The sequence below is a fragment of the Streptomyces sp. NPDC001348 genome (assembly GCF_053597535.1).
On record NZ_JBSFIK010000012.1, the window covers coordinates 6319 to 60767 of the forward strand.

A 54449-nucleotide genomic window follows, 5' to 3' on the forward strand; every position below is an offset into this window, starting at 1 on the left:
GTACCCCTCCTCCTCCCTGCCGTTCACCCCGGACAGACTCGTCCGCCGCGTCCTGCGCTCGCTCGGCGCGGCGTCCACCGCGGACAGCGCGGAGGAGGCGGCCGCCCGGTTGCGGGACGCGCTGAGCAGGCGCCGGGTCCTGGTGGTCCTCGACAATGTCGACAGCGAGGCGCAGGTCCGCCCGCTGCTCGCGGACGATGCTCCCAGCGCCGTCCTGGTCGCCGCACGGCGTGAACTGCCGGCGTTGCCCGGCCTGTTACGCCACCAGATCGGCACCCTGGCGCTGCCGGACGCCCACCGGGTGCTGGAAGACCTGGTCGGGGTCGCGCGCATCCGGGCCGAGCGGTCGGCCACCTCGAGCATCCTGTGCTCCTGCGCCGGACTGCCGCTGGCCCTGCACATCGCCGGCCTGTGGCTGACGGCGCGGCCCCACCGGTCCCTGCGCGACCTGGCGGACCGTCTCGCGGACGAGCGGGCCCGCGTCGGCTTCCTGCGCGTGGGCGACCTGTCCCTGCGGGCGAGCGTGACGGCGTACCACCGGTTGCTGCCGCCCCCGCTGAAGGAGTCGCTGAACCGGCTGCACGCCGTGCGGGGCGACTTCGGCGTGCCGGACATGCTGGACCGGGTGACGCCCTCACCGGATCTCGCCCTGGACCTCCTCGAGGAGTTGCTGCACCGCCAGATGGTCCACGTCACAGCCATCGGGGACGACGGCGGGATCCGCTACCGGTTGTACGACGCGGTACGGCTGTACGCGGCACACTGCGTCGTGGAACGCCGTCCGCTCGGCACCGGCACCTGACGAACCGGTGCCCCGGCCCGGTCATGAGCCGCGGGTGAGGCCCGGGCCGTACGGCAGACCCCCTGGACGTCGCCGTCACGAGCCGTGAGACTCGGTCTCCATGGACGACGAGACCCCGCGCGTCGAACTCACCCCGCAGGCCGCCGACCTGCTGCGCCGGCTGCATGCCGTGCACGGGCCGCTGATGTTCCACCAGTCCGGCGGATGCTGCGACGGCAGTGCGCCCATGTGCTACCCGGACGGCGAGTTCCGCACCGGCTCCGCGGACGTGCTGCTGGCCGAACTGGTCGTCGAGGGCGTGGACGAGCCGGTGACCTTCTGGATGTCGCGCAGCCAGTACGAGGTGTGGAGCCACACCCGGCTGATCGTGGACGTGGTACCAGGGCGGGGCAGCGGTTTCTCGCTGGAGGCACCCGAGGGGGTGCGTTTCCTCACTCGTTCTCGCGTAGTCGACGCGTAGCCACTGCGCAGGACGCCGCTTTCTGCTGCACTTCCCCCTGGGACCACGACAGTTGTCGAGTCAGCAGGGGGCACAGTTGACGGTTCGTCGCAAGCACGTCGCAGCGGGCAGAGCGGTCTGCACGGTTCTCACGGTCCTCGGCGTCCTGGCGGGTGCGGCCCTGACCGGTGCCGCACCGGCCGCCGCCGCACGGGGTGCCGGCACGGAGATCGCGCCGGGTGTCACCTACGAGGAGTTCGACGTCCCCGCGGCCAAGGGCGTGACCCGCGCCCATCTGCTGACCGTGGACCTGCGCAACCCTCGGGTACGTCTGGGCCTGCTGTACCCGGGCGCGGTGGCGGCCCGCGCACCCGTCTCCCGGCTTGCCGACACGGCGGGAGCGGTGGCCGGTGTCAACGGCGACTTCTTCGACATCACCGAGACGCAGCATCCGGGCGTCGAGGCGACCGGCGCCACCGTGGGCCCGGTGATCGCCGACGGCCGGGTGCTCAAGGCGGCGGTGCCGGACGGACAGCGGTTCGGTCCGGCCCTGCCGCCCGGCACGACCACCGAGGACGTCTTCGGCGTGGGCGTCGACCGCAGGGCCCGCCTGGACCGTCTCCGCCTCGACGGGTCCGTGAGCACACCCGGGGGGCGGATGCCGCTCGGCGGACTCAACCAGTACGCGCTGCCGGTGGACTCCGTCGGGGCTTTCACGGCCCGGTGGGGCAGCGTCTCCCGGGTGCGCGCCACCTGCGGCACGGACACCGACCGGGCCGCCCCGTGCAGTACGGACACCTACGAGGTGACGGTTCGCCACGGCCGTGTGGTGTCGGCCTCCGGCCGGCCCGGCAGCGGCCCCATCGCGGAGGGCAACACGGTGCTGGTCGGCCGGGAGGCGGGTGCGCAGCGGCTGCGGAAGCTGTCCACGGGCGAGCGGGTGACGGTCCGGCACCGGCTGGTGGCGTTCGCCTCCGGGATCCCCTACCACTTCGCCCTGGGCGGGTATCCGGTGCTGCGGTCCGGGCAGCCGTTGCCGGGCCTGGACCGCGGCACGTCGGCCGTTCGGACCGCCGTGGGCATCGCGGAGGGCGGGCGCCGGCTGCTGCTGTTCGCGCTGGACGGCGCCCCGGCCTACCGCAGCGGTCTGACGATCGCCGAGGTGGCCGACGAGATGCGGGCGCTGGGCTCGGTCGACGCGTTCAGCCTGGACGGTGGCGGTTCGACCGAGCTGGTCGCCCGCGAGCCCGGGGCCACCGCCGTATCGGTGCGCAACCACCCGAGCGGCGGGGCGGAGCGGCCCGTGCCCAACGGCATCGGGGTCTTCTCGGCGCCATGACGCGCGGAGGGCTCACGGCCTCAGGCTGCCGACCAGTTCGGCGGTGGTGGTGAGCCCGCTGTGGATGGTGGGGGCCATGTTCGTGCCGGCCAGGTAGAAGCCGAGCAGCACGCACACCAGGGCGTGGGAGATCTTCAGCGCCCCGCCGCGGATGAAGATCACCGCCATGATCAGGAGCAGCAGCACCACAGAGATGGAAACGGCCATCGCGAACCTCCTCCGCCACATCCATTTCGCGGCGTTCGCCCGCAAGTGTGGCGTAGTGGAGGGGTCGCCCCGTGGGCCGACATGTCCCCTGTCCGGGTGATGTTCAGCAGGCGCGGTGCTCGTCCAGGAACGCCTCCAGCCCCGCGAGGTCGTCGGTGTTGAAGTAGTCGACGCCGGCGGCCAGCAGTTCCGACCACAGCGCGTCCCGGGCCGGGCCCGCCATGTCGGGCCCGCCGTGTCGGGCCCGCCGTGTCGGGCCCGCCGTGTCGGGCCCGCCGTGTCGGGGGTCGCCGACTGCTGGCTGGGAGTGCGCACAAGGACGGTTTACCTCGATCGTGTGATCGTGGGGCTCCGGGCTTGCGGCGTGCTGGGCTGTTCGGGCTACGGTGATCGTGCGATCTGGGACGCCGGGCATGGCGCCAGCGTGCGGGGCCCCCGCTCCACCAGCGTGATGGTTCAGGGCCTCCCCGTCGCCTCTGGCCGTGCCCACCTGGCCAGGTCGTGAGGGCGGTGTCCATAGCGGCCTCCGGCCGCGGGGGCCTCCCGGGATCGGACCACGGACAGGATCCGTGTGGCTGCCCCGGGGTCGAGTACGCCGGGTACCAGTGCGCCCACAACCGTTCGGTGTGCGCGGCTGAGCTGACTCACTCATGCTCAGTCCATAGGAACGGTGGCCCAGAACCGGACCTGCTGCGCATGTGCGGGACGGTCGAGCTCGGTGGCGTCGTGGCCGACGAGGAGCTGGTCGCCGACGAGGAAGACGTCGGCCTCGACGCTGCCGAAGCGGTGGTCGAGGGCGTCGAGGAGCGGCCGGGGGTGCTCGTAGTCGTTGTGGGCGTGGGCGCGCCACAGCGGGCGCGGGGCGTGCTTCCGCTCGGCCGCCCGCGCCTGCGCTCCGGGCAGGGCGAACGAACCCACGAGTGCGGCGCCGAGGGTGGTGAGGGCGCTGCGACGGGTGGTGGGGGCCATGCCGTGCCTCCCTGTGAGGGCCGTGTGGGATCTCCGTGAGTATGAGGTCCACCGGCTTCCAACAGGACCGTGCGGGAGAGGAGTTGGCCGGACCGCCGCCGGGTGTTCACCGCCTCGGCAGGGGGACACCGAAAAGCCCGCCCCAGGTGGGGCGGGCTTTCCCGGTGAACGTCAGGGGGCCTGCAGGCCGACCAGTTCCGCCACCGCGGCGCGGTGGGCGCCCGCGGTGCCGTAGGCGATCGAGTCCGCCTTGGCCCGCTTCAGATACAGATGGACCGGGTGCTCCCAGGTCATGCCGATCCCGGCGTGCAGTTGCAGTGCCTCCTCGGCGGCGTGGACGGCGACCGGCCCCGCGTACGCCTGGGCGACGGCCACCGCCACGTCGGCGTCCTCGCCGGTGGCCAGCGCGTCAGCGGCGTTGCGGGCGGCGGCCCGGAGGTTGACGACCTCCAGCCACAGCTGCGCGAGCCGGTGCTTGAGCGCCTGGAAGCCGCCGACGGGCCGGTTGAACTGCTTGCGCTCCTTGAGGTAGCGCACGGTTTCGGTCAGCGTCCAGTCGGCGAGCCCGAGTTGTTCGGAGGCGAGGAGTCCGGCCGCGGCGCGCAGGGCGCGGCGGACGGCGGGCTCGGCGTCGCCGATCCGTCGGGCGGCCGCCCCGGCGAGGGTGACGGTCGCGAGCGGCCGGGTGAGGTCGAAGGAGGTCTGCGGCGTGACGGTCACGCCGTCGGCGCCGACGTCGAAGGCGTACAGTCCGCCGTCGTCGGCCGGCACCAGCAGCAAGTCGGCGGCGGCCGCGTCCGCGACACCGGTCAGCTCCCCGTTCAGAATGCCGTCCTCGTGGCGTACGGCCTTGAAGGCGCCGCCCGGAGCGACGTTCAGCGCGACGGCGAGGACTCCGGTCCTGCGCCCCGACGCCAGCTCGGCGAGCAGGTCGTCGGCGACGTCGCAGGCGAGCAGTGCCTCGGTGGCGACGACGGCGCTGGTGAGGAACGGCACGGGAGCCACGGCGCGCCCCAGCTCCTCCAGGACCACGGCGGCCTCACGGTGCGTGGCGCCCTGACCGCCCTGCGCCTCGGGCACCAGCAGGCCCGCGAGGCCCATGCCGTCGGCGAGGGCCTTCCAGGCGGTGAGGTCGTGCGGGGCGTCGGACTCGGTGCGCGCGATGACGCCGGACGCGTCGCAGTGGTCGGCGAGCAGGTCACGCACGGCGGCCCGCAGTGCCTCTTCCTCCTCCGAGTACAGCAGGTCGGGCGCCTTCGTCATCGGGTCAGGTCCTTCCAGGCGACGTCCTTGTCGGTGCGCGGCTCGGCCGGCAGGCCCAGGACGCGCTCGGCGACGATGTTCAGCAGGACCTCGCTGGTCCCGCCCTCGATGCTGTTGCCCTTGGAGCGGAGGTAGCGGTAGCCGGCGTCGCGGCCGGTGAAGTCGACCAGCTCGGGGCGGCGCATGGTCCAGTCGTCGTACAACAGGCCTTCCTCGCCGCGGAGTTCGACTTCGAGGCCGCTGATCTCCTGGTTGAGCCGGGCGAAGGCGAGCTTCATTCCGGCACCCTCGGGGCCGGGCTGGCCGGCGACGAGCTGCTGGCGCAGACGTTCGGCGGTGAGCCGGGAGACCTCGGCCTCGACCCACAGTTTCAGCAGTCGCTGGTGCAGGTCGTGGGTGCGCAGCTCGGGGCGTTCGCGCCAGGTCTTCGACACCGGGCCGATCATGCCGCCCTCTCGGGGCAGCCGCATGCCGCCGATGGCGACGCGTTCGTTGTTCAGCGTGGTCTGCGCGACCCGCCAGCCGTCTCCGACCTCGCCGAGGCGGCGGGAGTCGGGGATGCGGACGTCGGTGAGGAAGACCTCGTTGAACTCGGCCTCGCCGGTGATCTGGCGCAGGGGCCGGACCTCGACGCCGGGGTCGGTCATGTCGCAGAGGAAGTACGTGATACCCGCGTGCTTGGGCACGTCCGGGTCGGTACGGGCGATGAGGATGGCCCAGCGGGAGTTGTGCGCGCCGGACGTCCACACCTTCTGCCCGTTCACCACCCATGTGTCGCCCTCACGCACGGCGCGGGTGCCCAGCGCGGCCAGGTCGGATCCGGCGCCCGGCTCACTGAAGAGCTGGCACCAGACCTCCTCCCCCGTCCACAGCGGCCGCAGATAGCGCCGCTTCTGCTCCTCGGTGCCGTACCTGAGGATCGTCGGGGCGGCCATGCCGAGCCCGATGCCGTTGCGGCGCGAGTCGTTGTCAGGGGCTCCCGCGGCCTGGAGTTCGGCGTCCACGACGGCCTGCAGGGAGCGCGCCGCGCCCAGTCCGCCGAGGCCCTCCGGGTAGTGCACCCAGGCGAGCCCCGCGTCGAACCGGGCCCGCAGGAAGTCCAGCCGGTCGGTGGCGGCGGGCGGGTGCGCGGCCAGCAACTCGGCCGTGCGGCGCTTGAGTTCGGCTGCGTCGGTCATGCCGCGGCTCCGTTCTCCAGGGCCGGCACGACGGCGACCCGGCCGGTGGTGACCCCGTCGCCGACCCGCTGCACGGCCTGCGCCGCGGCGGCCAGCGGGACCCGCTCGCTCACCAGCGGCTTGATCGCGCCCCGGGCGGCCAGCTCGGTGAGCTGCTCGTGGCAGTGCTGGACCAGCTTGGGGTTCTTGGTGTTGTACAGGCCCCAGTGCAGCCCGAGGATCGAGTAGTTCTTCACCAGGGCGTGGTTGAGGCCGGGGCTCGGGATGCTGCCGCTGGCGAAGCCCACGACGACGATCCGGCCCTCGAAGGCGACGGCCTTGGCGGACTGCGCGTAGGCCTCGCCGCCGACCGGGTCGTAGATCACGTCGGCGCCCCGGCCGGCGGTGGCCTCCTTCACCGCGGCGACGACGTCCTCGGCACGCCGGTCGATCACGACGTCACAGCCCAGCTCGCGGGCGACGGCGGCCTTGGCGGCGCCGCCCACCACGCCGATGACAGTGGCCCCGGCCGCCTTGCCGAGCTGCACGGCCGCGCTGCCGACCCCGCCGGCGGCAGCGTGGACGAGCAGCGTCTCGCCGGCCTCCAGACCGGCCCGGCGGTGCAGGCCGAACCAGCCGGTCTGGTAGCCGATGTGCAGGGCGGCGGCCTCGGCGTCGTCCAGCGACTCGGGCGCGGGCAGCACGGCGGCGGCGTCGGCGACGGCGTACTCGGCGAAGCCGCCGTGCGGCAGCGCCGGGTTGGCGATCACCCGGCGTCCGTCCTCGGTCTCGCCGCAGATCTCCACGCCGGGCGTGAACGGCAGCGGCGGCCGGACCTGGTACTGGCCCCGGGCCATGAGCACGTCCGGGAAGTTGATGTTGGCGGCACGCACCTTCAGCAGGACCTGGCCGTCACCGGGCGTGGGCCGCTCCACCTCCGCGAGCCGCATCACCTCGCCCGGCTCGCCGTTCTCGTGCACTTGCCATGCCTGCATGCGGGTGCCTCCACACGACTGCTCAGTCCGACGGGGTCTACGGCATACTAAGCGGTCGCTTGCCCATCAGGGAACAGTCGCGTGCGTCACTGCCCCCGGGGCCGCGCCCGCACGTGCATCCGCTCCCCCTGCGGCCCGAACAGGCTGAGGAACTCCACCGGTCCCTCCCCCGTCGACCCGAACCAGTGCGGCACCCTGGTGTCGAACTCCGCGGCCTCACCGGCCGTGAGCACCACGTCGTGCTCGCCGAGCACCAGCCGCAGACGTCCGGAGAGCACGTACAGCCACTCGTAGCCCTCGTGGGTGCGCGGATCGGGTTCGAGCCCGCGCCGCGGTTCCAGCACCTTGTACGCCTGCAGCCCGCCGGGCTGCCGGGTCAGCGGCCAGTGAGTGCGCCCGCCCCGCACGATCGGCTTGGACCGCACGCGCGGATCCCCCACCGGCGGGGCGCCGACCAGCTCGTCCAGCGGCACCTGATGGGCCTGGGCGATCGGCAGCAGCAGTTCGAGGCTGGGCCTGCGCAGACCCGATTCGAGCCGGGAGAGGGTGCTGACGGAGATCCCGGTCGCCTCCGAGAGCGCGGCCAGGGTCACCTCCCGGTCCTTGCGGATGCGGCGCAGCCTGGGACCCACCTCGGCCAGTACCTCGTCGGTCGTCATGGCCGCAATTGCAGGATCGGCAACAACGTTTGTCAACAGGGCGGGCGCCGGGTGACCGTCTCGGCATGACCGAGAGCAGCGAGAACACCTACGAAGTCGTCATCGTCGGAGGCGGCGCGGCCGGACTGTCCGCCGCCCTGGTCCTGGGCCGGGCGCGGCGCCGCACCCTGGTCGCCGACGTGGGCGAACCGCGCAACGCGCCCGCCGCACACATGCACGGCTATCTGTCGCGGGACGGGATGCCACCCGCCGAGTTCCTGGCCGCCGGCCGGGAGGAGATCGCGCGCTACGGCGTCGAACTGGTCCGGGACCGGGCGGTGGACGCCGCCAGGGACGCCGCCGAGGGCACGGGCTTCACCGTGCTGCTGGAGAGCGGGCGGACCGTCCACGCCCGGCAGCTGGTCGTCGCCACCGGTCTCAAGGACGAGCTGCCGCCGGTCGCGGGCCTCGCCGAGCGCTTCGGCCGGGATGTGCTGCACTGCCCGTACTGCCATGGCTGGGAGGTGCGCGACCGGGCGTTCGGCGTGCTCGCCACCACCCCCATGAGCGTCCACCAGGCCCTCATGGTCACCCAGTGGTCCAAGGACGTGACACTGTTCCTGCACGAGATCACCGAGGAGCGGCTCACCGACGACGATGTGCGCAGGCTGGCGGCAGCCGGGGTCCGGGTGGTACCCGGCGAGGTGGCCGAGGTGGTCGCCGCCGGGGACCGGCTCACCGGCGTCAGGCTCGCGGACGGACCGGCGTACGACCGCGATGTGCTGTTCGTCGCGCCCCGGGCCGTGCCGCGCACCGATCTGCTTGCCCGGCTGGGCGCGGAACTGCGGGAGACCCCGTTCGGCGCCTACCCGGTGATCGACGAACGCGGCCTGACCACCGTGCCCGGGCTGTGGGCGGCGGGCAACGCGAGCGGTTTCGCGGAGCAGGTGGTCAACGCGGCGAGCCGGGGTTACCGGGCGGGCGCGGCGATCAACGGTGAGCTGCTGTTCGCAGACCTCGACGCGGCCGCGGGGGTGTAGCCCCGGCGGCGCTGGAGCACTATGGCTGCATGCTGCTGTCCCGGCTCGCCCACGTGTCCCGCGAGGTCGCCGCCACCTCGGCGCGGTCCAGGAAGACCGCCCTGCTCGCCGAGCTGTTCCGGGAGGCGGAGGCGGACGACGTGCCGATCGTCATCCCGTACCTGGCGGGACGGCTGCCGCAGGGGCGGCTCGGGGTCGGCTGGAAGGTGCTGTCCCGCCGTGTGCCGCCCGCCGCCGGGCCGTCCCTCACCGTGGCGGAGGTCGACGCCCGGCTCACCGAGCTCGGCAAGGTCTCCGGGCCCGGCTCACAGGCGGAACGCACACGGCTGGTCGGCGAGCTTATGGGCGCGGCCACCGAGGACGAGCAGCGCTTCCTGCTCGGGCTGATCACCGGCGAGGTCCGGCAGGGCGCGTTGGACGCGGTCGCCGTGGAAGGGCTGGCCGAGGCGACCGGTGCGGCCGCCGGGGACGTCCGGCGGGCGGTGATGCTCGCCGGTTCGCTGCAGACGGTCGCCGGGGCGCTGCTGGCCGAAGGGCCGGGGGCGCTGGACCGCTTCCGGCTCACCGTCGGCCGCCCGGTGCTGCCGATGCTGGCGCACAGCGCCTCCTCGGTCGCCGAGGCGGTCGGGAAACTGGGCGCCTGCGCGGTCGAGGAGAAACTGGACGGCATCCGGGTCCAGGTCCACCGGGACGGGCCCACCGTGCGCATCGTCACCCGCACCCTGGACGACATCACCGACCGGCTGCCGGAAGTGGCCTCGGCCGCACGGGGCCTCGCGGGCGAGCGGTTCATCCTGGACGGCGAGGTGATCTCCTTCGACGCCGCCGGGCGGCCCCGCTCCTTCCAGGAGACGGCGGGCCGGGTCGGGTCGCGGGTGGACGTGGCGAGGGCCGCCGAGGAGGTGCCCGTCTCCCCCGTCTTCTTCGACGCGCTCGCGGTCGACGGCCGTGATCTGCTCGACCTGCCGTTCGCCGAGCGGCACGCGGAGCTGGCCCGGCTGGTGCCCGACCCGATGCGGGTCCGCAGGACGCTGGTGCCCCGGCCGGAGAGCCCCGAGGACATGGCCGGGGCGGAACGGTTCCTCGCCGCCACCCTGGCGCGCGGCCACGAGGGCGTGGTGGTCAAGGCGCTGGACGCTCCCTACAGCGCGGGCCGGCGCGGCGCGTCCTGGCTGAAGGTCAAACCGGTGCACACCCTCGACCTGGTCGTGCTGGCCGCCGAATGGGGGCACGGCCGCCGCACCGGCAAGCTGTCCAACCTCCACCTCGGCGCCCGCGGCGCGGACGGCGGTTTCGCCATGCTCGGCAAGACCTTCAAGGGCATGACCGACGCGATGCTCGCCTGGCAGACCGGGCGGCTGGCCGAACTGGCGGTCCGGGAGCACGCCTGGGGGGTGACCGTGCGCCCCGAACTCGTCGTGGAGATCGCCTACGACGGCCTGCAGCGTTCCTCCCGGTACCCGGCCGGTGTGACCCTCCGCTTCGCCCGTGTCGTCCGTTACCGCGACGACAAGCGCCCGGAGGAGGCGGACACCGTGGAGACGCTGCTGGCCGCGCACCCGGAGGTGAGGCCGTGAGCCCGGCGGCGCCGAGGCGCAGTGCCGGACTGCTGCTGTTCCGGCACACGGCCGACGGCCTGCAGGTGCTGCTCGGTCACATGGGCGGCCCGTACTTCAGCAGGAAGGACGCGGGTGCCTGGACCGTCCCGAAGGGCGAGTACGAGCCCGGCGAGCCCGCCTGGGACGCGGCCCGCCGGGAGTTCCAGGAGGAACTGGGCCTGCCGCCGCCCGACGGGAGGGCGGTGGCGCTGGGCGAGGTCCGGCAGACCGGCGGCAAGATCGTCACGGCCTGGGCGGTCGAGGCCGGACTCGACCCGGAGACGATCGAGCCGGGCACCTTCACCATGGAGTGGCCGCCGAGGTCGGGGCGCTTGCAGCGGTTCCCCGAACTGGACCGCGTGGCGTGGTTCGGCCTGGACCGGGCCCGTGCGGTGATCGTCACGGCGCAGGCCGCGTTTCTGGACCGGCTGGCGGAGCACTCGACCGACAGGTGAGTCGCCCCGCGGTTCGCCTGCCGACAGGACCGCTCCGCGTTGCGGCGCCGGCCGCCGCGTTGGAAGGTCGTAACACAGCCCTGCTCCTAGGGAGGTCAGCCATGCCCATCGCGACGGTGAACCCGGCGAACGGGGAGACGATCAAGACGTACGAGGCCATGGGCGAGGAGGAGGTGGAGCGCCGGCTCCAGCTCGCCGAGGCCACGTTCCGCACCTACCGGACGACCTCCTTCGCGGACCGCGCCCGGCTGCTCAACCGGGCCGCCGACCTCCTCGACGAGGACCAGGGGGAGATCGCCCGGATCATGACCACCGAGATGGGCAAGCCGATCAAGCAGGCGCGGACGGAGGCCGCCAAGTGCGCCAAGGCCATGCGCTGGTACGCCGAACGCGCCGAGGGGCTGCTCGCCGACGAGGAACCCGCCGACGCGGACGTACGGGACTCGGGCGCGTCCCGGGTACGGGTCCGGTACCGCCCGCTGGGCCCGGTCCTCGCGGTGATGCCCTGGAACTTCCCGCTGTGGCAGGTCGTCCGGTTCGCCGCGCCCGCGCTGATGGCGGGCAACGTGGGTCTGCTCAAGCACGCGTCGAACGTCCCCCAGACGGCCCTGTACCTGGAGGACCTGTTCCATCGGGCGGGCTTCACGGAGGGCTGTTTCCAGACGCTGCTGATCGGCTCGGCGGCGGTGGACGACATCCTGCGCGACGACCGCGTGAAGGCCGCGACCCTGACGGGCAGCGAGCCGGCCGGGCGGGCGGTCGCCTCCACCGCCGGGGAAATGATCAAGAAGACGGTGATGGAGCTGGGCGGCAGTGATCCGTACGTCGTCATGCCCTCCGCCGACATCGACCGGGCGGCCGAGATCGCGGTGACCGCACGGACGCAGAACACCGGGCAGTCGTGCATCGCCGCCAAGCGGTTCATCGTGCACTCGGACGTCTACGACGCCTTCACCGAGAAGTTCGTCGCGGGCATGAAGGCGCTGAAGACCGGCGATCCCCTGGAGGAGGGCACGGACATCGGGCCGCTCGCCAGTGAACAGGGACGGGCCGACCTGGAGGAGCTGGTCGACGACGCCAAGCGCGCCGGGGCCCAGGTGCTGTGCGGCGGGGAGCGGCCGGACGGGCCCGGCTGGTTCTACCCGCCGACCGTGCTCGCCGGGGTAACCCGGGAGATGCGCATCCACCGGGAGGAGGCGTTCGGGCCGGTGGCGACCCTGTACCGGGCCGGGGACCTGGACGAGGCGATCCTCATCGCCAACGACTCGCTGTTCGGACTCAGTTCGAATGTCTGGACGCGGGAGGAGAGCGAGGTCGAGCGGTTCGCGCGGGACCTGGAGGCCGGGTCCGTGTACGTCAACGGCATGACGGCGTCCCACCCGGCGTTTCCGTTCGGGGGTGTGAAGCGGTCCGGGTACGGACGTGAGCTGTCCGGGCACGGAATCCGGGAGTTCTGCAACATCACGACCGTTTGGCAGGGTGCGTGAGGGTTCCACGACTACCATCCCGTCTGTGAACCGCGAAGTGACTCTGCCTCTGATCGTCGACGACCGCGGTACCTTGCAGGTGTCCGCGGCCGAAGTGAGCAAGCTGCTGCGCACGGTGGGCGGAAGGTGGCTGCGTCTGGTCGAGGCGGGGCAGGAGGGGCTCGACGAGGACACGGTGGCCGCGCTGACGATCGAGCTGGCCAAGCTGGCCGACCGGATCGACGTGGCGTGCATCGCGCACAGCAGCGGGGGCACGCCGTAGCGCCTGCCCGAGCCTGCCGGGGCGTCACCGGTCTGGAGTAACCCGACGCGAGATCGTCGCCCTCCCGGGTGATCGTGGATGGACCACCCCCTGAGGTGAACCACCCTCTCACCGGTGGGCGCGAGCCCGCAGGACGGCGAAAGCAGGCACGGTTCATGGCGACTTTGTGCAGACCCTCGGTGTCGGTTCCGGAGCACGTGATCACGATGGAGGAGACGCTGGAGCTGGCGCGCTCCCGCCACGCCGACCACCCACAGCTGCCGCTGGCCCTCCGACTGATCGAGAACACGGGCGTCAGGACCCGGCACATCGTGCAGCCCATCGAGGAGACCCTGAAGCACCCGGGCTTCGAGGAGCGCAACCACCGCTACGAGGCCGAGGCGAAGGCCCGGGTGCCCGCGGTCATCCAGCGCGCGCTCGACGACGCGGAGCTGCTCACCACGGACATCGACGCGATCGTCTTCGTCTCGTGCACGGGGTTCATGATGCCCTCGCTCACGGCGTGGCTGATCAACGAGATGGCCTTCGACAGCACCACCCGGCAGCTGCCCATAGCCCAGCTGGGCTGTGCGGCCGGCGGTGCCGCGATCAACCGGGCCCATGACTTCTGCACGGCCTACCCCGAGGCCAACGCGCTGATCGTGGCGTGCGAGTTCTGCTCGCTGTGCTACCAGCCCACCGACCTCGGGATCGGCTCGCTGCTCTCCAACGGCCTGTTCGGCGACGGCATCGCCGCAGCCGTGGTCCGGGGCCGGGGCGGCACCGGCGTGGAGCTCGAGCGCAACGGCTCGTACCTGATCCCCAAGACGGAGGACTGGATCGCGTACGACGTCCGGGCCACCGGTTTCCACTTCCTGCTGGACAAGCGGGTCCCGGCGACGATGGAGCCGCTCGCTCCGGCCCTGCAGGGCCTGGCCGACAGGCACGGCTGGGACGCGTCCGACCTGGACTTCTACATCATCCACGCCGGCGGTCCCCGAATACTCGACGACCTCAGCAAGTTCCTGCAGGTCGAGCCGCAAGCGTTCCGGTTCAGCCGGGCCACGCTCACCGAGTACGGCAACATCGCCAGCGCGGTGGTGCTGGACGCCCTGCGCCGGTTGTTCGACGAGGGCGGCGCCGAGCACCGGGCGCGCGGGCTGCTGGCCGGGTTCGGTCCCGGCATCACCGCGGAGATGACGCTGGGCCGCTGGCGCCTCGAGAACGAAGGGACGGCCTGAGGAACCGATGACGGCGACCGAGGGGCTGCTCGTGCCACCGGGCCACGGCCGGGTGGTGCAGACGCCCGCCCAGCGCGTGACCTTCAAGGTGACCGGCACGCACTCCCGGACGGCCTCCACCTTCGAGGTGGAGGTCCCGCCGGGCTTCGACGTGGGCGCCCATGTGCACACGCGCAGCGAGGAGTTGTTCTACGTGCTGGAGGGCGAGCTGGACGTGCTCGCCTTCGAGCCGCGTGTCCGGACCCCCGACAACTGGCGGAACTGGGAGTCGAGCTCGGGCAGCCGGGTGGTCCGGGCGACCCCGGGCACGGTCATCGTCGTACCGCCGGGTTGCCCGCACGCGTTCGCGAACCCGACGGAGGCGCCGGCGAAGATGTTCTTCCAGGCCTCCCCGCCCCCGGATCACGAGCGCTACTTCGAGGAGCTGCTGGAGATCCTGGGGAGCGGGGGGCCACCCGACCACGAGGCGATCGAGGCCCTGAGAAAGCGCTACGACATCGAGCAGCTCACGCCGCTGCGGCACCGGTGAGCCGCGGGGTCACCGGATCGGCATCCCGGCGAGCGTCCTCGCGATCACCAGGCGCTGGATCTCGCTCGTGCCCTCGAAGATGGTGTAGATGGCCGCGTCGCGGTGCATCCGCTCCACCGGGTACTCACGGGTGTATCCGTTGCCGCCCAGGATCTGGATCGCCTGCGCGGTGACCTTCTTCGCGGTCTCGCTGGCGAACAGCTTGGACATCGAGCCCTCGGCCGCGGTGAACGGCCTGCCGTTGACCGCCATCCAGGAGGCGCGCCAGACCAGCAGCCGGGCGGCGTCGATGGATGTGCGCATGTCCGCGAGCTGGAAGGCCACACCCTGGTTGTCGATGATCGGCCGGCCGAACTGCTCACGGGTCCTGGCGTAGTCGAGGGCGACCTCGTACGCGGCCCGGGCGGTGCCCACCGCCATGGCGCCGACGGCCGGACGGGACGCCTCGAACGTGGCCATGGCCGCGTTCTTCACCCGCTCTCCCCCCGCCTTGGCCGCCTTGGCCCGCTCCCGGGCCCGGGCGAGGCGCTCGTCCAGCTTCTCCTTGCCGCCGAGCAGGCAGGAGCCGGGGACGCGCACGTTGTCGAGGATGACCTCGGCGGTGTGGGAGGCGCGGATGCCGTGCTTCTTGAACTTCTGGCCCTGGGCGAGGCCCGGCGTGCCCGACGGGACGATGAAGGAGGCGTGGCCCTTGGAGCCCAGCTCCGGGTCGACGACGGCGACGACCACGTGGACGTTGGCGATGCCGCCGTTGGTCGCCCAGGTCTTCGTGCCGTTGATCACCCACTCGTCCTTGGCCTCGTCGTACACCGCGCGCGTGCGCATGGAGGCCACGTCGGAGCCGGCGTCGGGCTCGGAGGAGCAGAAGGCGGCCACCTTCACGTCGTTGGCGTCGCCGTACATCTGCGGGATCCAGGTGCCGATCTGCTCCTCGGTCCCGTTGGCGAGAACGCCCACGGCGGCGAGGCCGGTGCCCACGATGGACAGGGCGATGCCCGCGTCACCCCAGAACAGCTCCTCCATGGCCATCGGGATGCCGAGGCCCGTGGGGTCGAAGTACTGCTGGGCGTAGAAGTCGAGGGAGTAGATGCCGACCTTCGCGGCCTCCTGGATGACCGGCCAGGGAGTCTCCTCACGCTCGTCCCATTCGGCGGCCGCGGGCCGGATGACGTCGGCGGCGAAGCCGTGCAGCCAGTCCCGGACCTCCTTCTGTTCGTCGTTGAGCTCCATGGTGAACTCGGCCATGTCCCCTCCAGCGGCTGTGCATGTTACTAGCGGTAACACCCAGTGTGTTACTCGTCGGTAGGGAAAGTCAACTCCACAAGGGCCTGCCGCTTCCGTTCGATGTCAGAGGCACGCAGTGTTAGTTTGCGCAGGCGTCACCGAACCAGCACGGGTGGGGAGAGCACATGGAAACCACGCAGCGAACCGATCAGCAGCGATCCGCCGACCGCCGGCGGCGCGAGCTGCTGGAGGCCGCCGACCGGGTGGTGCTCCGCGACGGCCCGCAGGCCTCGATGAACGCCATCGCGGCGGAGGCCGGCATCACCAAACCGATCCTCTACCGCCACTTCGGGGACAAGGGCGGACTTTACGCCGCCCTGGCCAAGCGGCACACGGACGCCCTGCTCGATTCCCTGCGGGCCGCGCTGGACGCGCCTGCCGACCGGCGGGACCGGGTGGAGGCCACGCTGGACACCTACCTCGCCGCGATCGAGGCCCGGCCCCAGGTGTACCGGTTCCTGATGCACCCGTCGGAGGGCGGTCAGGCCGGTGACCAGGGGTTCGACGTCGGCAAGCACTCCGCGCCGCTGCTCCGCCGGATGGGCGAGGAGCTCGCCCAGGTGATCGAGGACCGGTTGGACCTCGGACCGGGGAGCCAGCAGCTGGCCCGGGTGTGGGGGCACGGGATCGTCGGGATGATGCACGCGGCGGGTGACTGGTGGCTGGGCGAACGTCCCTGCTCACGCGCGGAATTGGTGCGCAGCCTGGCCGACCTGCTCTGGGGGCGTCTGGCGGCGGCCGGGGACAGGATGGGCGGTCCGGGGTTCTGACCGCCGCGTGGCACGGTCCCGCCCTCCCGGGCGGGCGTCGTCACCGGCCCCAGGAGGCACGCGCCACCTGCCGCATCAGCCTGCGGTGACGCCAGCCCGTCAGACGGTCCGCGTACAGCCGGCCCTCCAGGTGGTCGCACTCGTGCTGCAGGCACCTCGCGAAGAACCCCGTGCCGTGCACGGTGACCGGCTCCCCGGTCACCGTGCGGCCCTCGACCACCGCGTGGTCGTACCGCTCCGTCCCCGCCTCGAGCCCCGGCAGGGACAGGCAGCCCTCCGGGCCCCGGAGCACCAGGCCGTCCGCCTCCACCAGCCGCGGGTTCACCACGTGCCCGAGATGCCGCACATCGTCGTCGTCCGGGCAGTCGTATACGAACACCCGTTGTGGCACCCCGATCTGATTGGCGGCCAGACCCACACCCCGGGCCGCGTACATGGTGGCGAACAGGTCCTCCACGAGCGCGGACAGTTCGGGACCGAAGTCGGTGACGTCCCCGCACGGCTCGCGCAGCGCCGCGTCGCCGAGCAGGGTGAGAGGCCGGACCCGCCCGCGGGCGCCCGGGATGAAACCGTGTCGCATGGCCGCAAGGGTACGGTTCCTTCGGCCCATGCCCGCCGCGCAGACGTGGGCCGCGGTTCGGGCATGTGAGTGGATCTCGATAGGCTGAGGCCACACCACGTTGCCGGATGGCTCAAGGCGCGGCGCGTACGCAAGGAGGATCGAGAACTGATGGCAGGCAACTCGGACCCGCTCACGCCGCGGGCCAAGCTGGCCGTGACCGCGGGCAAAGCGGTCGCGGCGGCGTCGCGCGCAGCGGGGCGCGGCAGCGGATCGGTGATCGGCGGCCGGGTGGCGCTCAAGCTCGACCCCGACCTCCTGGCCCGGCTCGCCCAGAACCTGGACGTCGTCCTGGTGTCGGCGACCAACGGAAAGACCACGACCACCCGGCTCATCGCGGAGGCTCTGCGGGCCGCCGGCCCGGTCGTCTCCAACGCGCTCGGCGCCAACATGCCGGCCGGCATCACCTCGGCGCTGGCGGGCGGCTCGGACGCCAAGTTCGCCGTGATCGAGGTCGACGAGAAGTACCTGGCCGGTGTGGCCCGGGACACCGACCCCAAGTGCATCGCGCTGCTGAACCTCTCCCGCGACCAGCTCGACCGCGCCGCCGAGACCCGGATGCTGGCCGAGAACTGGCGCGAGGGGCTGGCCGGCACCAAGGCCGTCATCGTCGCCAACTGCGACGACCCGCTGGTGGTGTGGGCCGCGTCCTCCTCCCCCAATGTGATCTGGGTCGCCGCCGGGCAGATGTGGAAGGACGACGCCTGGTCCTGCCCCTCCTGCGGCGGTGTGATGCAGCGGCCGGGCGACGACTGGTTCTGCGGCGAGTGCGGCTTCCGCCGTCCGACGCCGAGCTGGGCGCTGTCCGGGGACCACGTCCTCGACCCGCACGGCTCCGCCTGGCCCATCCACCTGCAGCTGCCGGGCCGCGCCAACAAGGCCAACGCCACCTCCTCGGCGGCCGTCGCCGCCGTCTTCGGTGTGCCGCCGCAGGTCGGCCTGGAGCGGATGTACCAGGTGCAGGCGGTCGCGGGACGGTACGACGTCGTGCAGTTCCAGGGCCGTGACCTGCGCCTGCTGCTGGCGAAGAACCCGGCCGGCTGGCTGGAGACGTTCTCGCTCATCGACCCGCCGCCCGCCCCGGTGATCCTCTCCGTGAACGCCCGCGGTGCCGACGGCACGGACACCTCCTGGCTGTGGGACGTCGACTACACCCGGCTGACCGGCCATCCGATCTTCGTCATCGGCGACCGGAAGCTGGACCTCGCGGTGCGCCTGGAGGTCGCGAACCAGCACTTCCAGGTCTGCGAGAACCTGGACGAGGCCGTTCAGGTGTGCCCGCCGGGCCGGGTCGAGGTCATCGCGAACTACACCGCGTTCCAGGACCTGCGCCGCCGCGTCGGCAACTGACCACATCGGACAACGGAGTGACGATCCCTTCATGAGCGACAACCAACTGCGGCTGGTGTGGATCTACCCGGACCTGCTGAGCACCTACGGCGACCAGGGCAACGCGCTGGTCATCGAGCGGCGGGCCCGGCAGCGCGGTCTGGACGTGGCGCGGCTCGACGTGCGCAGCGACCAGCCGATCCCCACCTCCGGTGACATCTATCTGATCGGCGGCGGCGAGGACCGGCCGCAGCGGCTCGCCGCCGAGCGGCTGCGCCGCGACGGGCACCTGTACCAGGCGGTGCAGAACGGCGCGATCGTCTTCGCGGTCTGCGCCGGCTACCAGATCCTCGGCCACGAGTTCGTCAACGACCTCGGTCAGCGCGAGCCCGGCCTCGGTCTGCTGGACGTGACCACGGTGCGCAACGAGGGCGAGCGGTGCGTCGGCGACGTCCTCGCGGACATCGACCCGCGCCTCGGCCTGCCTCCGCTGACCGGCTTCGAGAACCACCAGGGCATCACCCACCTCGGCCCCACCGCCCGCCCCCTCGCCCAGGTGCGGCTGGGCAAGGGCAACGGCACCGGCGACGGCACCGAGGGCGCGTACAACGACACCGTCTTCGGTACGTACATGCACGGGCCCGCCCTGGCCCGCAACCCGCAGATCGCCGACCTGCTGCTGAAGCTGGCGCTCGACGTCAACGCACTGCCGCCGATCGACGACCGGTGGTACGAGGCGCTCCGCAACGAGCGCATCGCGGCTGCGCAGCAGCCTGCGTAGGTACGGCTGCGCAGCAGCCTGCGTAGGTACAGCTGCGCAGCCGGGTTACACAGCCCTTTAAGGCGCCTTCAAGCGCTGTAGGGGAGAGTGGTCCGCAGGCCCGCCTGACGGCCCGTCCGCTCACATGTGCGGGCGCGTCCAGCAGGCGGACGCCTGCTACGGAGCCACCCCCTCACGCCGGTAGGGTGGCCGGGATCCAGCCGGACAGCGTGGTCCGGTTACCCGGCCCACGTCTAGAAGGTAATCGGGCTATGCGCATTGGTGTCCTCACGTCCGGCGGCGACTGCCCCGGCCTGAACGCCGTCATCCGGTCCGTCGTGCACCGTGCCGTCGTCGACCACGGCGACGAGGTCATCGGGTTCCTGGACGGCTGGAAGGGCCTCCTGGAGTGCGACTACCTCAAGCTCGACCTCGACGCCGTGAGCGGAATCCTGGCGCGTGGCGGCACCATCCTCGGCTCCTCCCGGGTCCGCCCGGAGCATCTGCGGGACGGTGTGGCGCGGGCCAAGGGGCACGTCGAGGAGCTCGGCCTGGACGCGATCATCCCGATCGGCGGTGAGGGCACGCTGAAGGCGGCCCGCCTGTTGTCGGACAACGGCCTGCCCATCGTCGGCGTGCCGAAGACCATCGACAACGACATCGCGGTCACGGACGTCACCTTCGGCTTCGACACGGCCGTCGGCGTCGCCACCGAGGCCCTGGACCGGCTGAAGACCACCGCCGAGTCGCACCAGCGCGTGCTGATCGTGGAGGTCATGGGCCGCCACACGGGCTGGATCGCGCTGCATTCCGGCATGGCGGCCGGTGCGCACGCCATCGTGGTGCCGGAGCGCCCCTTCGACATCGAGGAGCTGACCCGGAAGGTCGGCGAGCGGTTCGAGGCGGGCAAGCGGTTCGCGATCGTGGTGGCGGCCGAGGGTGCCAAGCCGAAGGCCGGCTCCATGGAGTTCGACGAGGGCGGCAAGGACATCTACGGCCACGAGCGTTTCGCCGGGATCGCCCGGCAGCTCTCCATCGAGCTGGAGGAGCGGCTGGGCAAGGAGGCCCGTCCGGTCATCCTCGGACATGTGCAGCGCGGTGGCACGCCCACCGCGTACGACCGCGTCCTGGCCACGCGCTTCGGCTGGCACGCGGTGGAGGCGGTGCACCGCGGGGAGTTCGGCAGGATGACGGCGTTGCGCGGTACGGACATCGTGATGGTGCCGCTGGCGGAGGCCGTGGAGACACTGAAGACAGTGCCCTCGGAGCGGTACGACGAGGCGGAGTGCGTCCTGTGAGGTCCTGGTCTGCGTAGGTCCCTGCCCCCGGTCGCAGCCGTGACCGGGGGCGGTTCTACTCTTGGGGGCGGACAGACGCGTAAAACCCCCACGAATCAGGAGCCGGCGATGGATCACAGCGGGCACGGCATGATCATGGATTTGCCGCCGTTCACGCTGGGACGGGGTCTTCAGTGGTCGGCGGACCCGTTCTTCCTCGTCGCCTGCCTGGTGGGGCTCGGGCTGTACGGCTGGGGGGTCGTGCGGCTGCGGCGGCGCGGTGACGCCTGGCCGGCCGGCCGGACGGTGTCGTACGTGGCGGGTGTGCTGACCATCGGGTTGATGATGTGCACCCGGCTGAACGACTACGGCATGGTCATGTTCAGCGTGCACATGGTGCAGCACATGGTCATCAGCATGCTGTCGCCGATCCTGGTGCTGCTGGGTGCGCCGGTGACGCTGGCGCTGCGCGCGCTGCCGACCGCGGGCAGGGGCCGCACGGGCCCGCGCGAGCTGCTGCTGGCTCTGCTGCACAGCCGGTACATGCAAGTGATCACCCACCCGGTGTTCACGATCCCGCTGTTCATCGCGAGCCTGTACGGGCTGTACTTCACGCCGCTCTTCGACTTCCTCATGGGGTCGAAGACCGGACACGTCGCGATGATGGTGCACTTCCTGGCGGTGGGCGTGGTGTTCTTCTGGCCGATCATCGGCGTGGACCCGGGGCCGCACCGGCCCGGCTACCTGCTGCGGATGCTGGAGCTGTTCGCGGGCATGCCGTTCCACGCGTTCTTCGGGATCGCGTTGATGATGGCCTCGACACCGATGGTGGAGACGTTCCGGAACCCGCCCGCCTCGCTGGGCATCGACGCGCTCTCCGACCAGAACGCGGCCGGCGGCATCGCCTGGGCGTTCAGTGAGATCCCGTCCGTGCTGGTGCTGATAGCGCTGCTGTTCCAGTGGTACGGCTCGGAGCAGCGGCAGGCCAAGCGCAAGGACCGGGCCGCCGACCGCGACGGGGACCAGGAGCTGGAGGCGTACAACGCCTACTTGGCCTCGCTGAACTCGCGCGAGGGCTGAGAAAGCCGGGCTTCCGGGGCACCATGGGGGGACGGACCCTACAGGAGGCTGGTGCGATGCCCGGTTCCACGAACGGTTCCACGAAGGCCATGGGCGTGCTCACCGTCGGGGGGCTGGTGGTGGTGACGGCCTACACGGTGGCGCTGGGGAGCAACGGCTGGCTGTGGTTCGGCTGGGTCGTGCTGGGACTGCTCACGCTCGCCATGATCATGACGCAGAGCAGCTGACCACTGCAGGTCAACGCCCCTCGTCGGCCGTGAGCCGTCCCGCGGAGTGCACGCCCGGCTGGTACTTGGGCAGCCGGGCGGTGATCTTCATGCCCGCCCCGGCCGCGGTCTCGATGACGAGGCCGCGGTCGTCGCCGTAGACCTGGCGGAGCCGGTCGTCGACGTTGGACAGGCCGATGCCGCCGGACGGGCCGACCTCGCCGGCGAGGATCCGGCGCAGCAGCGCGGGGTCCATGCCGACGCCGTCGTCCTCGATGACGACCAGGGCCTCGGCGCCCGCGTCCTGCGCGGTGATCTGAATGTGGCAGGCGTCGGCCTTGCCCTCCAGACCGTGCTTGACGGCGTTCTCCACGAGGGGCTGCAGGCACAGGAAGGGCAGGGTCACCGGCAGCACCTCGGGGGCGATCTGCAGGGTGACGGAGAGGCGGTCGCCGAAGCGTGCCCGCACCAGTGCCAGGTAGTGGTCGATGGCGTGCAGTTCGTCGGCCAGGGTGGTGAAGTCGCCGTGCCTGCGGAACGAGTAGCGGGTGAAGTCGGCGAACTCCAGGAGCAGCTCCCGGGCGCGTTCGGGGTCGGTCCGCACGAACGAGGCGATCACCGCGAGCGAGTTGAAGATGAAGTGCGGGGAGATCTGGGCGCGCAGGGCCTTGATCTCGGCCTCGATGAGCCGCGTCCTGGACCGGTCGAGGTCCGCGAGTTCCAGCTGGACGCTCACCCAGCGGGCCACCTCACCGGCCGCGCGGACCAGGACCGCGGACTCGCGCGGGGCACAGGCGACGAGCGCGCCGTGGACCCGGTCGTCGACGGTGAGGGGCGCGACCACGGCCCAGCGGACCGGGCAGTCGGGGGTCTCGCAGCTCAGCCGGAACGCCTCACCGCGGCCGGTCTCCAGCGGCCCCGCCAGCCGCTCCATGACCTCGGCGCGATGGTGGCCGCCCGCTCCGTCCCAGACCAGCACCTCCTCCAGGTCGGTCAGGCACAGCGCGTCCGTGCCGAGCAGGGTGCGCAGGCCGCGGGCCGACTTCCGGGCGGTCTCCCCGGTCAGCCCGGCCCGCAGCGGGGGCGCGGCGAGGGAGGCGGTGTGCAGGGTCTGGAAGGTGGCGTGTTCGACCGGCGTACCGAGGTCGCCCGGGCTCCCGGGGCGGGCGGTGCGCCGCCCGAGCCAGAATCCGGCCGCCAGCAGCGGCAGGGCGGCGACGCAGAGCCCCGCGAGGAAGCCGCTCATGCCGCCGCCCCGGCACAGCCCCGGGCGGCAGGGCGTACAGCGTTCCTGCGGGTGCCTGCCGACGTCTCGGGTCGCGCGGCGAGCCCTGCCGGTGGTGGGCCGGGCGGCAGCGCCACGCGGAGTCCCGCGGGGGGACCGGTCACGCGGCCACCTCCGCCCGCAGTTCCTCGGGCAGGTGGAAGCGGGCCAGGATCGCCGCCGTGCCGGGTGGCACCCGGGCCGGGGTGGCCAGGGACACCAGCACCATGGTGAGGAAGCCCAGCGGCACCGACCAGAGGGCGGGCCAGGCGAGCAGGGCGTGCAGCGGGCCGGTGCCGGGGAAGTCGGCCATGGTCGCGGCGACGGCGAGGAACGCCGCGCCGCCGCCCGCCAGCATGCCCGCGGCCGCGCCGGGAGGAGTGAGCCGCCGCCACCAGATGCCGAGGACGAGCAGCGGGCAGAAGGACGACGCCGAGACGGCGAAGGCCAGCCCTACCGCGTCCGCCACCGGCAGTCCGCCCACCAGCATGCTCGCCGCGAGCGGCACGGCCATGGCGAGCACCGTACCCAGCCGGAAGTGCCGTACCCCGCGCGTGGGCAGCACGTCCTGGGTGAGTACTCCGGCGACCGCCATGGTCAGCCCCGACGCCGTGGACAGGAACGCGGCGAAGGCGCCGCCCGCCACCAGTGCGCCCAGCAGGTCGCCGCCGACCCCGCCGATCATCCGGCCGGGCAGCAGCAGGACGGCGGCGTCCGCGTCACCGCTGAGGGTGAGCTCGGGGGCGTACAGGCGGCCGAGGGCGCCGTAGAGGGGCGGCAGCAGGTAGAAGCCGCCGATCAGGGCGAGGACGGCGACCGTGGTGCGGCGGGCGGCGACGCCGTGCGGGCTGGTGTAGAAGCGGACGACGACGTGCGGCAGGCCCATGGTGCCGAGGAACGTGGCCAGGATCAGCCCGTACGTGGCGTACAGCGGGCGTTCCTCGCGGCTCGCCGCGAGGGCGGTGGACATGCCGCCGTTGCTGCCCCGGTCGGCGGCGGGGACGGGGGTGCCCCGGGGGAAGGTCAGCCGGGTGCCGCCCTCGATGCGGTGGGTGCCCGCGGGCAGGCGGAGCCGGGTGCCGTCGTGGGCGCGGCCGTCGACCTCGCCGCTCACGGTGACGGTGAGCGGCTTGCCGAGCCGGAGGTCGACGGTGTCGTCGACGAGGACGGTGCGCTGCTCGCGGAAGGCGGCCGGTTCCGCGAAGGCGGGTCTCGGGCCGCCGTCGGCCTGCCAGGCCAGGGCGAGGAAGAGGGCCGGGACGAGGAGCGCGGTGAGTTTGAGCCAGTACTGGAAGGCCTGCACGAAGGTGATGCTGCGCATGCCTCCCGCGGCGACGGTCGCCACCACGACCACGGCCACGATGATCCCGCCGAGCGGGTCGGGGGCGCCGGTGAGCACCGCCAAGGTCAGCCCGGCACCCTGTAGTTGGGGCAGCAGGTACAGCCAGCCGACGCCGACCACGAAGGCCCCGGCCAGCCGTCGCACGCCCTGGGAGGCGAGCCGGGCCTCGGCGAAGTCCGGCAGGGTGTAGGCGCCGGAGCGGCGCAGCGGGGCGGCGACGAAGAGGAGCAGGACGAGGTAGCCGGCCGTGTACCCGACCGGGTACCAGAGCATGTCGGGGCCCTGCACCAGGACCAGCCCCGCGATGCCGAGGAAGGAGGCGGCGGACAGGTACTCGCCGCTGATGGCGGCCGCGTTGAGGCGGGGGCCGACGGTGCGGGAGGCGACGTAGAAGTCGGAGGTGGTACGGGAGACACGCAGGCCGAAGGCGCCGACGAGGACGGTGGCCACGACGACGAGGGCGACGGCGGGCACCGCGTAACCGGAGTTCACCGGTCTTCCACCAGGCGTACGAAGTCGCGCTCGTTGCGTTCGGCGCGGCGCACGTACCAGCGGGCGACCAGGATCAGCGGTGCGTACAGGCCGAAGCCGAGCACCGCCCAGGCCAGGCGGCGGGCGTCCGGTGCGGCCGCGAAGACCAGCGGGAGCGGGCCGACGAGCAGGACGAGGACCGCGAAGCCGGTGAGCGCGGCGCGCAGTTGCGTGCGCATCAGGGAGCGGAGGTAGGTGTGGCCGAGCGTGGTGAGCTCGTCGATCTCGGTGCGCGGCCGGTAGTAGCCGGACGCCCTGCCGCGGTCGCGGCGGGGCGGTCCCGTGACGGTGACTCGGCGTTCGGTGGGCTCCACTGCGGTATCCCTACCCCGCGGTCCGGCGCATCAGCAGGTCCCGGAGCTCGCGGGCGTGCCGTCGGCTGACCTGGAGCTCCTCGTCGCCGACCAGGACGCTCACGGTGCCCGCGTCCAGGCGGAGTTCACCGATGTGGCGCAGGGCGACGAGGTGGCGGCGGTGGATGCGGACGAAGCCGCGGGCCCGCCAGCGTTCCTCCAGGGCGGACAGCGGGATGCGGACGAGGTGGCTGCCGTTTCCGGTGTGCAGGCGGGCGTAGTCGCCGTGCGCCTCCGCGTGGGTGATGTCGTCGACGGCGAGGAAGCGGGTCACCCCGCCGCGTTCGACGGGTATCTGGTCGGGGTCGGGTTCGTGCACGGGTATCGGCGGTGCGGTGCCGCGCAGTTCGGCGGCCCGGCGGACGGCCTCGGCCAGGCGTTCCCTGCGGACGGGCTTGAGCACGTAGTCGACCGCCTCGAGGTCGAACGCCCGCACGGCGAAGTCCTCGTGGGCGGTGACGAAGACGACCAGCGGCGGCCGGGCGAACCCGGTCAGCAACCGGGCCATCTCCAGACCGTCGAGGCCGGGCATCTGGATGTCCAGGAAGACGACGTCGATGGCGTCGGGCCCGGCCGGCCCGGACTCCAGGGCGCGGGTGATCCGGCGCAGCGCCCCGGTGGCGTCCCCGGCGCCCTCGGCGGCGGCGATGCGCGGGTCGGCGTTGAGCAGGTAGAGGAGTTCCTCGAGCGAGGGGCGTTCGTCGTCGACGGCGAGGGCGCGCAGCATGAACGTGGAGTGTAGGAGGAATCCGCATGCCTGGACATGTGCCGGGCGTGGACGTCCGTGCTGGATACAGTGCCGACATGAACAGCAGGACCGCCCCGTTCGACGAGCTCGACCGCAAGATCATCACGGCGTTGATGGCGAACGCCAGGACCAGCTTCGCCGAGATCGGTTCGGCCGTCGGGCTGTCGGCCACCGCGGTGAAGCGGCGTGTGGACCGGCTGCGGGAGACAGGTGTGATCACGGGGTTCACGGCCACCGTGCAGCCGTCGGCGCTGGGCTGGCGCACGGAGGCGTACGTGGAGGTGTACTGCGAGGGGGCGGCGCCGCCCAGGCGGCTGGCCGAGGTGGTCCGCAACCATCCGGAGATCACGGCGGCCATGACCGTGACGGGCGGCGCGGACGCGCTGCTGCATGTGCGGGCCCGGGACGTGGAGCACTTCGAGGAGGTGCTGGAGCGGATCCGCACCGAGCCGTTCATCAGGAAGACGATCAGCGTCATGGTGCTGTCCCACCTCCTCCCGGAAAGTCCGGAGGCGGGCGCCACCCAGGCGGCGCCGGACGGGACCGGGCGGCACGCAGCAGACGTGCGCTGATCCGGCGCACAACGCAGCGATCCTGCGCAAAGACGCAGGTGTCGTTCCTTGTCGGGCGTCCGGGTCCGTTCTTACCTTGGAGTCAACCCTCGTTCGGCACCGCAGGAAGCGGAGGAACACCTCTGTGCCCGACAGCCGTGTACCGCGCCTCAGGCGCTTTCTGGTCTGCGAACCCAGACACTTCGCCGTGCAGTACGCGATCAATCCCTGGATGCATCCCGACACCCGCGTCGACGTGGACCTGGCCCGGGAGCAGTGGCAGGCACTGATGAGCGCCTACCGGGCCCACGGCCACACCGTCGACACCGTGGACCCGGCCCCCGGCCTGCCGGACATGGTCTTCGCCGCGAACTCGGCCGTGGTCGTCGACGGCCGGGTCTTCGGCTCCCTCTTCCACGCGCCCGAGCGGCGCCCCGAGTCGGCTCTCTACGACACCTGGTTCAGGTCGGCCGGGTTCGACGTGCACCGTCCCGAGTCCGTCTGCGAGGGCGAGGGCGACCTGGTGTGGACGGGCCGGTACCTGCTGGCCGGGACCGGGTTCCGCACGACCCGCGAGGCGCACCGGGAGGTGCAGGAGTACTTCGGTCACCCGGTGATCAGCCTGACGCTGGTGGACCCGTACTTCTACCACCTGGACACCGCGCTGTTCGTCCTCGACGACGACAACATCGCCTACTACCCCGAGGCCTTCTCGGCCGGCAGCCGGGAGGTGCTCGCGCGCCTGTACCCGGACGCGGTGCTCGCCACCCGTGACGACGCGATGGTGTTCGGCCTCAACTCGGTGTCCGACGGCCGGCACGTCTTCATCGCGCCGCGGGCCGAGGCACTCGCCGGCCGCCTCGCCGAGCACGGCTACGTCCCCGTCCCCGTCGACCTGTCGGAGTTCCACAAGGCCGGCGGCGGCATCAAGTGCTGCACCCAGGAGATCCGCTCATGAGCGCACCCGCACGCACCCGTACGTCCGCCGACCTGATCCGCGCGGAGGAGCCGGTCCTCGCGCACAACTACCACCCGCTGCCGGTGGTGGTCGCCCGGGCCGAGGGCGCCTGGGTGGAGGACGTCGAGGGCCGCCGCTACCTGGACATGCTGGCCGGCTACTCGGCCCTCAACTTCGGCCACCGCCACCCCGCGCTGATCGAGGCCGCCCACCGCCAGCTCGACCTGCTGACGCTCACCTCGCGCGCCTTCCACAACGACCGGCTCGCCGGGTTCGCCGAGCGGCTCGCCGCGCTGACCGGGCAGGACATGGTGCTGCCGATGAACACCGGCGCCGAGGCGGTGGAGAGCGGTATCAAGGTGGCCCGGAAATGGGCGTACGAGGTGAAGGGTGTGCCCGCCGACCGGGCGACGATCGTGGTGGCGGCGGAGAACTTCCACGGCCGTACGACGACGATCGTCGGCTTCTCCACCGACGAGACGGCCCGCGCGGGCTTCGGCCCCTTCGCGCCGGGTTTCCGGATCGTCCCGTACGACGACCTGGCCGCGCTGGAGGAGGCCGTCGACGAGACGACGGCGGCCGTGCTGATCGAACCGGTCCAGGGCGAGGCGGGCGTGATCGTCCCGGCCGACGGCTATCTGCGCGGTGTCCGTGAGCTGACCCGGCGCGCGGGCTGTCTGTTCGTCGCGGACGAGATCCAGTCGGGGCTGGGCCGCACCGGCCGTACGCTCGCCGTCGAGCACGAGGACGTCGTCCCGGACCTGGTGCTGCTCGGCAAGGCGCTGGGCGGCGGAATCGTGCCGGTGTCGGCCGTGGTGGGCCGCCGAGAGGTCCTCGGTGTGCTGCGGCCGGGCGAGCACGGCTCCACGTTCGGCGGCAACCCGCTCGCGGCGGCGGTCGGCACGGCGGTGGTCGAGCTGCTCGAGACCGGTGAGTTCCAGCGCCGGGCGGCCGAGCTGGGCGCCGTGCTGCGCGAGGGGCTGGCGGGGCTGACCGGCCGGGGCGTGGTCGGCTTCCGCTCGCGCGGGCTGTGGGCGGGCGTCGACGTCGACCCCGCCCTCGGCACCGGACGCGAGGTCAGTGAACGTCTCATGCGGGAGGGGATCCTGGTCAAGGACACCCACAGCTCGACGATCCGGCTGGCCCCGCCGCTGACCATCACGGCGGAGGAACTCCGTTCGGCGTTGGGCGCGTTGGAGCGGGTGCTCGTCCGGGGAAGCTGAGGTTCGCGGTTCCGGGTTCCCGGCGGGCGCAATCCGCCGAGAGCTGTTCTCCGTATCCCTCACAGGAGCGGAACACCTGGAGCCACGATGAATCCCACCCATGCCGTCGAAGCCGGCCTCACGGTACTGGGGGTGTGCTGCGCCGTGGCCAATACGGCGCTGCACACGCTCCTCGTCCCCGACCACCTGGAGGAGATGTTCTACATCGGCGTCCTCTTCGCGGTGGGGAGCGCCGTCATGCTGGCGGTGGCGGTGGCGCTGGTCGCCATGAGGCGCTCGCTGGCCGCTTGGCTGACCGGGACCCTGGTCAGCCTCGGGATGATCGCCGGTTTTCTGCTCTCGCGCACCGTCGGCCTGCCCGCCGGTTATTACGAACCCGGCTGGGAGACGCCGTACGGCCCCCTGTCCCTGCTCGTCGAGGGGCTTTTCGTTCTTGCTTTCCTTGCCTGGCTGGGCGGCCGGGTGGCCCGTGGCGCCTCGCCGGGTGCGCCGTACGGGCCGGCCCGTGAACCGGTCTCCGTCAGGCCCGGCGTCCCAGGACGCTGACACAGCGAGGAGGACCGGCCATGGCTGGAACACTCAGCCGGAGCGGAGCGGTGGTGGGGGCGGGCGTGATGACGCTGGCCGCCGTGCTCACGGCGTGCGGGAACTCGGGGTATGGCAGCGCGGGAACCGGGGCCACGTCGTCCGCGTCGCCCTCCCCGTCGTCTTCCCCGTCGGCGAGTGGCAAGCCGGCGGGCACGACGGTGACCGTGCAGATGACCGAGTACAAGCTGACCCTGTCGTCGAAGTCGTTCAAGTCCGGTGACTACACCTTCGTCGCCGAGAACAAGGGGCACATCGCGCACTCCCTGGAGGTCGAGGGGCCCGGCGGCGACGCACGGCTGCCCCACGATGTCGGTCCGGGCCAGTCGGCGCAGCTCAGGGTCACGCTGAAGAACGGGGCCTACGAGCTGTACTGCCCGGTGGACGGGCACAAGGACCTCGGCATGAAGACGGACATCACCGTCGGCGGCGCCACCGGTGGCTCGTGAGCGGCGGCGCGGGCCGGCCCGTACTCGGTGGGCCGGCCGGTGCTCAGTGGTGGGCGTGCACGACCGCGTGCCCCTTGCCGCGGCCGATCATCCACCGGTTCACGGGGGTGGTCAGCACGAACGCCAGTGCCAGGGACAGCACGAGTGAGGCCCAGAACAGCCACTCGGAGAGGCCCGCGTTCATGGCGCCGGGCACGCCGACCATGACCGTGTTGTCGATCAGTTCCATCACCGCGATGGACACGGTGTCGGCGGCCAGCGCGACCTTGACCGCCTGCCCCAGGGGGACACCTGCGCGCAGGACGCCGCGCATGGTCAGCGCGTAACCGAAGACGAACGCCAGGGCGATGGAGATGATCACCGTGGCCGCGTTGTGCAGGCCGGCCGCGGTGCCGATGACCAGGCCGAGAACCTCACCGATGGCGCAGCCGGTGAGGCAGTGGAGCGTGGCCCGGGCGGCCATGCTCCAGGACGCCCCGGTCGCGTGATGGTGCTCGTGGTGTCCCTGGTGCTGGTGGCTCTCGTGGTCGTGCGTCGCGTGGTCCATCGGCGGTCTTCCTTTCGCGATCAGCTCCCGACCCGGTCAACCATATACCCCCCTAGGGTATTCCGACACCCTGGTGATCCGTACGGAAGGCCGGTATCGGGTCATCATCGACACGGCCTGAACCGGTTCCACCGGACCAGGGCTGCACATACACTGACACCCCATTTGACCTGCCGGTTGACCTGTGAGAACTCTGCGGTTGAGCCGATCCGCCAGAGTGAGGAGCGACCCCTTGTTCTACTACCTGCTCAAGTACGTGCTGTTGGGGCCGCTGCTGAGGCTGGTCTTCCGTCCCCGCATCGAAGGCCTCGACCACGTGCCGTCCGACGGAGCGGCCATCGTCGCCGGCAACCACCTGTCCTTCGCGGACCACTTCCTGATGCCGGCCATCCTCAAACGGCGTATCACCTTCCTGGCCAAGGCCGAGTACTTCACCGGACCGGGTGTGAAGGGCCGTCTGACCGCGTTCTTCTTCCGCAGCGCGGGCCAGATCCCGGTCGACCGCTCCGGCAAGGAGGCGGGCCAGGCCGCGATCCGCGAAGGGCTCGGTGTACTCCGCAAGGGTGAACTGCTCGGCATCTATCCCGAGGGCACCCGCTCGCACGACGGCCGTCTGTACAAGGGCAAGGTGGGCGTCGCGGTGATGGCGCTGCAGGCGGGAGTACCGGTCGTCCCCTGCGCGATGATCGGTACCTTCGAGGCGCAGCCGCCGGGGCGCGTCATCCCGCGCCTCCACCCCATCGCCATCCGCTTCGGCAAGCCGCTGGACTTCTCCCGCTACGCGGGCATGGAGAACGAGAAGGCCGTCCTGCGGGCCATCACCGACGAGATCATGTACGCCATCCTGTCGCTGTCCGAGCAGGAGTACGTCGACGAGTACGCGGCGGTCGTCAAGGCGGAGCAGGCCGCGGCGGGGGCCGAGAAGGAGCGCCGCTTCCCACGGCTGCCGCTGAGCTGACCGGCATGAGGGAGGGGCGACCGGGATCCCGGTCGCCCCTCGGTCACCGTGCTGCGGCTACGGCTTGGGCGTGGCGTGCGGAGCGCAGGTGACGTCCGCGGTGTCCAGCTTGCCGGTGAGCAGGTAGGCGTCCACCCGGTCGTTGATGCACGGGTTGACCAGGCCGGTCACACCGTGGGAGCCCGCGCCCTTCTCCGTGATCAGGCGGGAGCCCTTGAAACGCTTGTGCAGTTCGACGGCGCCCTCGTACGGGGTGGCGGCGTCACGCGTGGACTGCACGATGAGGACGTGCGGCAGACCCTTGTGGGTCCTGACGTCGACCGGCGTCCGCTGCTTGACGGGCCAGGTCGCGCACGGCAGGTTCATCCAGGCGTTGGCCCACGTCATGAACGGATAGTCCTTGTTGAGCCGCGTGTTGTCGCGGTCCCACTTGCGCCAGCTGGTGGGCCACTTGGCGTCGGTGCACTCGACCGCCGTGTAGACCGCGTTGCTGTTCTCCGAGGCGATGTTGCCCGCGGTGTCGGACATGTTCGGAGCGGCGGCGTCGACCAGTGCCTGGGTGTCACCGGCGAAGTACTTGCTGAACACCGTGGCCACCGGTACCCACGAGGAGTCGTAGTACGGGGCGCTCTGGAAGAAGGAGATCAGCTCGGCCGGGCCGACGACCCCGCCGACGGGGTGCTTCTTGGCGGTGGCGCGCAACTGGAGCCACTTGGCCTGGACGGCGGCGCGGGTGGTGCCGAGGTGGAAGGCGGCGTCGTTGGCGGCGACCCAGTCCTCCCAGTCCTTCCAACGGCCTTCGAACGCGATGTCCTGGTTCAGGTTGGCCTGGTACCAGATGTTCTCGCGGGCCGGGTTGACCACGCTGTCCACGATCATCCTGCGGACGTGGCCCGGGAAGAGGTCGCCGTAGACCGCACCGAGGTAGGTGCCGTAGGACACGCCGAGGTAGTTGAGCTTCTTCTCACCGAGCGCGGCACGGATGACGTCCAGGTCGCGGGCGGTGTTCGGTGTGGTCATGGACGGCAGCATCCCGCCGCTGCGCTTGTAGCAGCCGTCCGCGTACTCGCGAGCCAGCTTGCGCTGGGCGGTCTTGTCCGCCTCGGTGTCCGGCACCGGGTCGGCCTTGGGCGCCTTGACGAACTTCTGCGGGTCGATGCAGGAGATGGGCGCGGAGTGACCGACACCGCGCGGGTCGAAACCCACGAAGTCGTACGCCTTGGCGGTGTTGACCCACAGGGGGTTCTTGGTGGTGACCCGGCGCGGGAAGCGCATGCCGGAGCCGCCGGGGCCGCCGGGGTTGTAGACCAGCGCGCCCTGACGCTCCCGCTTGGTCCCGGTGTTGCCGATACGGTCGACGGCGAGCTTGATCTGCTTGCCGTACGGCTTGGCGTAGTCGACCGGTACGGAGACCCACCCGCACTGGATGGGCTTCTCCAGCCCCCAGTCGGCCGGGCAGTCGTGCCAGTCGATTCCGGTCCTGGCGGCCCGGGCGGCGGCGATCGCGGCGCCGCGCGCCTCCCGGTCCTGGCCGTGCCGCTCGGCCGCGCCGGCCGTGGGCGCCGTGACGGCACCGGCCAGCAGGGTGGCCGTGACGAGTGCTCCGGCCGAACCGAGCGCCAGCACGCGGTTCTTCGGTCTCGTGTCCCTCAAGTGGGGCCCCTCCCCGTACATCGCAGCGAATGGTCAGGGAGGATCCTCCCGGCTGTGAACCATCTGGGAACAGGGGCCGTTGACCTTCTTTGCCAATCCGATAACCGGACGTCGACGTCCCGCTCAGCGGGTCAGGCCAACTGCGTCAGCGCCTCGTCCAGTACCCGCCGCAGTCGCAGCGCGTCGGCCGCGACGGCGGTGACCAGTGCCGCGGGACCGGCGAGCGGCGTGATGGCAGCCCCCTCCCCCAGCATCCGTGCCGCCACCGGTTGTTGGCCGAACTCGGCCCGAGCCACGACCAGTTGCCCCACGGCCCGGTGTCCCGCGAGCACGGCGGGCCCGTCCCAGCCGCCCGGTGCTCCGGGTCCGCAGGCCAGCTCCTGGTCGAGTACGGGCCGCCCGGCGATCCGCACGGTGAGACGGCTGGTCAGCCGACCGGGCTCCTCCCCGGTCCGGCCCAGCACCTGCTCCTCGCGCAGCACGAGCCGGGCCCCGGCCGCGAGATCGACCCTCGTGGACACGTGCAGTTCGCTACCGCGGGCAGAGATCAACTGCTCGGGCAGCCAGTGCAGTTCGCCACCGTCGGCCACGACGAGCCGTACGTCGTAGTGGGCTTCTGCCTTCAGCTGCCCCGGCAACGCGATGGTCGCGGCGGCGGAGCCCACGTGCAGCCGGGCGCCCTGCCCGACCTCCGCCGTCACGGCGAACCGGTCGCCGCCGAGGGGCCCGCTCATCGCCCCGACGAGCACGACCCGCGCCTCGGTCCCGCTCGCCCGGGTCCGGCGCGGCGCCAGCGGTCCCTCGCCGTCCAGCACGGGCAGTGCGGTTCCGCCCCGCCCGTCGTCCCGGGCGACGATCCGGGCGGTGGCCCGCACCCCGGTCACGGTCATGCCGCCCACGCCGCGAGCCGGGCGCGCACCCAGTCGGCCACGTCCACCACACCCGACTCGCCCCGGAGCGACTGGAAGACGACCGGAAGTCCGCCGCGCTGCACCTTCGCGTCGGCGGCCATCCGCGCGAGGTCGGAGCCGACGTACGGTGCGAGGTCGGTCTTGTTGACCACGAGCAGGTCGGCGGTGGTCACGCCGGGCCCGCCCTTGCGTGGGATGTCATCCCCTCCTGCCACGTCGATGACGAAGATCTGCGCGTCCACCAGCCCCTTGGAGAAGGTCGCGGTCAGGTTGTCCCCGCCGGACTCGACCAGGATCAGGTCGAGGGGCCCGGCTTCGGCCTCCAGGTCCTCGACGGCTTCGAGGTTGGCGGAGATGTCGTCCCGGATCGCGGTGTGCGGACAGGCACCCGTCTCCACGGCCGTGATCCGCTCCGGCGGCAGCACGGCCTCCCTGAGCAGGAACTCGGCGTCCTCCCGGGTGTAGATGTCGTTCGTGACGACCGCGAGCGACAGTTCGTCCCGCAACGCCCGGCAGAGCGCGGCGACGGTGGCGGTCTTACCGGACCCGACGGGCCCACCGAGCCCGATCCGCAGCGCCCGCCGCCCTCCACCGGGCAGGCGGGCGTCGGCGCCGAGGGCGGGGGTGGCGTGGGTGGGGGTGTGGTCGAGGTGCACGATGACGCTCCAATCTTTCGCACCGGTGCGCTTTTCAGCCCGGTCAAGGCACTCCCAGCCCGTCTGGGGGCGCCCCCTCTGGGGGAACTTGAGGACGAGGCCGTTCAGGCCGATGGGGGGTCCAGGGGGGAGGAGCCCTCTGGCGGGGTCGAAGGGGCGGAGCCCCCGGGGACGGGAAGGGCAGGGGCGGCGGGGGCGAGACCCCCTACGAGGCGAACAACCGCACAGCCCACCCCGCATGCCACTCCGCCCCCACCTCCAACAACGGCGCCGACGCCGCGGGCAACGCGTCGGCCCCCTCCCCGACCGCCCGCCGAGCCGCCTCCACCGCCCGGTCCGCGACACGGTCCAGCTCCGGCGCCAGCCGGGCCAGGACCGCCGTCGCGTCGAACGGGTCCAGGCTCAGCAACCGCACGGTCGCGACAGCGGGCCCGCTCACGCTCTCGTACGCCGCACAGTACGCCGCGTCCGACGCCCCCAGCCCGGCCGCCCGCGCCACGAGTCCCAGCACCACCGGTTGATGCGCCCCCTTGGGGAACTCCCCTGCCAGCGCGTCCAGTTCACCACAGGGCCAGGTAGCCCGAGCGGCCCGCAGCAGCTGCCGTCCCAGCCGCCGCGCGGCCCCCCGCAACGCGGGCGACGGCGTCCGCGCGTCCGCCGCCGCGTCCAGCGCGGCCGGGTCCACACCGAGCGCCCCGGCCGCGGCGAGCGCGCCCGCGACGAGCCCGGCGGTGTGCAACCGCCCCCGGCAGAAGTCCTCCAGGCTCGCCGCCCCGCTGATCCGCCCGGCCTTGACGGCCGCCTCGGCCCCGCCGGAGTGGGCGTGCCCGCCGGCGGGAAACCGGCCGTCGGCCAGGACGAGAAGTGCCGCCCTGGACATCAGAAGAGGAAGTAACGCTGGGCCATGGGCAGTTCGGCCGCGGGCACCGCCTCGACCAGCTCCCCGTCGATGTGCACGGCGAAGCTGTCGGGATCCACCCGGACGCTCGGCCGGGCGTCGTTCTCCCGCATGTCCGCCTTCGTCACGTGCCGCGTCGACTCGATGGCGACGAAGCGCTTGCCCAACTGCAGGCGTTCCGGCAGCCCGTCCTCGATGGCGAGCGGCGCCACGAAGTTGAACGAGTTCGCGGCGGGCGCCCGGCCGATCGCCCCGTACATCGGCCGCGGCAGCACCGGCTGCGGCGTGGGAATGGACGCGTTCGCGTCGCCCATCTGCGCGTACGCGATCTGGCCGCCCTTGAGGACCAGGTGCGGTCTGACGCCGAAGAACGCGGGCTCCCACAGCACCAGGTCGGCGAGCTTGCCCGTCTCCACGGAACCGATCTCACGGGCGAGGCCCTGGGCGAGCGCGGGGTTGATCGTGTACTTGGCGACGTACCGGCGCACCCGCCGGTTGTCCGCCCGCCCGTCACCGGGCAGCGCCCCGCGCCGCCGCTTCATCACGTGCGCTGTCTGCCAGGTGCGCAGCACGACCTCGCCCACCCGCCCCATGGCCTGGGAGTCCGACGAGATGATCGAGATCGCGCCCAGGTCGTGCAGGACGTCCTCGGCACCGATCGTCGACGGCCGGATCCGGGACTCGGCGAAGGCCAGGTCCTCGGGAACGGCGGGGTTGAGGTGGTGACACACCATCAGCATGTCGAGGTGTTCCTCGGCGGTGTTGACGGTGAACGGCCGCGTCGGATTGGTGGAGCTCGGCAGCACGTGCGGCTCGGACACCACGGTCATGATGTCCGGCGCGTGTCCGCCACCCGCCCCCTCCGTGTGGTACGCGTGGATGCCGCGTCCGGCGATCGCGGCGAGCGTGTCGCCCACGAAACCGGCCTCGTTGAGGGTGTCGGTGTGGATGGCGACCTGGATGCCGGTGCGGTCGGCGACGGTCAGCGAGGCGTCGATGACGGCCGGGGTGGAGCCCCAGTCCTCGTGCAGTTTCAGGCCCAGCGCGCCGCCGCGGACCTGGGACAGCATCGCCTCGTGCGAGACGGTGTTGCCCTTGCCGAGGAAGCCGATGTTGAGCGGGTACTGCTCCATCGCCCCCAGCATCCGGGCCAGGTGCCAGGGGCCCGGGGTGACGGTGGTGGCCTTGGAGCCCTCGGCCGGTCCGGTGCCGCCACCGACCAGCGTGGTGATTCCGGCCGCGAGTGCCTCGTCGGCGATCTGTGGGCAGATGAAGTGGACGTGCGCGTCGATGGCGCCCGCGGTGAGGATCCGCCCGTTGCCCGCGATCACCTCGGTCTCCGGGCCGATGACCAGGTCCGGGTGGACGCCGTCCATGGTGTCGGGGTTGCCGGCCTTGCCGATTCCGGTGATCCGGCCGTCCCGGATGCCGACGTCGGCCTTGACGACGCCCCAGTGGTCGACGATGACGGCGCCGGTGACGACGGTGTCGGGGGTGCCTTCCGCCCGGGTGGCGCGGGACTGGCCCATGGACTCGCGGATGACCTTGCCGCCGCCGAAGACCGCCTCGTCACCGGCGCGTCCGGGGCCGCCGCAGCGATCCTCCTCGATCTCGATCAGCAGGTCGGTGTCGGCGAGCCGGATCCGGTCACCGGTGGTCGGGCCGAACAGGTCCGCGTAGGCGGCGCGGGAGATCTCAGGCATCGAGGGCACCTCCGGTCTCCCCGCGCAGACCGGGCACGACCCGGGCGCCGGCCAGCGGGACGAGTTCGACGTCGACGGGGATACCGGGCTCGAAGCGCACGGCGGTGCCGGCGGCCACGTTGAGGCGCTTGCCCCGCGCGGCGGTGCGGTCGAACTCCAGACCGGGGTTGGCCTCGGCGAAGTGGTAGTGGGACCCGACCTGGACGGGCCGGTCGGCGGCGTTGAGAACGGTGATACGGGTGACCTCGCGGCCCTCGTTGAACACCACGGGGCCGTCGGCGAACAGGACCTCTCCGGGAATCATGGACGGCCCCTCAGACGATCGGGTCGTGGACGGTCACGAGCTTGGTGCCGTCCGGGAAGGTGGCCTCGACCTGGACGTCGTGGATCATCTCCGGGACGCCCTCCATGACGTCCTCCCGGGTGAGCAGCTTGCGGCCCGAGGACATGAGTTCGGCGACCGTACGGCCGTCACGCGCGCCTTCGAGGATGTGCGAGGTGATGAGCGCGACCGCCTCGGGGTGGTTGAGCTTCAGCCCACGGGCCCGGCGCTTCTCGGCGACGTCGGCCGCCACGTGGATCAGCAGCCTCTCTTGCTCGTGCGGGGTCAGTTGCAACGTCCCACCTCACAGTCCTCGCTCCGGACCGTGCGGGGCCCGGCTGCCGCGGCCACGGGGCAAAGTCCCTGGTGGCGTGGATCGGCAGGCTAGTGCGAGCGGGTTTCGGGCACGTTAACCGTCCCGCGATCCCCCGTGCGGCCGCGGACGGGCCACCCGGCCGACGGTGGGGCCGGACCCCGCGCGGGCCGTATACGGCGCGGTGGCGAGCGCCCGGACCCTCACACGGTCCGCAGGGCACCCCCTAGGGGATGTTTCGAAAGTCCCGCACAGCACCCACGGCGCCCGGCACGCACTCTCGCCGCACCGGCCGAAAACCCAAGTACGTCCAGTACGAGGGCTTTCGTCCGGCACGCCGAGAGCACGCACCGGACACCGCGGGCACCGCACAGGACTTTCGAAACACCCCCTAGGAGCGATCGGGCCGCCGGTGTTCCGCCGCGATGCCGAAGCGCCGCTGTTCGCGAGGAGCGGACGTGGCGTCGCGGGTCTGCGAGACGGAACTGATCATCCGCTCCTCCTCCGGCTGGTCGAGCGCATCGAGTCGTTCCAGGTCGGCGGCGGAGACGAGGGCGACCAGGGGCTTGCCGTGCCGGGTCACGACGACGCGCTCACCGCCGTACACCACGCGGTTGATCAGGTCGGCGAGTTCAGCCCTGGCTTGCGTCACCGGAATCTCGTAGGCCATACCCCCATCATAACGTCACGTACGTCCTGTACATTTTTTACAGACAGCTCCGCCCGAGGAGGGGAACGCCATGACCCGACCGTCCGCCCGTCACGTCCTGCCCGAGTTCACCGAGCGAATCGCCGGCGGCCACCGCACCGTCGATCCGTACTCCAAGCTGCTGCAGGAGCGGATCGTGCTCCTCGGGACGCCGATCGACGAGGTCTCGGCCAACGACGTCATGGCGCAGTTCATGTATCTGGAGTACGACGCGCCCGACCGGGACATCTCGCTGTACGTCAACTCGCCGGGCGGCTCGTTCAGCGCGATGACGGCGGTCTACGACACCATGCGGTACGTCAGTTGTGACGTGGAGACCATCTGCCTGGGACAGGCCGGCTCGTCCGCCGCGGTGCTGCTCGCCGCCGGCACACCGGGCAAGCGGTTCGCGCTGCCGGGTGCGCGGGTGGTGCTCCAGCAGCCGTCGCTGCCCGAGCCGACGCGGGGTCAGCCGAGCGATCTCGTCATCCAGGCGGAGGAACTGGTCCGGATGCGCGGCCGGCTGGAGGACATGCTCGTTCACCACACGGGCCGCGATCCGGAGCAGGTCAGCGCCGACCTCGAACGCGACCTGGTGCTGGACGCCCGGGCCGCCGTGGGATACGGGCTGGTGGACGGGGTCGTCCCCAGCCGCCGGGCCCCGCGTACCGCCACCCCGGACGCGGGGTGAGCCGCCGATGCTGCCACCGGAACTGCCACCGCTGCCCGCCCTGACCCGGGCCGAGGGCGAGTTGATCGACCGTTACCTGGAGGCGGCCGACCTGCTGGGCCGGGTCAATCCGGCGCGACACGGCCACACCTACAGCGGACTGCGGGCCGCCCAGGCGCTGGTGCGCAAGGCGATGGAACTGCGCGACGCGCTGGCGTTGATGCACAGCCGCGGGGAGACGGAGTTGCACGAGGCCACCCTGGCGCGGGCGCTTCGGGTGCTTGACGGCGAGCGCCGCACCGCGCGCGTCACCGTGCCCCCGGACGGCACCGGTTGAGAGGTTGCGCGTTGGCGGCTGAGTCGAAACGACCCAAAAGACGTACCCACGTTCGGACTAGCGGCGCATCCTTTTCCAGGGCCCTCGAAGTTGCGCGAACCGCCCGGCCGAAGAGCACCGGGAGGAGCTTCGACCCTGGTCGGAGGGTGCGCCGCCGTCCCGGCAGGGACTCGAACACAGACCAGTCCACCCGAACGGCCGAGTGGTGAGTAACACCACAAATACTCGGTTCCGTTGGGATTTTCGGACAGCTGTGGGCGAAGATCCCTGACTGACGACAAGCCCCCGCCAAAGCGGCGGGGCGATCCGGGCGGACGCCGAGTCCTGCCGCCGCCCGGATGACCGGTCGACAGGAGTGGATCGGCAGGAGTGGAGGACCCAGGCAAGACGGGTCGCCGGAGCGGACAGCCGTCCGTCTCCGAGCAGCCCTTGGGGTGAAGCCGCGGCAACGCGGCCGGGCAACTTCGCCAGCCCGAATCCGACAGGTCATCCTTCACAGGCGGCTGACGAAGGGTTGCGCATGACTGCGCTCAATCGTGTCCCGTCGCTCATGGCCCGGGCCGGCACGGCCTCGGCATTCGCCATCGCCGCCGTCGGCGGCTCGATAGTCGTTCCCGGTGTCGCGACCGACGCCGCTGCCACGACTCCGGCGACGAAGGCGCTCCAGGTCGCTGCGTCCAAGAAGGGCGCACCGTACAAATGGGGGGCCACCGGCCCCGGCAGGTTCGACTGCTCCGGCCTCACGTTGTACTCGTTCAAGAAGGCGGGCAAGAAGCTGCCGCGGACGGCAGCCCAGCAGTACAACAAGACCCACCACATCTCCGCCAGCCACCGCAAGGCCGGAGACCTGGTCTTCTTCCATTCGGGCTCGAACGTCTACCACGTCGGCATCTACGCCGGGAAGGGGAAGATCTGGCACGCCCCGAAGACCGGGGACGTCGTGAAGCTGCAGAAGATCTGGACGAAGAGCGTCTGGTACGGCCGGGTGAGCTGACCCGCAGTCACGCGCCGCACGGCCCCGGGGGCAGGGCCACACCCGGGACCGTGCGGACCCCGTGCCGGAGCCGCTAGGACTCCTGCTGTCCCGCTGCCGTGACCGGTCTGGCCGGAACGGACCACGGCAGTTCGACGAACACCGTCTTGCCCCCCTCGCGGGTGGGCCGGACCCTGAGCCTGCCGCCGCACTCGGCGGTCAGCCAGCGGATGATGACCATGCCGCGGCCGTTGTCCTGCTGCACGGCGGCGGGCAGCCGCTTCGGGAAGCGGGGGTGGCTGTCGGTGACACCGACGCGCAGCCGCTCGTCACGGTCGAGCGCGAGGGCCACCGTGAACGTGGGCGACTGCCCGAAGGTGTGCTGTACGGCGTTGGTGGCGAGCTCGGAGACGATGAGCCGGACGGTCTCACAGACGCCGGCATCCGGCGGAAGCCCCCATTCCGTCAGGATGCCCACCACATAGCCGCGGGCAGCGGAGACCGAGGCCGGATCGCTCGGCAGAGTGATGGATGCTTCCAGATGGTCTGCCATGGCGACGTCGTCCCTTTCCCACGGGACCGCAGTCCGACACGGAGCGGATGGGTTCGAGTACGGTCCCGCACTGGTGCTTCATCGCCAGACTGCCATCAGCGCGCCGGTCACGGGTGGGAACCACCAAGATATGCATATATCTGTCGCTCAAAGCGGTGAACTCTACGACGGCAGACCGTATTCGGGCGGCGCGCACGGAGTGATGGCGAGTAAGGAGTGGCCCATGCAGAACGGTCCCGCGGTGCGCCGTCGGAAACTGGGCGCCGAGCTGCGCGCGCTGCGCACCGGCGCGGGCCTCACCAGTGGTGAGGCCGCCCGTCTGGTGGGCTGGCACCAGTCGAAGGTGAGCCGGATCGAGACCGGCGCCAGCGGGGTGAAACCGGCCGATGTCCGCTTACTCCTGGACGCCTACGGTGTGACCGACCACCAGCAGCGCGAGCTGCTGCTGGTGCTGGCCGGGTCGGACGACGGCGGCGGCCGGCACCACTGGTGGCACGCCTACCGCGGGGTGCTGCCGCCCGCCTACCGTGACTTCATCAGCCTGGAGTCTCAGGCGAGCGGGATGCGCACGCTGGAGACCTCGGTGGTCCCGGGACTGCTGCAGACGCCGGAGTACGCCCGCGCGGTCACCGGGGCGGCCGTCGGCAGGGGTCCCGACGACGCCCATGCTCCCGACGCCCCCGACGACATCGAGGAGCGGCTGGACGCCCTGGTGAAGGTGCGGCTGGCCAGGCAGGACGTGCTGCGGTCGGATCCGCCGCTGGAGCTGAGCGCCGTCCTGGACGAGGCGGTGCTGCGGCGGGAGGTCGGCGGGCCGGAGGTGATGGCGCGGCAGCTTCAGCGGCTCCTGGAGGCGGCGCGTCTGCCGCAGGTGCGTCTCCAGGTGCTGCCCTTCTCCGCCGGGGCGCACATCGGTATCACCGGCCCTTTCGTTATTTTCTCATTTCCGAGCACATCTGATCTTGACGTGGTTGTTCTCGACCATTTGACGAGTAGCCTCTACCTCGAGCGGAAAGAAGACCTCCGGGCCTACTCGGAGGCCTTCAACACCCTTCAGATCCACGCCCTTTCACCCGAGGACTCGCTGGATTACATCGCCGGGATAGGCGGCGCGTAAGGAGGCACCATGTCTGCACTGCCTCGGAACGTACCCTCCAGTACCGATCTGCACGGTGTGCGGTGGCTGCGCAGCAGTTACAGCACCGGAGCCAACAACTGCGTGGAGACGGCCCGCCCGCACTCCGGTCCCCGGACCGGGCTGCTCGCCGTGCGCGACTCCAAGGACCCGGCCGGACCCGCGCTGCTCTTCTCCCCCGGGAGCTGGGCGGAGTTCGTCGCCGCGCTCCGGTGACCCGCTGACCGCTTCCGGTCAGTTTCCGTCCAGGCGATGCCCGGCCGTGTCACGCCGACTCATGGTCGCGTCTCGCCGATCACTCGTACAGCGCGTTCGATCTCGGCCCCGGAGAGATCCGCCCGCGCGGTCAGCCTGAGCCGTGAGATGCCGTCGGGCACGGAAGGAGGACGGAAGCAGCCCACGGCCAGGCCCGCCGCCCTGCACGCGGCGGCCCAGCGCACCGCCTCCTCCGGGGACGGGGCACGCACGGAGACGACCGCGGCGTCCGGACGCACCGCTTCCAGCCCCGCGGCGGTCAGGCGCGCGTGCAGCTCGGCGGCCACCGCACGGGAGCGCGCCGCCCGTTCCGGCTCACGGCGCAGCAGCCTGAGGGCCGCGAGGGCCGCTCCGGCCGCCGCGGGCGCGAGACCCGTGTCGAAGATGAAGGTCCGGGCCGCGTTGACCAGGTGGTCGATCACCCGCGCCGGTCCCAGCACGGCACCGCCCTGACTGCCCAGCGACTTCGACAGGGTGACGGTGACGACGACGTCGTCCGCGCCCGCGAGTCCGGCCCCGTACGGTGCTCCCCGGCCGCCGTCGCCCAGGACACCGAGGCCGTGCGCGTCGTCGACGACCAGCCCGGCGCCGTACGTCCGGCAGGTTTCGGCGAGCGCGGACAGCGGCGCCGAGTCCCCGTCGACGGAGAACACCGTGTCGGAGACGACGACCGCCGGCCCCTCGTGCGTGGCCAGGGCCTTGCCCGCCGCGTCGGGATCGGCGTGCCCGACGACCTGCGTGGTGCCCCGGGCCAGCCGGCATCCGTCGATGAGGGAGGCGTGGTTGCCCGCGTCGGAGACGATGAGGGAGCCGTGCGGTCCCAGCGCGGTGACCGCCGCGAGGTTGGCGGCGTATCCCGAGGAGAAGACCAGGGCCGCCTCGAAGCCGCAGAACCCGGCCAGCTCGCGCTCCAGCTCGGTGTGCAGTTCCGTGGTACCGGTCACCAGCCGGGACCCGGTGGAGCCGCCGCCCCACGCCCGGGCCGCGGTCGCGGCGCCGTCGACGACCTCGGGATGGCGGGCCAGACCGAGGTAGTCGTTGCTCGCGAGGTCGAGCAGCGGGGAGTCGGCGGCCCGGGGCCTGAGGGTCCGGACCAGTCCGGCGCGGCGGCGCAGCTCCGCCTGGTCGTCGATCCAGCCGAACGCCATGGCTCCTCCGGGGATTTTGTAGGCAGTGGACAGACACTAGCCGGACGACCAACCGCCCACCGTGTGGCAATACCCACACGTGCAACCAGTCTCCGTTGTGCAAACTCTCCTTGGCCCGGGGCGGTCACGTAGGACAGGATCGGACCTCATGGACCTGCTGAACACGCTGGTGGAAAAGGGGCTTCGGCGCGAGCTGCCGACCCGCGAGGAAGCACTCGCCGTACTGGCCACCTCCGACGACGACGTGCTCGATGTGGTGGCCGCGGCCGGCAAGGTGCGCCGGCACTGGTTCGGCCGGCGCGTGAAACTCAACTACCTGGTCAACCTCAAGTCCGGCTTGTGTCCGGAGGACTGCTCCTACTGCTCCCAGCGGCTCGGTTCCAAGGCCGACATCCTGAAGTACACCTGGCTCAAGCCCGACGAGGCCTCCGCGGCGGCGGCCGCGGGCCTGGCCGGAGGTGCCAAGCGCGTCTGCCTGGTGGCCAGTGGACGCGGTCCGACGGACCGGGACGTGGACCGGGTCTCCGAGACGATCAGGACGATCAAGGAGCGGAACGAGGACGTCGAGGTGTGCGCCTGCCTCGGCCTGCTCTCCGACGGCCAGGCCGAGCGGCTGCGCGAGGCGGGCGCGGACGCGTACAACCACAACCTCAACACCTCCGAGGGCACGTACGCGGACATCACGACCACGCACACCTACGCCGATCGGGTGGACACGGTGCAGAAGGCGCACGCGGCCGGTCTGTCCGCCTGCTCCGGTCTCATCGCGGGCATGGGTGAGAGCGACGAGGACCTGGTCGACGTCGTCTTCTCGCTGCGCGAGCTGGACCCCGACTCGGTTCCGGTGAACTTCCTCATCCCGATGGAGGGCACGCCCCTCGCCAAGGAGTGGCACCTCACCCCGCAGCGCTGCCTGCGGATCCTGGCGATGGTCCGGTTCGTGTGCCCGGACGTCGAGGTGCGCATCGCGGGCGGCCGTGAGGTGCATCTGCGCACCCTGCAGCCGCTGGCCCTGAACCTGGCCAACTCCATCTTCCTCGGGGACTACCTGACCAGTGAGGGCCAGGCGGGGAAGGCCGACCTGGAGATGATCGCGGACGCCGGGTTCGAGGTCGAGGGTGCCGGCCAGGTGACCCTGCCGGAGCACAGGGCGGCGGCCGGGGGCGGCTGCGGCTCCCACGGCGAGGCGGGCTGCGGGTCGCACGGCGAGGCCGGCTGCGGTTCGCATGCGGCGGAGGGCGGCTGTGGCTCCCACGAGGGCGGTGGGATCTGCGGTACGGCGACCGTGGCGGCCACGACGGCGGGCGAGGCCCGCACCGACCTGGTGGCCGTGCGTCGCCGGGGTGCCGGGACGGACCTCGCGCCCAATGCCTGACCTGCCCGGCCGGGGCGTGCCGGAGCTGCTGGAGCTGGACCGGCGGCACGTGTGGCATCCGTACGGCCCGATGCCCGGGCGGGCCGAGCCGCTCGTCGTGGAGTCGGCGAGCGGGGTCCGGCTCCGGCTCGCCGACGGCTCGGGCGAACTGGTCGACGGCATGTCGTCGTGGTGGTCGGCGATCCACGGCTACAACCACCCGGTCCTGAACGAGGCCGCGCGCGAGCAGCTGGGGCGGATGAGCCATGTCATGTTCGGCGGGCTCACCCACGAACCCGCCGTACACCTCGCGAAGCTCCTTGTCGACATGTCGCCACAGGGACTGGAGCATGTGTTCCTGGCCGACTCCGGTTCGGTGTCGGTCGAGGTCGCGGTCAAGATGTGTTTGCAGTACTGGCGTTCGCTCGGGCGCCCGGAGAAGCGGCGGCTGCTGACCTGGCGGGGCGGCTACCACGGCGACACCTGGCAGCCGATGGCCGTGTGCGACCCCGAGGGCGGGATGCACGAGCTGTGGAGCGGGGTGCTGCCGCGTCAGGTCTTCGCGGACGCGCCGCCGGTGGAGTACGAGGACGCCTACGCCGGCCATCTGCACGACCTGATCGAGCGGCACGCCCATGAGGTGGCCGCCGTGATCGTGGAGCCGGTGGTGCAGGGCGCGGGCGGGATGCGGTTCCACTCCCCCGCCTATCTGCGCACGTTGCGCGAGGCGTGCGACGCGCACGACGTGCTGCTGGTGTTCGACGAGATCGCGACCGGCTTCGGGCGCACCGGTGCGCTGTTCGCGGCGGACCACGCACTCGTGTCCCCGGACGTCATGTGCGTGGGCAAGGCGCTGACCGGCGGTTACCTGACGATGGCGGCGACGCTGTGCACCGCGCGCGTGGCCGACGGCATCTCACGGGGCGAGGTGCCGGTGCTGGCCCACGGGCCGACGTTCATGGGCAATCCGCTGGCGGCGGCCGTCGCCTGCGCCTCCGTCGAACTGCTGCTCGGGCAGGACTGGCTCGCGGAGGTCAAGCGGATCGAGGCGGGCCTGCGCCAAGGGCTCGCCCCGGCCGCTCGGCTGCCCGGGGTGAAGGACGTACGGGTGCTGGGCGCGATCGGGGTCGTACAGCTGGACCACGAGGTCGACATGGCGGCGGCCACCCGCGCCGCCGTGCGCGAGGGTGTCTGGCTGCGGCCGTTCCGGGATCTGGTCTACACGATGCCGCCGTACATCACCGGCGACGAGGACGTGGCGCGGATCGCCCGCGCGGTGTGCGCGGCGGCGCAGGAGGGATGACATGCCGGTACTGGTGATCACGGGAACGGGCACGGAGGTCGGCAAGACGGTCACGACCGCCGCCGTGGCGGCGGCCGCGGTGGCGGCCGGGCGGTCGGTGGCCGTGCTGAAGGCCGCGCAGACGGGCGTACGGCCCGACGAACGCGGGGACGCCGACGAGGTCGCGCGGCTCGCGGGAGCCGTTGCCACGGCCGAACTGGCCCGCTATCCGGATCCGCTGGCACCGGGCACGGCGGCGCGGCGGGCGGGCATGGCGCCGGTGCATCCGCACGAGGTGGCCGAGGCCGCCGCCAAGCTGGCCGCGGAGCACGATCTGGTGCTGGTCGAGGGGGCGGGCGGGCTGCTCGTCCGGTTCGACGCGGCCGGCGGCACGCTCGCGGACGCGGCCCGGCTGCTGAACGCGCCGGTGCTGGTCGTCGCCTCGGCCGGGCTGGGGACGCTGAACACGACCGAACTGACGGCGCGCGAGCTGCGCTCCCGGGAGGTCGAGTTGCTGGGTGTGGTGATCGGCAGCTGGCCGCAATCCCCGGACCTGGCGTGCCGTTGCAACCTGGCGGATCTGCCGGAGGTGGCGGGCGCTCCGCTGCTGGGTGCGCTGCCCGCCGGCGCCGGGGCGCTGCCGCCCGCGGAGTTCCGCGCGGTGGCCCCGGGCTGGCTCGCGCCGCGGCTGGCCGGCACGTGGGACGCGGAGGCGTTCCGGGTGCGCAACGCGCCCTGATCCGCCTTGGGGAGGGGTGCGACGGGTCCGTACGGGGGACAATCCCCGTAGGCCCGTCCTGTCCGGGAGGTCGCCATGCGGCTGCGCTCCGTCGGCTCCGGCAAGGTGGCACGGGATGCCGTGCACCACCCGCTGTTCGCCCGCTGCTACGCCCGGATCAGTACGGGCGCCGAGGCCCGGCTCGGGATGGCCGCGATGCGGGCCAGGCTGCTCGCCGGGCTGTCCGGGCGGGTGATCGAGATCGGCGCGGGCAACGGACTGAACTTCGCGCACTACCCGGGCGCCGTCGCGGAGGTGGTCGCCATCGAACCGGAGCGCGTGCTCAGGCGATCGGCGGTGCGGGCGGCGCTGCGCGCGGAGGTACCGGTGGACGTGGTGCCGGGCGCGGCGGAGGCGCTGCCGGTGAAGAGCGAGGCCTTCGACGCGGTGGTGCTGTCGCTGGTGCTGTGCAGCGTCCGGGACGTGCCGCGCGCGCTGGGTGAGGCGCGGCGGGTGCTGCGGCCCGGCGGAGAGGTGCGGTTCTTTGAACACGGCAGGGGCGGCGGCCGGGCCATGACGCTCACCCAGCGCGCCCTGGACCGTACCGTGTGGCCGGTGCTGAACGGCGGCTGCCATCTGGCCCGCGAGCCTGTCGACGCGCTGCGGGAGGCCGGATTCGAGCTGGGCCCGTACCGTGCGGTGCTGCTCCCGGAGAGGGGACCGCGGCTTCCCACGTCGTACTGCGTGCTGGGCACGGCCTGGCGGCCCGGGGAGCGGTGATCCGCGGCTGACGGCGGCTTCGGTCGTGCGGCGGCCGGTTCTCCTCCCCCCGGGTGGAGAGTGCCCCTTACACCGGTCCCGGGGCTGCGACCTGAGACGGAGACGCCCTCTGCCTCACGGGGGATAGCAGCCGTGGGCACCGTCACCCTACGCTCGGGCCGGATCGCGAGTGCACGACATCCCGGCGAGCGAGGAGGCGGCCTTGTCCACACCTGCTGCGAAGCACGCACCCGGCCGGGCACCCGACGGCGGGATCGCGGCCCGCGCCCGGGGGCTGACCAAGGCGTACGGCTCGGGCGAGACCGCGGTGCTCGCGCTGGACTCGGTGGACGTGGACATCGCGCGTGGCCGGTTCACCGCGGTCATGGGCCCCTCGGGCTCCGGCAAGTCCACCCTGATGCACTGCCTCGCGGGGCTCGACACCGTCTCGGCCGGTCAGGTGTGGCTCGGCGACACCGAGATCACCGGGCTGAGGGAGCGTGAGCTGACCCGGCTGCGACGGGACCGGATCGGCTTCATGTTCCAGTCGTTCAACCTCATTCCCACGCTGAACGCGGCGGAGAACATCACCCTGCCCATGGACATCGCGGGCAAGAAGCCCGACGAGGAGTGGCTGGACCAGGTCATCGACACGCTGGGGCTGCGGGGCCGGCTCAAGCACCGGCCCGCGCAGCTGTCCGGCGGGCAGCAGCAGCGGGTGGCCTGCGCCCGGGCGCTGGCCTCACGGCCCGAGCTGATCTTCGCCGACGAGCCGACCGGGAACCTCGACTCGCGGGCCGGGCTCGAGGTCCTCGGGTTCCTGCGTGACGCCGTCGACGACCTCGGGCAGACCGTGGTCATGGTGACCCACGACCCGGGCGCCGCCGCCCACTCCGACCTGGTGCTGTACCTCGCCGACGGGCGCATCGTGGACCAGATGGAGCGGCCCACGGCGGAGGCGGTGCTGGACCGGATGCGCCTCTTCTCCGGGGCGGGCGCCCAGCCCCCCGGCGTCGACGCGACGCACGGCGCGCCGGACCGCGACAGCGCCGCCGAGGAGGACTGACCCGGTGCTCAAGGCGACACTGCGCAGCTTCCTCGCCCACAAGGGGCGTCTGCTGCTGTCCGCGCTGGCCGTCGTGCTGTCCGTGGCCTTCGTCTCGGGCAGCCTGATCTTCTCCGACACGGTCACCCGCACCTTCGACCGGCTCTTCGCCTCCACCTCCGCCGATGTGACGGTGGAGCCGAAACAGGACCTGAAGTCGTCCGTCCCCACCGGCGCGGTACAGACCGTGCCCGCGGCGCTCGCGGAGAAGGTCGGAGCGGTCGACGGGGTCGCCGCGACACACGCGGACGTGTCCGTGCAGAACATCGTGGTGGTCGACAGCAGGAACAAGTCCGTGGGCCCGACCACCGGCGCCCCGACCATCGCCACCGACTGGTACCTGAGCCACCGCAGCCCGGTGAAGCTGACGTCCGGGCACGCCCCGCACGGCGCGGACGAGGCACTGCTGGACGCGGACACCGCCGGCAAGAAGCACGTACGGATCGGCGACACGCTGACCGTGCAGGCCGCACCCGGCACCTTCCGGGTGAAGGTCGTCGGCATCGCCACCTTCACCACCACCAACCCGGGTGCGGCCCTGGTCTTCCTCGACCCGTCGGTCGCCGCCCGCGAGCTGCTCGGCTCCTCCGGGCGGGCCACCAGCATCTCCGTGGACGCGGCGAAGGGCGTGAGCGACACCGAGCTCAAGGGCCGGGTCGGCCGGGTGGTCGGCACCGGCGCCTACGACCTGAAGACCGCGGACGAACAGGCCAAGTCGGCCGCCGCCGACCTCGGCGGCTTCCTCGACGTGATCAAGTACGTGATGCTCGGGTTCGCCGGGATCGCCGTGCTGGTCGGCGTCTTCCTGATCGTCAACACCTTCTCCATGCTGATCGCCCAGCGCACCCGTGAACTCGGCCTGCTGCGGGCGCTGGGTGCCGACCGGCGGCAGGTGCGGCGGTCGGTGCTCACCGAGGCGGTGCTGCTCGGCCTGGTCGGCTCGACAGCCGGCCTGGCGGCCGGCATCGGGCTCGCGTTCGGGCTGATCCGCCTGATGAGCGCGTTCGGCATGAACCTCAGGGCGACCGAGATGGTCATCGGGTGGCCGACGCCGGTCTCGGCGTACGCCGTCGGTGTCGGCGTCACCTTCGTCGCGGCGTATCTGCCCGCCCGGCGCGCGGCGGCGGTCTCGCCGATGGCGGCGCTGGCGGACGCCGACATCGCCGGGGTGGGACGGCCGCTGAAGACGCGGGCGATCGTCGGTGGCGTGGTGGGAGCGGCCGGTGCGGCCGCGCTGGTGGGCTGCGCGGCGGCGTCCCGGACCGCCACGGCGGCCTCTCTGCTGGGCCTCGGAGTCGTACTGACGCTCGTCGCGACCGTGATCGCCGGGCCGCTGCTGGTCCGGCCGGTGATCCGGGTCCTGGGCGGCGTGTTCCCCGCGCTGTTCGGTTCGGTCGGCCGGATGAGCCAGCGCAACGCCCTGCGCAACCCGCGCCGCACCGGCGCCACCGCCGCCGCGCTCATGGTGGGACTGGCCCTGGTCGGCGGGATGTCGGTGGCCAGCGCCTCCATGTCCCGGTCGTTCGACCAGCAGATCGACAAGACGCTCGGCGCCGACTTCACCGTCCAGAACAGCAACTTCCTGCCGTTCACCAAGGAGATCACCGACCGGGTGCGCGCCACCGACGGCGTACGTCTCGTGGTACGGCAGCGGTTCGTGCCGGTGGCGGTGCGGCTGCCGGACGGCAAGCGGGTCAAGACGACCGCCTCGGGGTACGACCCGCAGGTGGACGAGGTCGCCCACGTCACGTTCAAGGGCGGCGACAGCGGGGCGGCGCTGGCCGGCGGGCACCTCGGCATGGACGTGAACTTCGCCGACGACCACCATGTGCGCCTGGGCAGCACCATCCCGGTGGAATTCCCGGGCGGCCGGACCACCGACATGACCGTGGGCGCCCTCACCGACCAGGGCGGCTCGGGATTCGGCATGCAGGGCGGACTCTTCTTCGGCATCGCCACGGCGGAGAAGTACCTGCCCGACGGCCAGGACGCGGCGCTCTACGTCGCCAAGGACCCCGGCACGAGCGCCGACCGGCTGCGCTCCCGTCTGGAACGGACGCTCGAGCCGTATCCGCAGGTCCAGGTGCGTGACCAGGCCGACTACAAGAAGCTGGTCCACGACCAGATCGCGGTGCTGCTCTACCTCGTGTACGCGCTGCTCGGGCTGGCGATCGTCATCGCGGTGCTCGGCGTGGTCAACACCCTGGCCCTGTCGGTCGTGGAGCGCACCCGGGAGATCGGACTGCTGCGCGCGATCGGGCTGGCCCGGCGGCAGCTGCGCCGGATGATCCGCCTGGAGTCGGTGGTGATCGCGGTGTTCGGCGCGGTGCTGGGGCTCGCCCTGGGCCTGGTCTGGGGGGTGTGCGTACAGCGGGTGCTGGCCCTGCAGGGCATGACCGCGCTGGCGATTCCGTGGGGGACGATCGTCGCCGTCGTACTCGGCTCGGCGGTCGTGGGCGTGGTGGCGGCCCTGCTGCCGGCGTTGCGCGCATCCCGCATGAATGTGCTGGCGGCCATCGCGCACGAGTGATGGGATCGCAGCGAAGACTCGAATCGCCCTTCGCTGAAGGAGAGTTCATGCCGCGTCCGTTCCGTTTCGGGGTCAACCTGCTCACCTCCGCGTCGGCCGGGGAGTGGCGCGCCAAGTGCCGCCGCGCCGAGGAACTCGGGTACGACGTGATCCTGGTGCCCGATCACCTCGGCTGGGTGGCGCCGTTCCCGGCGCTTGTCGCGGCCGCCGGGGCGACCGAGCGGCCGCGGCTGGGCACCTTCGTGCTCAACGCCGGTTTCTGGAATCCGGCGCTGCTGGCCCGCGAGGTGGCCACCACGGACGCGCTGACGGGCGGCCGCCTGGAACTCGGCCTCGGCACGGGCTATGTCCAGGCGGAGCACGACACGGCCGGGCTGCCCTACGGTTCGCCGCGCGAACGGGTGGACCATCTCGAGCGCACGGTGGCGGAGGTGCGGCGGCTGCTCGGCTCGGCCGATCACCAGCCCCGGCCGGCGCAACCGCGGGTACCGCTGCTGGTCGGGGGAAACGGCGACCGGGTGCTGCGGCTGACCGCCGAGCGGGCCGACATCGCCGCGTTCACGGCCGGCCGGGTGGTGGCCGGGAGCACGACCGGCAAGATCGCGCCGCTCACACCGGAGGAACTCGACGAGCGCGTGGCCCGCTACCAGGGGCTGGCGGCGGGCCGTGCGGAGCCCGCCGAACTGAACCTGCTCGTCCAGATGGTGGCCGTCACCAACGACCCCGAGGCCGTGCTCGGGCCACTGCTCGAACGCCAGCCTCAGCTGACCGCGGAGCAGGCGCTGGCCCTGCCGATCGTGCTGGTCGGCTCCCTGAAGGAGATCGTGGCGCGGGTGCGGGCGCAGCGTGAGCGGTACGGGTTCTCGTATCTGACCGTCCTGGAGCCGTACATGGAGGACTTCGCGGCGGTGATCGAGGAGCTGCGCGGCGAGTAGGCGTGCGGTGTCCTTTCCTCGGCGGGGCACGGGACGAAAACCGGGTGTGGCCGGCGGCCTGCCGGTGCTGAACTGGTACGCATGCCGACGAGTGATCCGCCCGCGCCGTACCGCTGGGACCTGCTGCGCCCCGACCGGCTCGGCACGCTGCTGGACGGCGTCGAACAGCCGGACCTCTGGTACCTGGAGGAGCTGACGGTGTGCGCGGCCAAGGTCGTCGCCCGCTCCGGTGGCGCGGACCTGCGGTTCGTCGGACGGTCGGCGGACAGTGTCTTCGACCTGCTCGGCGGCGCGCTCGCGGAGACCTCCTGGTCCGGGCGGCTCGGCCGCCTGCCGCTGTCGTGCGCCGTCGGCGCGGCGGAGCTGTCGCCCCGTGACCTGGGCCGGATGCGCGAGCACCTCGCGGCCGGCGGGATGGCGCCGTACGACCTGGCGCGACGACGGCGCCCGCTGGCCCTGGTCGACCTGGTCTGGGCCGGGCGCACGTTCACCACCTTGCACACGGTCCTGCGCGACTGGGTCGAGGAGTCCCGGGAGCCCTGGCCGGTCATAAGGGGCAGGCTTCGCTATCTGGGCATCACGGCGCGCACCGGGACCAGCCCCAAGACCTGGCGCTGGCAGCAGCACCACTCCTGGACAGGGGATCTGCCGGCCAGAGCAGTACGGAACGTCTCCCTCGACCCGAGCGTGTGGCACCTGCTGGGAGACCGCGAGCCGAAGACCGCGCCCTCCTTCCCGCCCGGGCGCTGGCACGACGACACGGCCGGCGTGCCCGCCCGCGGGGACGGGCCCAGGCGTGCCCTCGCCACCGCCGTCGCCCTGGTCGAGGCCGGACGGACCCGAACGGTGCGACGGCGTCTCGTCCGGACCTTCGGCTCGGAGCCGGCCTTCGCCGAGCCCTGGCTGCGCGGCCTCTCCCGGGAACTCGGTTCCAGGTGATCCCGGCCCCGGGAGCGAGCCCGCCCCTTTCCCGGGTCTCCCCGGCACGGAAACTCCCTCGCCGGACGGGCCGGCGCTCTGCTTGGCTCACCCCATGAGCGATCTTCACATCCGCCCCGCCACCCTCTCGGACGTCGACACCGTGCTGCGGTTCTGGCGCGTCGCCGCCGAGGGAACGAGCATCAGCGACGACCAGGACGGGGTGGCCCGACTCATCACGCGAGACCCGGAGGCCCTGCTCCTCGCGGAGCGCGGCGACGCCCTCGCGGGGACCGTCATAGCCGGCTTCGACGGATGGCGGTGCTCCGCCTACCGGCTGGCCGTACACCCCGGCCACCGCAGGCAGGGCGTCGCCACCGCCCTGCTGGAAGCCGCGGAGCGGCGCTTCGCCGCCCTGGGCGGGCGACGCGTCGACGCCATGGTCCTGGAGGCCAACGAACGCGCGCACCTCACCTGGGCCGCGGCCGGCTACCACCGCGAGGACCACTGGCGGCGCTGGGTCAAGCCGCTGTAGGCACGGGCAGCACGACTGTTGCGGCGCCCGGTGACGCCGCTCGTCGAAGACCGGGCACCCCCTCCCCGCTTTTTTGCCCATCCTTTACCCTTGGAGGAGCACCCGGTTCTGCATGAAAGGTTGTGAGCCTGCGCCCATGGGCGAGCCTCCCGGTCGACGACACCGCGCGACCCTCCCTGCCCTGTCCGACGATGGGAGGGAGGTGACCCGATGACCGAAGTGCTCCTCCTTCTGGTGGCGGTCCTGCTCTCGCTCGCCTGTGGCGCCTTCGTGGCCGCCGAGTTCTCACTGACCACGGTCGAGCGGGGCGAGCTGGAGCGGGCCGCCCAACGGGGCGAGCGTGGTGCCGCCGGCGCCCTCAAGGCGGTGCGGAACCTCACGTTCCAGCTCTCCGGGGCGCAACTCGGCATCACGGTCACCAACCTGGTGGTCGGCATGCTCGCCGAGCCGTCCATCGCCGTGCTGCTCGCCGGTCCGCTGCAGGCGCTCGGCATCTCCCCCTCCACGGCGAACTCGGTCGCGCTGGTGGTCGGCACGGCTCTGTCCACGGTGTTCCTGATGGTCGTCGGCGAGCTGGTGCCCAAGAACTGGGCGATCTCCTCTCCGCTGGCCATGGCCAAACGGGTCGGCAGCGCGCAGCGCTGGTTCAGCGCCGCCTTCCGCCCGTTCATCACCCACCTCAACAACACGGCGAACCGCTTGGTACGCCGCCTCGGTGTGGAGCCCGCCGAGGAGCTGGCCTCCGCGCGCGGCCCCCAGGAGCTGGTGGCGCTGGCCCGGCACTCCGCCAAGGAGGGGGCCCTGGAGGCGGACACCGCGGAACTGTTCGTCCGCACCCTGAACCTCGCCGACCTGACGGCGGAG

59 protein-coding genes and 1 pseudogene (1 of these 60 running past the window's edge) are annotated in these 54449 nt (G+C 72.0%); 37 read left to right on the top strand and 23 right to left on the bottom strand.

Translation table 11 applies throughout. The annotated features are described in order from the left end of the window. From ACWC21_RS15020 to ACWC21_RS15030, 3 genes are all read left to right on the top strand, one after another. On the top strand, positions 1-802 hold an 802-nt coding region (locus tag ACWC21_RS15020; RefSeq protein WP_450881755.1), incomplete at its 5' end, for an NB-ARC domain-containing protein. A 100-nt stretch (positions 803-902) separates the two neighbouring features. After that, on the top strand, positions 903-1262 hold the full coding sequence (locus tag ACWC21_RS15025; RefSeq protein ID WP_450881757.1) for a DUF779 domain-containing protein: 360 nt from the start codon (positions 903-905) through the stop codon (positions 1260-1262). Between the two features lie 76 nt (positions 1263-1338). Continuing rightward, positions 1339-2580: a phosphodiester glycosidase family protein gene (locus tag ACWC21_RS15030; RefSeq protein ID WP_450881759.1), complete on the top strand. Its 1242-nt coding sequence runs from the start codon at positions 1339-1341 to the stop codon at positions 2578-2580. Positions 2581-2592: 12 nt separating this feature from the next. Here ACWC21_RS15030 and ACWC21_RS15035 read toward each other — a convergent pair whose 3' ends face one another. The 6 genes and pseudogenes from ACWC21_RS15035 to ACWC21_RS15060 form a co-directional block, all read right to left on the bottom strand. Next, positions 2593-2787 carry a hypothetical protein gene (locus tag ACWC21_RS15035; RefSeq protein WP_450881760.1) on the bottom strand — a complete coding sequence of 65 codons (195 nt, stop codon included), beginning with the start codon at positions 2785-2787 and terminating at the stop codon, positions 2593-2595. Positions 2788-2890: 103 nt separating this feature from the next. Beyond that, positions 2891-3756: pseudogene (locus tag ACWC21_RS15040) on the bottom strand (hypothetical protein). Positions 3757-3927: 171 nt separating this feature from the next. Next, positions 3928-5019 carry an acyl-CoA dehydrogenase family protein gene (locus tag ACWC21_RS15045; RefSeq protein WP_450881762.1) on the bottom strand — a complete coding sequence of 364 codons (1092 nt, stop codon included), beginning with the start codon at positions 5017-5019 and terminating at the stop codon, positions 3928-3930. Beyond that, the gene (locus ACWC21_RS15050; RefSeq protein ID WP_450881764.1) at positions 5016-6197 is read right to left on the bottom strand and encodes an acyl-CoA dehydrogenase family protein; all 1182 of its coding nucleotides are present in this window, start codon (positions 6195-6197) and stop codon (positions 5016-5018) included. Before ACWC21_RS15050 ends, ACWC21_RS15045 begins: the two co-directional genes overlap by 4 nt. After that, the gene (locus ACWC21_RS15055) at positions 6194-7171 is read right to left on the bottom strand and encodes an NADPH:quinone oxidoreductase family protein (RefSeq protein ID WP_450881766.1); all 978 of its coding nucleotides are present in this window, start codon (positions 7169-7171) and stop codon (positions 6194-6196) included. Before ACWC21_RS15055 ends, ACWC21_RS15050 begins: the two co-directional genes overlap by 4 nt. Before the next feature lie 86 nt (positions 7172-7257). After that, on the bottom strand, positions 7258-7830 hold the full coding sequence (locus tag ACWC21_RS15060) for a helix-turn-helix domain-containing protein (RefSeq protein ID WP_450881768.1): 573 nt from the start codon (positions 7828-7830) through the stop codon (positions 7258-7260). A 65-nt stretch (positions 7831-7895) separates the two neighbouring features. Between ACWC21_RS15060 and ACWC21_RS15065 the strand changes: the two genes are divergently transcribed. From ACWC21_RS15065 to ACWC21_RS15095, 7 genes are all read left to right on the top strand, one after another. Further along, a complete protein-coding gene (locus ACWC21_RS15065; RefSeq protein WP_450881770.1) occupies positions 7896-8849 on the top strand; it encodes an NAD(P)/FAD-dependent oxidoreductase in 954 nt (317 codons plus the stop codon). 29 nt (positions 8850-8878) lie between these two features. Beyond that, positions 8879-10426: an ATP-dependent DNA ligase gene (locus tag ACWC21_RS15070; protein WP_450881772.1), complete on the top strand. Its 1548-nt coding sequence runs from the start codon at positions 8879-8881 to the stop codon at positions 10424-10426. Continuing rightward, the gene (locus ACWC21_RS15075) at positions 10423-10902 is read left to right on the top strand and encodes an NUDIX domain-containing protein (protein ID WP_450881774.1); all 480 of its coding nucleotides are present in this window, start codon (positions 10423-10425) and stop codon (positions 10900-10902) included. Before ACWC21_RS15070 ends, ACWC21_RS15075 begins: the two co-directional genes overlap by 4 nt. A 101-nt stretch (positions 10903-11003) precedes the next feature. Then, complete coding sequence (locus tag ACWC21_RS15080) at positions 11004-12389, top strand: NADP-dependent succinic semialdehyde dehydrogenase (protein WP_450881776.1); 1386 nt, start codon at positions 11004-11006, stop codon at positions 12387-12389. Between the two features lie 25 nt (positions 12390-12414). Next, positions 12415-12651: a DUF6213 family protein gene (locus ACWC21_RS15085; RefSeq protein ID WP_450881778.1), complete on the top strand. Its 237-nt coding sequence runs from the start codon at positions 12415-12417 to the stop codon at positions 12649-12651. Between the two features lie 95 nt (positions 12652-12746). Further along, on the top strand, positions 12747-13871 hold the full coding sequence (locus ACWC21_RS15090) for a type III polyketide synthase (protein WP_450881780.1): 1125 nt from the start codon (positions 12747-12749) through the stop codon (positions 13869-13871). Positions 13872-13878: 7 nt separating this feature from the next. Continuing rightward, positions 13879-14400 carry a cupin domain-containing protein gene (locus tag ACWC21_RS15095; RefSeq protein ID WP_450881782.1) on the top strand — a complete coding sequence of 174 codons (522 nt, stop codon included), beginning with the start codon at positions 13879-13881 and terminating at the stop codon, positions 14398-14400. 9 nt (positions 14401-14409) lie between these two features. Here the strand turns inward: ACWC21_RS15095 and ACWC21_RS15100 are convergent, their stop codons facing one another. Next, entirely contained in the window at positions 14410-15645 is a 1236-nt protein-coding gene (locus ACWC21_RS15100; RefSeq protein WP_450881783.1) for an acyl-CoA dehydrogenase family protein, read from the bottom strand. 164 nt (positions 15646-15809) lie between these two features. Here ACWC21_RS15100 and ACWC21_RS15105 point away from each other — a divergent pair, with 164 nt between their 5' ends. Further along, a complete protein-coding gene (locus ACWC21_RS15105) occupies positions 15810-16454 on the top strand; it encodes a TetR family transcriptional regulator (protein ID WP_450881785.1) in 645 nt (214 codons plus the stop codon). Positions 16455-16494: 40 nt separating this feature from the next. Here the strand turns inward: ACWC21_RS15105 and def are convergent, their stop codons facing one another. After that, entirely contained in the window at positions 16495-17034 is a 540-nt protein-coding gene (def, locus tag ACWC21_RS15110; RefSeq protein ID WP_450881787.1) for a peptide deformylase, read from the bottom strand. A gap of 150 nt (positions 17035-17184) precedes the next feature. Between def and ACWC21_RS15115 the strand changes: the two genes are divergently transcribed. From ACWC21_RS15115 to ACWC21_RS15135, 5 genes are all read left to right on the top strand, one after another. Next, the gene (locus ACWC21_RS15115) at positions 17185-18423 is read left to right on the top strand and encodes a MurT ligase domain-containing protein (protein WP_450881789.1); all 1239 of its coding nucleotides are present in this window, start codon (positions 17185-17187) and stop codon (positions 18421-18423) included. 31 nt (positions 18424-18454) lie between these two features. Beyond that, entirely contained in the window at positions 18455-19183 is a 729-nt protein-coding gene (locus ACWC21_RS15120; protein ID WP_388790108.1) for a type 1 glutamine amidotransferase, read from the top strand. Between the two features lie 251 nt (positions 19184-19434). Further along, positions 19435-20460, top strand: a complete 1026-nt coding sequence (locus ACWC21_RS15125) for a 6-phosphofructokinase (protein ID WP_450881792.1) — start codon at positions 19435-19437, stop codon at positions 20458-20460. A 108-nt stretch (positions 20461-20568) separates the two neighbouring features. Further along, positions 20569-21519, top strand: a complete 951-nt coding sequence (locus tag ACWC21_RS15130; RefSeq protein WP_450881794.1) for a cytochrome c oxidase assembly protein — start codon at positions 20569-20571, stop codon at positions 21517-21519. Positions 21520-21575: 56 nt separating this feature from the next. Then, positions 21576-21746, top strand: a complete 171-nt coding sequence (locus ACWC21_RS15135; protein WP_388790101.1) for a hypothetical protein — start codon at positions 21576-21578, stop codon at positions 21744-21746. A gap of 10 nt (positions 21747-21756) precedes the next feature. Here the strand turns inward: ACWC21_RS15135 and ACWC21_RS15140 are convergent, their stop codons facing one another. The 4 genes from ACWC21_RS15140 to ACWC21_RS15155 all read right to left on the bottom strand — a co-directional run bounded on the left by ACWC21_RS15140 (position 21757) and on the right by ACWC21_RS15155 (position 25942). Then, positions 21757-22971: a sensor histidine kinase gene (locus ACWC21_RS15140; RefSeq protein WP_450881796.1), complete on the bottom strand. Its 1215-nt coding sequence runs from the start codon at positions 22969-22971 to the stop codon at positions 21757-21759. Positions 22972-23110: 139 nt separating this feature from the next. Further along, positions 23111-24823 (bottom strand): sodium/solute symporter, encoded by a 1713-nt coding sequence (locus ACWC21_RS15145; RefSeq protein ID WP_450881798.1) that lies wholly within the window; start codon positions 24821-24823, stop codon positions 23111-23113. Continuing rightward, positions 24820-25176 carry a hypothetical protein gene (locus ACWC21_RS15150; protein WP_450881800.1) on the bottom strand — a complete coding sequence of 119 codons (357 nt, stop codon included), beginning with the start codon at positions 25174-25176 and terminating at the stop codon, positions 24820-24822. Before ACWC21_RS15150 ends, ACWC21_RS15145 begins: the two co-directional genes overlap by 4 nt. Before the next feature lie 10 nt (positions 25177-25186). After that, positions 25187-25942, bottom strand: coding sequence for a LytR/AlgR family response regulator transcription factor (locus ACWC21_RS15155; protein WP_450881802.1), 756 nt, complete (start codon positions 25940-25942; stop codon positions 25187-25189). A gap of 77 nt (positions 25943-26019) precedes the next feature. Between ACWC21_RS15155 and ACWC21_RS15160 the strand changes: the two genes are divergently transcribed. The 5 genes from ACWC21_RS15160 to ACWC21_RS15180 all read left to right on the top strand — a co-directional run bounded on the left by ACWC21_RS15160 (position 26020) and on the right by ACWC21_RS15180 (position 29729). After that, a complete protein-coding gene (locus tag ACWC21_RS15160; protein WP_450881804.1) occupies positions 26020-26535 on the top strand; it encodes an Lrp/AsnC family transcriptional regulator in 516 nt (171 codons plus the stop codon). Between the two features lie 124 nt (positions 26536-26659). Next, positions 26660-27472, top strand: a complete 813-nt coding sequence (gene ddaH / locus ACWC21_RS15165; RefSeq protein ID WP_450881806.1) for a dimethylargininase — start codon at positions 26660-26662, stop codon at positions 27470-27472. After that, positions 27469-28695 (top strand): ornithine--oxo-acid transaminase, encoded by a 1227-nt coding sequence (rocD, locus tag ACWC21_RS15170; RefSeq protein WP_450881808.1) that lies wholly within the window; start codon positions 27469-27471, stop codon positions 28693-28695. Before ddaH ends, rocD begins: the two co-directional genes overlap by 4 nt. A gap of 87 nt (positions 28696-28782) precedes the next feature. Continuing rightward, positions 28783-29241, top strand: a complete 459-nt coding sequence (locus tag ACWC21_RS15175; RefSeq protein ID WP_450881810.1) for a hypothetical protein — start codon at positions 28783-28785, stop codon at positions 29239-29241. 20 nt (positions 29242-29261) lie between these two features. Then, the gene (locus tag ACWC21_RS15180) at positions 29262-29729 is read left to right on the top strand and encodes a cupredoxin domain-containing protein (RefSeq protein ID WP_450881812.1); all 468 of its coding nucleotides are present in this window, start codon (positions 29262-29264) and stop codon (positions 29727-29729) included. Between the two features lie 43 nt (positions 29730-29772). Here ACWC21_RS15180 and ACWC21_RS15185 read toward each other — a convergent pair whose 3' ends face one another. Beyond that, a complete protein-coding gene (locus tag ACWC21_RS15185) occupies positions 29773-30276 on the bottom strand; it encodes a DUF4396 domain-containing protein (RefSeq protein WP_450881814.1) in 504 nt (167 codons plus the stop codon). 232 nt (positions 30277-30508) lie between these two features. Between ACWC21_RS15185 and ACWC21_RS15190 the strand changes: the two genes are divergently transcribed. Next, positions 30509-31234: a lysophospholipid acyltransferase family protein gene (locus ACWC21_RS15190; RefSeq protein ID WP_450881815.1), complete on the top strand. Its 726-nt coding sequence runs from the start codon at positions 30509-30511 to the stop codon at positions 31232-31234. A gap of 57 nt (positions 31235-31291) precedes the next feature. Here the strand turns inward: ACWC21_RS15190 and ACWC21_RS15195 are convergent, their stop codons facing one another. The 8 genes from ACWC21_RS15195 to ACWC21_RS15230 form a co-directional block, all read right to left on the bottom strand. Next, the gene (locus ACWC21_RS15195) at positions 31292-32887 is read right to left on the bottom strand and encodes an alpha/beta hydrolase (protein ID WP_450881817.1); all 1596 of its coding nucleotides are present in this window, start codon (positions 32885-32887) and stop codon (positions 31292-31294) included. Positions 32888-33018: 131 nt separating this feature from the next. Beyond that, positions 33019-33777 carry an urease accessory protein UreD gene (locus ACWC21_RS15200; protein ID WP_450881819.1) on the bottom strand — a complete coding sequence of 253 codons (759 nt, stop codon included), beginning with the start codon at positions 33775-33777 and terminating at the stop codon, positions 33019-33021. Further along, positions 33774-34454, bottom strand: coding sequence for an urease accessory protein UreG (gene ureG / locus ACWC21_RS15205; protein WP_450881821.1), 681 nt, complete (start codon positions 34452-34454; stop codon positions 33774-33776). The genes ACWC21_RS15200 and ureG overlap by 4 nt, the downstream gene beginning before the upstream one ends. Positions 34455-34659: 205 nt before the next feature. Further along, a complete protein-coding gene (locus tag ACWC21_RS15210; RefSeq protein WP_450881822.1) occupies positions 34660-35334 on the bottom strand; it encodes an urease accessory protein UreF in 675 nt (224 codons plus the stop codon). Further along, positions 35334-37055, bottom strand: coding sequence for an urease subunit alpha (locus ACWC21_RS15215; RefSeq protein WP_450881824.1), 1722 nt, complete (start codon positions 37053-37055; stop codon positions 35334-35336). Before ACWC21_RS15215 ends, ACWC21_RS15210 begins: the two co-directional genes overlap by 1 nt. After that, entirely contained in the window at positions 37048-37359 is a 312-nt protein-coding gene (locus ACWC21_RS15220) for an urease subunit beta (RefSeq protein WP_450881826.1), read from the bottom strand. Before ACWC21_RS15220 ends, ACWC21_RS15215 begins: the two co-directional genes overlap by 8 nt. Positions 37360-37369: 10 nt before the next feature. Beyond that, on the bottom strand, positions 37370-37672 hold the full coding sequence (locus ACWC21_RS15225; RefSeq protein WP_450881828.1) for an urease subunit gamma: 303 nt from the start codon (positions 37670-37672) through the stop codon (positions 37370-37372). A gap of 409 nt (positions 37673-38081) precedes the next feature. Further along, positions 38082-38360, bottom strand: coding sequence for a type II toxin-antitoxin system Phd/YefM family antitoxin (locus ACWC21_RS15230; RefSeq protein ID WP_450881829.1), 279 nt, complete (start codon positions 38358-38360; stop codon positions 38082-38084). A 70-nt stretch (positions 38361-38430) separates the two neighbouring features. Between ACWC21_RS15230 and ACWC21_RS15235 the strand changes: the two genes are divergently transcribed. The 3 genes from ACWC21_RS15235 to ACWC21_RS15245 all read left to right on the top strand — a co-directional run bounded on the left by ACWC21_RS15235 (position 38431) and on the right by ACWC21_RS15245 (position 40379). Then, entirely contained in the window at positions 38431-39069 is a 639-nt protein-coding gene (locus tag ACWC21_RS15235; RefSeq protein WP_450881831.1) for an ATP-dependent Clp protease proteolytic subunit, read from the top strand. A gap of 7 nt (positions 39070-39076) precedes the next feature. Then, on the top strand, positions 39077-39385 hold the full coding sequence (locus ACWC21_RS15240) for a hypothetical protein (protein WP_450881833.1): 309 nt from the start codon (positions 39077-39079) through the stop codon (positions 39383-39385). A gap of 520 nt (positions 39386-39905) precedes the next feature. Further along, positions 39906-40379: a C40 family peptidase gene (locus tag ACWC21_RS15245; RefSeq protein ID WP_389145104.1), complete on the top strand. Its 474-nt coding sequence runs from the start codon at positions 39906-39908 to the stop codon at positions 40377-40379. A gap of 73 nt (positions 40380-40452) precedes the next feature. Here the strand turns inward: ACWC21_RS15245 and ACWC21_RS15250 are convergent, their stop codons facing one another. Next, a complete protein-coding gene (locus ACWC21_RS15250) occupies positions 40453-40911 on the bottom strand; it encodes an ATP-binding protein (RefSeq protein ID WP_450881836.1) in 459 nt (152 codons plus the stop codon). A 223-nt stretch (positions 40912-41134) separates the two neighbouring features. Here ACWC21_RS15250 and ACWC21_RS15255 point away from each other — a divergent pair, with 223 nt between their 5' ends. After that, positions 41135-42028: a helix-turn-helix domain-containing protein gene (locus tag ACWC21_RS15255; RefSeq protein WP_450881838.1), complete on the top strand. Its 894-nt coding sequence runs from the start codon at positions 41135-41137 to the stop codon at positions 42026-42028. A 9-nt stretch (positions 42029-42037) separates the two neighbouring features. Next, on the top strand, positions 42038-42262 hold the full coding sequence (locus ACWC21_RS15260) for a DUF397 domain-containing protein (RefSeq protein ID WP_450881840.1): 225 nt from the start codon (positions 42038-42040) through the stop codon (positions 42260-42262). Between the two features lie 59 nt (positions 42263-42321). On the opposite strand, the gene ACWC21_RS15265 is transcribed toward ACWC21_RS15260, so the two are convergent. Then, the gene (locus ACWC21_RS15265) at positions 42322-43449 is read right to left on the bottom strand and encodes an 8-amino-7-oxononanoate synthase (protein WP_450881842.1); all 1128 of its coding nucleotides are present in this window, start codon (positions 43447-43449) and stop codon (positions 42322-42324) included. A 148-nt stretch (positions 43450-43597) separates the two neighbouring features. Here ACWC21_RS15265 and bioB point away from each other — a divergent pair, with 148 nt between their 5' ends. The 10 genes from bioB to ACWC21_RS15315 form a co-directional block, all read left to right on the top strand. Then, the gene (gene bioB / locus ACWC21_RS15270) at positions 43598-44824 is read left to right on the top strand and encodes a biotin synthase BioB (RefSeq protein WP_450881844.1); all 1227 of its coding nucleotides are present in this window, start codon (positions 43598-43600) and stop codon (positions 44822-44824) included. Beyond that, positions 44817-46106, top strand: coding sequence for an adenosylmethionine--8-amino-7-oxononanoate transaminase (locus ACWC21_RS15275; protein WP_450881846.1), 1290 nt, complete (start codon positions 44817-44819; stop codon positions 46104-46106). The genes bioB and ACWC21_RS15275 overlap by 8 nt, the downstream gene beginning before the upstream one ends. Position 46107: 1 nt before the next feature. Then, complete coding sequence (gene bioD, locus ACWC21_RS15280; RefSeq protein ID WP_450881848.1) at positions 46108-46824, top strand: dethiobiotin synthase; 717 nt, start codon at positions 46108-46110, stop codon at positions 46822-46824. Between the two features lie 75 nt (positions 46825-46899). After that, complete coding sequence (locus ACWC21_RS15285; protein ID WP_450881850.1) at positions 46900-47583, top strand: class I SAM-dependent methyltransferase; 684 nt, start codon at positions 46900-46902, stop codon at positions 47581-47583. Positions 47584-47785: 202 nt separating this feature from the next. Then, entirely contained in the window at positions 47786-48628 is an 843-nt protein-coding gene (locus tag ACWC21_RS15290; RefSeq protein ID WP_450881852.1) for an ABC transporter ATP-binding protein, read from the top strand. Between the two features lie 4 nt (positions 48629-48632). Then, a complete protein-coding gene (locus ACWC21_RS15295) occupies positions 48633-51197 on the top strand; it encodes an ABC transporter permease (protein WP_450881854.1) in 2565 nt (854 codons plus the stop codon). Positions 51198-51244: 47 nt separating this feature from the next. Continuing rightward, complete coding sequence (locus tag ACWC21_RS15300; RefSeq protein ID WP_450881856.1) at positions 51245-52132, top strand: LLM class F420-dependent oxidoreductase; 888 nt, start codon at positions 51245-51247, stop codon at positions 52130-52132. 81 nt (positions 52133-52213) lie between these two features. Further along, positions 52214-53071 (top strand): hypothetical protein, encoded by an 858-nt coding sequence (locus ACWC21_RS15305; protein WP_450881858.1) that lies wholly within the window; start codon positions 52214-52216, stop codon positions 53069-53071. Between the two features lie 94 nt (positions 53072-53165). Continuing rightward, the gene (locus ACWC21_RS15310) at positions 53166-53585 is read left to right on the top strand and encodes a GNAT family N-acetyltransferase (RefSeq protein WP_450881860.1); all 420 of its coding nucleotides are present in this window, start codon (positions 53166-53168) and stop codon (positions 53583-53585) included. 210 nt (positions 53586-53795) lie between these two features. Then, on the top strand, positions 53796-54449 hold the start of the coding sequence (locus ACWC21_RS15315; protein WP_450881862.1) for a hemolysin family protein. 678 nt of this gene lie beyond the right edge of the window; only the first 654 of its 1332 coding nucleotides appear in the window; its start codon is at positions 53796-53798; its stop codon lies off the right edge, out of view.

Excerpts from the sequence above, each read along its gene's own strand:
- ACWC21_RS15095 (WP_450881782.1), top strand. The coding sequence starts at position 13,879 with ATGACGGCGACCGAGGGGCTGCTCGTGCCACCGGGCCACGGCCGGGTG.
- ACWC21_RS15255 (WP_450881838.1), top strand. The coding sequence starts at position 41,135 with ATGCAGAACGGTCCCGCGGTGCGCCGTCGGAAACTGGGCGCCGAGCTG.
- ACWC21_RS15120 (WP_388790108.1), top strand. The coding sequence starts at position 18,455 with ATGAGCGACAACCAACTGCGGCTGGTGTGGATCTACCCGGACCTGCTG.
- ACWC21_RS15050 (WP_450881764.1), bottom strand. The coding sequence starts at position 6,197 with ATGACCGACGCAGCCGAACTCAAGCGCCGCACGGCCGAGTTGCTGGCC.
- def (WP_450881787.1), bottom strand. The coding sequence starts at position 17,034 with ATGCGACACGGTTTCATCCCGGGCGCCCGCGGGCGGGTCCGGCCTCTC.
- ACWC21_RS15140 (WP_450881796.1), bottom strand. The coding sequence starts at position 22,971 with ATGAGCGGCTTCCTCGCGGGGCTCTGCGTCGCCGCCCTGCCGCTGCTG.
- bioB (WP_450881844.1), top strand. The coding sequence starts at position 43,598 with ATGGACCTGCTGAACACGCTGGTGGAAAAGGGGCTTCGGCGCGAGCTG.
- ACWC21_RS15080 (WP_450881776.1), top strand. The coding sequence starts at position 11,004 with ATGCCCATCGCGACGGTGAACCCGGCGAACGGGGAGACGATCAAGACG.
- ACWC21_RS15305 (WP_450881858.1), top strand. The coding sequence starts at position 52,214 with ATGCCGACGAGTGATCCGCCCGCGCCGTACCGCTGGGACCTGCTGCGC.
- ACWC21_RS15175 (WP_450881810.1), top strand. The coding sequence starts at position 28,783 with ATGAATCCCACCCATGCCGTCGAAGCCGGCCTCACGGTACTGGGGGTG.
- bioD (WP_450881848.1), top strand. The coding sequence starts at position 46,108 with ATGCCGGTACTGGTGATCACGGGAACGGGCACGGAGGTCGGCAAGACG.
- ACWC21_RS15180 (WP_450881812.1), top strand. The coding sequence starts at position 29,262 with ATGGCTGGAACACTCAGCCGGAGCGGAGCGGTGGTGGGGGCGGGCGTG.
- ACWC21_RS15125 (WP_450881792.1), top strand. The coding sequence starts at position 19,435 with ATGCGCATTGGTGTCCTCACGTCCGGCGGCGACTGCCCCGGCCTGAAC.
- ACWC21_RS15100 (WP_450881783.1), bottom strand. The coding sequence starts at position 15,645 with ATGGCCGAGTTCACCATGGAGCTCAACGACGAACAGAAGGAGGTCCGG.
- ACWC21_RS15230 (WP_450881829.1), bottom strand. The coding sequence starts at position 38,360 with ATGGCCTACGAGATTCCGGTGACGCAAGCCAGGGCTGAACTCGCCGAC.
- ACWC21_RS15240 (WP_450881833.1), top strand. The coding sequence starts at position 39,077 with ATGCTGCCACCGGAACTGCCACCGCTGCCCGCCCTGACCCGGGCCGAG.
- ACWC21_RS15070 (WP_450881772.1), top strand. The coding sequence starts at position 8,879 with ATGCTGCTGTCCCGGCTCGCCCACGTGTCCCGCGAGGTCGCCGCCACC.
- ACWC21_RS15220 (WP_450881826.1), bottom strand. The coding sequence starts at position 37,359 with ATGATTCCCGGAGAGGTCCTGTTCGCCGACGGCCCCGTGGTGTTCAAC.
- ACWC21_RS15245 (WP_389145104.1), top strand. The coding sequence starts at position 39,906 with ATGACTGCGCTCAATCGTGTCCCGTCGCTCATGGCCCGGGCCGGCACG.
- ACWC21_RS15265 (WP_450881842.1), bottom strand. The coding sequence starts at position 43,449 with ATGGCGTTCGGCTGGATCGACGACCAGGCGGAGCTGCGCCGCCGCGCC.
- ACWC21_RS15285 (WP_450881850.1), top strand. The coding sequence starts at position 46,900 with ATGCGGCTGCGCTCCGTCGGCTCCGGCAAGGTGGCACGGGATGCCGTG.
- ACWC21_RS15260 (WP_450881840.1), top strand. The coding sequence starts at position 42,038 with ATGTCTGCACTGCCTCGGAACGTACCCTCCAGTACCGATCTGCACGGT.
- ACWC21_RS15155 (WP_450881802.1), bottom strand. The coding sequence starts at position 25,942 with ATGCTGCGCGCCCTCGCCGTCGACGACGAACGCCCCTCGCTCGAGGAA.
- ACWC21_RS15130 (WP_450881794.1), top strand. The coding sequence starts at position 20,569 with ATGGATCACAGCGGGCACGGCATGATCATGGATTTGCCGCCGTTCACG.
- ACWC21_RS15065 (WP_450881770.1), top strand. The coding sequence starts at position 7,896 with ATGACCGAGAGCAGCGAGAACACCTACGAAGTCGTCATCGTCGGAGGC.
- ACWC21_RS15045 (WP_450881762.1), bottom strand. The coding sequence starts at position 5,019 with ATGACGAAGGCGCCCGACCTGCTGTACTCGGAGGAGGAAGAGGCACTG.
- ACWC21_RS15135 (WP_388790101.1), top strand. The coding sequence starts at position 21,576 with ATGCCCGGTTCCACGAACGGTTCCACGAAGGCCATGGGCGTGCTCACC.
- ACWC21_RS15035 (WP_450881760.1), bottom strand. The coding sequence starts at position 2,787 with ATGGCCGTTTCCATCTCTGTGGTGCTGCTGCTCCTGATCATGGCGGTG.
- ACWC21_RS15235 (WP_450881831.1), top strand. The coding sequence starts at position 38,431 with ATGACCCGACCGTCCGCCCGTCACGTCCTGCCCGAGTTCACCGAGCGA.
- ACWC21_RS15310 (WP_450881860.1), top strand. The coding sequence starts at position 53,166 with ATGAGCGATCTTCACATCCGCCCCGCCACCCTCTCGGACGTCGACACC.
- ACWC21_RS15275 (WP_450881846.1), top strand. The coding sequence starts at position 44,817 with ATGCCTGACCTGCCCGGCCGGGGCGTGCCGGAGCTGCTGGAGCTGGAC.
- ACWC21_RS15055 (WP_450881766.1), bottom strand. The coding sequence starts at position 7,171 with ATGCAGGCATGGCAAGTGCACGAGAACGGCGAGCCGGGCGAGGTGATG.
- ACWC21_RS15115 (WP_450881789.1), top strand. The coding sequence starts at position 17,185 with ATGGCAGGCAACTCGGACCCGCTCACGCCGCGGGCCAAGCTGGCCGTG.
- ACWC21_RS15300 (WP_450881856.1), top strand. The coding sequence starts at position 51,245 with ATGCCGCGTCCGTTCCGTTTCGGGGTCAACCTGCTCACCTCCGCGTCG.
- ACWC21_RS15200 (WP_450881819.1), bottom strand. The coding sequence starts at position 33,777 with ATGACCGTGACCGGGGTGCGGGCCACCGCCCGGATCGTCGCCCGGGAC.
- ACWC21_RS15025 (WP_450881757.1), top strand. The coding sequence starts at position 903 with ATGGACGACGAGACCCCGCGCGTCGAACTCACCCCGCAGGCCGCCGAC.
- ACWC21_RS15185 (WP_450881814.1), bottom strand. The coding sequence starts at position 30,276 with ATGGACCACGCGACGCACGACCACGAGAGCCACCAGCACCAGGGACAC.
- ACWC21_RS15060 (WP_450881768.1), bottom strand. The coding sequence starts at position 7,830 with ATGACGACCGACGAGGTACTGGCCGAGGTGGGTCCCAGGCTGCGCCGC.
- ACWC21_RS15105 (WP_450881785.1), top strand. The coding sequence starts at position 15,810 with ATGGAAACCACGCAGCGAACCGATCAGCAGCGATCCGCCGACCGCCGG.
- rocD (WP_450881808.1), top strand. The coding sequence starts at position 27,469 with ATGAGCGCACCCGCACGCACCCGTACGTCCGCCGACCTGATCCGCGCG.
- ACWC21_RS15250 (WP_450881836.1), bottom strand. The coding sequence starts at position 40,911 with ATGGCAGACCATCTGGAAGCATCCATCACTCTGCCGAGCGATCCGGCC.
- ACWC21_RS15215 (WP_450881824.1), bottom strand. The coding sequence starts at position 37,055 with ATGCCTGAGATCTCCCGCGCCGCCTACGCGGACCTGTTCGGCCCGACC.
- ACWC21_RS15210 (WP_450881822.1), bottom strand. The coding sequence starts at position 35,334 with ATGTCCAGGGCGGCACTTCTCGTCCTGGCCGACGGCCGGTTTCCCGCC.
- ACWC21_RS15160 (WP_450881804.1), top strand. The coding sequence starts at position 26,020 with ATGAACAGCAGGACCGCCCCGTTCGACGAGCTCGACCGCAAGATCATC.